Genomic DNA, 55,604 nt, shown 5'->3' with positions numbered 1-55,604 from the left:
CGAGCGGCAGGGACGAGCCGGCCAGCGCGCCGGAGCCGTAGGGGCTCACCGCGGTGCGCCGGTCCCAGTCGCGCAGGCGGTCGACGTCGCGGGTGATGGCGTGCGCGTGGGCCAGCAACTGGTGGGCGAAGAGCACCGGCTGGGCGTGCTGCAGGTGGGTCATCCCCGGCGCCGGCACGTCGCGGTAGCGGTCGGCCAGCCCCACGAGTGCGTACTCCAGGGAGGACAGCTCGGCGACCAGCGTCCGGACGTGGTGGCGGAGGTACAGCCGCAGGTCGGTGGCGATCTGGTCGTTGCGGCTGCGGCCGGCCCGCAGCTTGCCGCCGAGCGCGCCGAGCTTCTCGGTGAGCCCGCGTTCGAGGGCCTCGTGCACGTCCTCGTCGGCAGCGATGGCGGTGAACGTGCCGTCGGCCACCTCGGTCGACAGCTCGGTGAGCGCGCCGATCATGCGGGGCAGCTCGTCGTCGGTCAGCAGCCCGGCCCGGTGCAGCACGCGGGCGTGCGCCCGGGACCCGGCCAGGTCGAAGGGGGCCAGCTGCCAGTCGAAGTGGGTGGACTTCGACAACGCGGCCATCGCCGCCGACGGGCCGCCGCCGAAGCGGCCGCCCCACAGCCGGGTCTGGTTCGCCGCGGTCGCTGCCGGGTCGGTCACTGCACGCTCTCTTCCACGTCGTCGATGCTGTCGGACGCCGGGTCCGGGTGTGCGGCGGGGGTGCCCCCGGCCAGCGCCCGCAGCCGCTCGGCCAGGGCCGCCCCGCCGTCGGGGCGGCGGGAGACGACCAGCAGGGTGTCGTCGCCGGCGATGGTGCCCAGCACGTCGGGCAGGCCCACCTTGTCCAGGCCGGAGGCGAGGAACTGGGCGGCGCCCGGCGGGGTGCGCAGGACCGCCAGGTTGGCGCTGCCCTCCGCGCTGGTGAGCAGGTCGGCCAGCAGCCGGCTGAGGCGTGCGGGCGCGGCCTGGGCCGGCCGCAGCGGCGCGTTCTCCGGCGGCAGCACGTAGGACGCCGGGGCGCCGTCGGAGCCGCGGAGCTTCACCGCGCCGAGCTCCTCCAGGTCCCGCGACAGCGTGGCCTGGGTGACCTCGACGCCGGACTCGGCCAGCAGCTTGGCCAGGTGGGTCTGCGAGGTGACCGGGCCGGCGTTGATCAGCTCGGCGATGCGGGCGTGCCGCGCCGACCGGTTCAGCGCGCTGGTCATCGGGGCCTCACCCGTTGCGCTCCAGCAGCCAGAGCAACAGGGCCTTCTGCGCGTGCAGCCGGTTCTCCGCCTCGTCCCAGACCGCGCTCTGCGGGCCGTCGATCACCCCCGCGGCGATCTCCTTGCCGCGGTAGGCCGGCAGGCAGTGCAGGACGACGGCGTCGTCGGCGGCGCGGCCCAGCGATGCCTCGTCGACGGCGTAGGGCTCGAAGGGCGCGATCCGGGCGGCGTGCTCGTCCTCCTGCCCCATCGACACCCAGGTGTCGGTGACAAGCACGTCGGCGGCGTCGGCTGCGGCTGCCGGGTCGGCGGTCCACCGCACCGAGCCGCCGGTCTCCGCCGCGATGTCCGCGGCGCGCTTGACCACGGCCGGGTCGGGCTGGAAGCCCTCCGGCGAGCCGATCCGCACGTGCATGCCGGCCAGCGCCCCGCCGAGCAGGTAGGAGTGCGCCATGTTGTTGGCGCCGTCGCCCAGGTAGCTGAAGGTCAGGCCGGCCAGCCGGCCCTTGCGCTCGGCGACGGTCTGCAGGTCGGCCAGGATCTGGCACGGGTGGTACTCGGCGGTGAGGGCGTTGACGACCGGCACCCGGCTGGTGGCGGCCATCGTCTCCAGCCGGTCCTGGCCGAAGGTCCGCCACACGATCGCCGCGACCTGCCGGTCCAGCACCCGGGTGGTGTCCTCCACCGGTTCGCCGCGGCCCAGCTGGCTGGTGCCCGAGTCGATGACCAGCGGGAAGCCGCCGAGCTCGGCGATCCCCACCGAGAAGCTGATCCGCGTCCGGGTGGAGGGCTTGTCGAACAGCACCGCGACCGTCCGCGGCGCGCCGTTGGGCGCGCGCAGCGGCGTGGGCGCCTCCGCGGTCTGCCGGCCGGCCTTGAGCCGGGCGGCGAGCGCGAGGACCTCGGCCTGCTCGGCCGGGGTGAGGTCGTCGTCCTTGGTGAAGTGCCGGGTCACTGGTCGGCGTCCTGGAGCGCGACGTCCAGCGCTGCCGGGAGCGCGCTCACGAAGGCGTCGAGCTGGGCGTCGGTGACCACCAGCGGCGGAGCGAGCCGGACGGCGTCGGCTGCGACGGCGTTGGTGAGGAAGCCCGCGGCCCGCAGCTGGGCCTCCACCGCGGCGGCGACCGGGGCGGTGAGCACGATGCCGAGCAGTGCGCCCCGCCCCCGGACCCCGGCGATGCCCGGGTGGCCGAGCGCCTCGATCGCGCCGGTCACCCGGTGCTCGATCTCCTTGGCGCGCTCCAGCAGCCCCTCGTCGCGGATGGTGTCCAGCACCGCCAGCGCGGCGGCGGCCGCGATCGGGTTGCCACCGAAGGTGGAACCGTGCGACCCGGCGGTCATCAGGTCGGCGGCGCCGCCGAACGCCAGCACCGCGCCCAGCGGGAGCCCGCCGCCCAGCGCCTTGGCCAGGGTGATGACGTCGGGCTGCAGGCCGTCGGCCTGGGAGGCGAACCAGTGACCGGTGCGCCCGGTACCGGTCTGCACCTCGTCGACGGCGAAGAGTGCCCCCGCCTCGGTTGCCGCGGCGGCAGCGGCGGGCAGGTAGCCGGCCGGGGCGGGCAGCACACCGCCCTCCCCCAGCACCGGCTCGAGCAGCACCATCGCCGTCCGGTCGCCCACCGCCGTCCGCAGCGCCTCGACGTCGCCGTAGGGCACGTGCTGGACGCCCCCGGGCAGCGGCGCGAAGGCCGCGGACTTGCCCGGCTGGCCGGTGAGCGCCAGCGCGCCCATGGTCCGGCCGTGGAAGGAGCCCAGCGCGGTGACCACCTCGGACCGGCCGGTCAGCCGGCTGATCTTCAGCGCGGCCTCGTTGGCCTCGGCGCCGGAGTTGCAGAAGAACACCCGCCCGGGCCGGCCGGCCAGCTCCAGCAGCCGCTCGGCCAGCAGGACGCCGGGTTCGTGCATGGCCAGGTTGGAGACGTGCCCGAGCAGCTGCGCCTGCGCGGTGATCGCGTGCACGACGGCGGGGTGCGCGTGGCCCAGGATCGTCGTCGCGATGCCGCCGAGCAGGTCGGTGTACTCGCGGCCGTCGACGTCCCACACGGTGGCGCCGGCGCCACGGGCGAGCGCGACCGGCGGGGTCTTGTAGTTGCCCATCATCACCGTCGACCAGCGGGCCGACAGCTCCTCGGTGTGCGTCACGGTGCTGCCACTCCCTCCGGTGTCGGTTCGGCCGGGACGACCATCGTCCCGGTGCCCTCGGTGGTGAACATCTCCAGCAGCAGGGCGTGCGGCAGCCGGCCGTCGACGACGGTCGCCCGCTTCACCCCGCCCTCGACCGCCCGCAGGCAGGCGGCCATCTTCGGGATCATCCCGGCGTCCAGGGTCGGCAGGATCTCGGCCAGCTCGGTGGCGTCGATCTGCTCGACCAGGGAGTCGCGGTCGGGCCAGTTGGCGTAAAGGCCCTCGACGTCGGTGAGGACGACGAGCTTCACCGCACCGAGCGCGACGGCGAGCGCCGCGGCGGCGGTGTCGGCGTTGACGTTGTGCACCTGGCCGTCGGCGTCGGGGGCGACGGTGGCGACGACCGGGATGTGCCCGGCCTCCAGCAGGGCGGTGACCGGCGCGGGCTCGACCGCGACGACGTCACCGACCAGTCCGACGTCGACCGGCTCGCCGTCGACGATCGCGTGGGTGCGGGCGGCGGTGAACAGGCCGCCGTCCTCGCCGGACAGGCCGACGGCGAGCGGGCCGTGGGAGTTGATCAGCCCGACCACCTCGGGCCCGACCTGGCCGGTGAGCACCATCCGGACGACGTCGATCGTCTCCGGCGTGGTCACCCGCAGGCCACCGCGGAACTCGCTGGCGATGCCCAGCCGGTTGAGCATGGCGCTGATCTGCGGCCCACCGCCGTGGACGACGACCGGGAGGATCCCGCAGGTCCGCAGGAAGACCATGTCCTCGGCGAAGGCCCGCCGGCAGTCCTCGTCGACCATCGCGTGGCCGCCGTACTTGATCACCACGACCTTGCCGTGGAACTCCTGCAGCCAGGGCAGCGCACCGGTGAGGACGGCGACCTTGCGGGCGTCGCCCTCGGGATCGTGGGTGCGCATCACCCGGCGGGTGCCGATGGCGCGGCGACCGGCGGCCGACAGCTCGTCGGGGCGCACGTCGGGTGGCGTGGGGTCCTGCGGACCGGCCACCCCGGCCGGGGAGACCTGGTCGGGGGCGAGGTCGGGCGGGGTGGGGTCCTGCGCGGGGCTCAGGGCGTCGCTCATGTGGAGTAGGCCGAGTTCTCGTGCACGTAGGCGATGGACAGGTCGTTGGTCCAGATCGTGGCCTGTTCGGTGCCGGCCCTCAGGTCGACGTCGATGGTGATCTGGCGTCCGGTGAGGTCGACGCCCTCGCGCGGGTCGCCGATCGAGCCACCCCGGCACACGGTGACGCCGTTGATGGTGACGTCGACGGCATCGGCCTCGAAGGCGGCGTCGGTGGTGCCGATCGCCGCCAGCACCCGACCCCAGTTGGGGTCGTTGCCGAACAGGGCGGTCTTGAGCAGGTTGTTGCGCGCGCAGGCACGGCCGGCGGTCAGCGCGTCCCGCACCGTCGCGGCGTTGCGGACGGTGATCGCGATGTCCTTGGTGGATCCCTCGGCATCGGCGAGCAGCTGCATCGCGAGGTCGGTGGCCGCGGCGGTGAGCGCCGCGGTGAGCTCCTCCTCGGACGGCGTCACGCCGCTGGCGCCGTTGGCCATCGCGATCACCGTGTCGTTGGTGGACAGGCAGCCGTCGGAGTCGACCCGCTCCACGCTCACGCTGGTGGCCGCCGCGAGCGCCCGCTGCAGCACGTCGGACGGGACGAGGGCGTCGGTGGTGAGGACGACGAGCATGGTGGCCAGCGACGGGGCGAGCATGCCCGCGCCCTTGGCCATCCCGCCGACGGTCCAGGTGCCACCCTCGCTGCGGCCCTCCTGGACGGTCGTCTTGGGCACCGTGTCGGTGGTCATGATCGCCTGCGCGGCGGCGGTGCCGCCGTCGGCGGACAACGTCGCGACCGCGTCGCTGACGCCGGGCAGCAGCTTCTCCATCGGCAGCCGGACGCCGATGAGGCCGGTGGAGGCGACCGCGACGTCGATCGCGCCCACCTGCAGACCGGCCCGGCCGAGCTCGGCGGCCAGGTGCTCCGCGGTCGCGTGGGTGTCGCCGAAGCCCTCGGGGCCGGTGCACGCGTTGGCCCCGCCGGAGTTGAGCACGACGGCCTTGAGCCGGCCGGTGGCCAGCACCTGGCGGCTCCACTGCACCGGGGCGGCCGGGAAGCGGTTGGTGGTGAAGACGGCCGCCGCGGCGTCGTCCGGGCCGTCGTTGACCACGACGGCGACGTCCGGGTTGCCCGACGACTTGAGCCCGGCGGCGACGCCGGAGGCCCGGAAGCCCTGAGGGGCGGTGACTGTCACGGTGCGACTCCGACGAGCGGGAGACCGGTGGTCTCGGGGAGGCCGAGGGCGAGGTTGGCGCACTGGAGCGCGGCGCCGGCGGTGCCCTTGGTGAGGTTGTCGACGGCGGCGACCACGACCAGCCGGCCGGCATCGGGGTCGACGGCGAGCTGCAGCTGCACGGTGTTGGCGCCGAGGACGGCGGCGGTGGTCGGCCACTGCCCCTCGGGCAGCAGCTGCACGAACGGCTCGTCGGCGTAGGCCTTCGTGTAGGCGGCGCGGGCGGCGTCCGCGTCGACCCCCGGGGCCAGCGGCGCCGAGCAGGTGGCCAGGATGCCGCGGCTCATCGGCACGAGGGTCGGGGTGAAGCTCACGCCGACGGTCCTACCGGCTGCCTGGGACAGGTTCTGGACCATCTCCGGGGTGTGCCGGTGGACGCCGCCGACGCCGTACGCGCTGGCCGAGCCCATCACCTCGCTGCCCAGCAGGTGCGGCTTGGCGGACTTGCCGGCGCCGGAGGTACCGGAGGCGGCGACGACCACGACGTCGGGCTCCACCAGGCCGGCCGCGAGCGCCGGGGCCATCGCCAGGGTGACCGAGGTCGGGTAGCAGCCGGGGACGGCGATGCGGCGGGCTCCGACCAGCTGCTCCCGCTGGCCGGGCAGCTCGGGCAGCCCGTACGGCCACGAGCCGGAGTGCTCGCCGCCGTACCACCGGGCCCAGGCGGCCGGGTCGTTGAGCCGGTGGTCGGCGCCGCAGTCGATGACGAGCACGTCCTCAGGGAGCTGGGCGGCGATCGCTGCGGACTCTCCGTGCGGCAGCGCCAGGACGACGACGTCGTACCCGGCGAGGGTGGCGGCGTCGCTGGGCTGCACCACCAGGTCGGCGTACGGGAGGAGGTGTGGCTGGAGCTCCCCCAGGCGCCGGCCGGCGCTCGAGTTGGCGTGCACCCCGGTCAGCCGGAGCTGCGGGTGCCCGGCCAGGAGCCGGCACACCTCACCTCCGGCGTACCCGGTGGCGCCGGTGACCCCGACCGTCCACGTCTGCCCATCGCTCACAATGCATGACCATACACATTCATGCATGAACGTGTAAGCGGGTGGTGCCGTGACCGGAGATCCAGGCCACACCGGAGCTCGTCGACGCGTTCTGTCAGACCCCGGGTGCACAGTGCCCAGCACCCGGCGATCGCGGCCGGTCAGGGAGGACGGGAACGATGACCCAGACGCAGGACCGGCAGTGCGCACCGGCCGGTGGGATCGACCTGGTCGAGGAAGGTGGGGTCCCGGTCCTCCGGCTGCACGGCGAGGTCGACTCGCTCGTCGTCGAGGCCTGGGACGCGGGGGCTGCGCCCGGCTCTCGGCCGGCGCAGGCGGTCGACGCCTCCAGGGCGACCTTCCTGGACTGCCGGGGGCTGCGGATGCTCGTGCGGGAGACCGCGGCGGCCCGCCGGGCCGGGCTGCTGCCCGAGCTGCGCCACCCCTCCGCCGGCGTGCGCCGGCTCGTCGAGGCGACCGGGGCCGCTCCGTTGTTCGTCCAGGTCGGGTGAGCCACGGTCCGCGGCGGCGCCGATGAGTTCCGCGGGCGGCACCGGTCTCCCCGGCATGACCCAGACCCAGGCTCCGACCACCACCCTCACCTCGATCGCCGTCGCGATGTTCACCGTGGCCGACCAGGCTGCCGCCCTGGCCTTCTACATCGACGTCCTCCGCTTCGAGGTGCGCGGCGACCAGCGGTTCGGCGAGCACGGCGAGCACCGCTGGCTGGAGGTGGCCCCGCCCGGCTCGGCGACGCGCCTGGCCCTCAACCCACCGATGGAGGGCACGCCCGGCGGCGGGGTTATCGGCGTGGCGAGCACCGACGTGCTCGCCGAGCACGCCCGCCTGGCGGCCCGGGGTGACGTGGCGGTCGGTCCGACGCCGCTCCCCGTTCCCGGCGCGCCGCTGCTCTTCAGCGTGCGCGACCCCGACGGCAACACCGTGTGGGTCGTCGAGGCGGGGACCGCCGGCTGAGCCGACCGGCGCCGGTCGGGCCGGGGCGGCCGCCGAGCACGCCGGCCTCAGCCGGTGGGGTCGTCGTCCCCGTACCGGCGCAGCCGCAGCATCCGGGCGTCGCCCTCGGGCTGCACCGAGCGCAGGGTGTCCAGGTCGTCGGCCCCGGCCCGGACGAATCGGCCCGACCACTGGTCCAGCTCCCCGGCGGCGATCGCGGCCACCAGGTCGACGACGGTCTGCGGGTCGGTCCACTCGGTGCGGCCCTCGTGGATCGACATCGACGTCGACATCGCCGTCTCGACCACGCCGGGCGAGAGGTCGAAGGCGCGCACCCCAGTACCGGCCAGGCCGGCGTGCAGCACCTCGGTCAGCCGCATCAGCCCGGTCTTGCCGACCGAGTAGGCGCTGTAGAGGTCCCGGCCGCGGGTGCTCAGCCCACTGCCCAGGTCGATCACCCGGCCCCGGCCGCGCTCGACCATCCCCGGCACCACGGCGTGCACCAGCAGCAGCGGCCCGCGCACGTGGCTCTCCACCACGCGCCACCAGTCGTCGGGGTCGGCCTGCCAGACGGGCACCTCCGCGGTGTCCATCAGCCCGGCGTTGTTGACCAGCAGGTCGACCGCGCCCAGCTCGGCGGTGACCCGGCCGACGGCGGCCTCCACCGCCGCGCGGTCGGTGACGTCGGCCGGGACGGCCAGGGTCCGGGCGCCGGTGGCCTCGGCCACCTCGTCCATCGCCGTCCGCAGCCGGTCGGGCGACCGCGCCATCCCGGCCACCGCGGCGCCCCGGGCGGCCAGCCCCTGCGCCAGGTGCCGGCCGATGCCCGCCGACGCCCCGGTGACCAGGGCGACGGTGCCGGCCAGGTCCGGTGCCTCAGCCACGGAGCACCGCCCCGACCGCCTCGCCGGCCAGCGACACGGCCCGGTCGAAGGCCACCTTGGCCTCCTCGCCGGTCAGCGTCCGGTCCGGCGCGCGGAAGGTGAACGCGTAGGCCAGCGACCGGTGGCCCTCCGGCACCTGCGAGCCCGCGTAGACGTCGAACAGGCGCAGCTCCTCCAGCAGGTCACCGGCGCCCTCGGACAGCGCCCGGCGGACGTCGGCCTCCGGGTGTTGCTCGGGAACGACCAGCGCGGCGTCCATGTGCACCGGCGGGAAGCTGGAGACGTGCGGGCCGACCGGGACCGCGGCGGCCGGGAAGGCGTCGACGTCGATCTCCATCACCGACGTGCGGGCCGGCAGCTCCAGCGCCGCGCAGACGCGCGGGTGCAGCTCGCCGGCGTACCCGACGACCCGGCCCTCGACCAGCAGCTCCGCGCAGCGGCCGGGGTGCCAGGGCGCCCGCTCCCCCGCGCGCACGGTGAGCTCGACCCCGGCGGCCTCGGCGACGGTGCGGGCGGCCTGCACCGCGTCGGCCCACTCCGCCGGGCGGCCCGGGCCCCACCAGCCGCGCGGCTCGCGCTGCCCGGTCAGCGCCACCCCGACGTGCCAGGGCTGCGCCGGTACCGCACCCAGCAGCGCGGCCAGGGTCGCGTCGTCCGGACGGGCGTCGACGCCGGGCACCGGCGCGGCGCCGGTGAGCCCGCCGGGGAAGACGGCACCGTGCTCGAAGACCGACAGGTCGCGCTGGCCGCGGCCCAGGTTCCGGGCCAGCGTGGCCAGCAGGCCCGGCAGCAGCGTGGTGCGCAGCGCGGGCGCCTCCTCCGACAGCGGGTTGCGGAGCGTGATGAGCGTGCGCCGCTCGTCGTCGTCCGGCAGGCCGAGCGCGTCCAGCTGCGTCGACCCGATGAACGGGTAGGCCGGCGCCTCCACGTAGCCGGCGTCGGCCAGCGCCCGGCCGATGCTGCGCCGGCGGCGCTGCCGCTCGGTCAGGCCGCGCCCGGGCGGGGCGGTGGGCAGCACGGAGGGGATCTCGTCGAACCCCACGCTCCGCACCACCTCCTCGACCAGGTCGGCCGGATCGGTGAGGTCACCGCGCCAGGACGGCGGGGTCACCTGCAGGTTCTGGCCGTCGCCGTCGACCGTCGCGCCGATGGCCTGCAGCACCTCGACCACCTGCGACGGCGGGTAGTCCACACCGGCGATCCGGCCGGGCAGGCCGGCGTCCAGCGCGATCACCGGCCGCGGGGCCCGGGTGTCGAGGTCGACCGGCGCACCGACGACGGTGGCGCCGCCGTGCTGGGCGAGCAGGCCGGCGGCGCGGGCGAGTGCGACCACGGTGACGTCGGGGTCGGTGCCCCGCTCGAACCGCTTGGCCGCCTCGCTGGGCAGCTTGTGCCGGCGCACCCCGCGGGAGATCCCGGTCTGCTCCCAGTGCGCGGCCTCCAGCAGCACGGCGGTGGTGCCCGCCCCGATCTCGGTGGAGGCGCCGCCCATCACCCCGGCCAGCCCGATCGGGCCGGAGTCATCGGCGATGAGCAGGTCGTCGTCGGTGAGCGCCCGGTCCACGCCGTCCAAGGTGGTGAGCCGCTCCCCCGCCCGGGCCCGGCGCACGGTGACCGGGCCGGACACGGTGTCCCGGTCGAAGGCGTGCATCGGCTGGCCCAGCTCGAGCATCACGTAGTTGGTGACGTCGACGGCCAGCGAGATGCTGCGGATCCCGCACTGGGCCAACCGGCGGCGCAGCGCCCAGGGGCTCGGCGCCGCCGGGTCCAGGCCCTCCAGCGCCAGCATGGAGAACCGGTCGCAGCGGTCGGCGTCGGCGACGGTGACCTGCCAGGCCGGGTCGCCGGACCAGGCGGGCGGGGTGAGCGCGGCCGGGTCGCGCCACTCGACGCCGAGGGCCGCGGCGAGGTCGCGGGCGATGCCGCGCAGGCTCATCGCGTAGCCCCGGTCCGGGGTGACCTCCAGGTCGAAGACCACGTCGTCCAGGCCGAGCACGCCGTGCGCGGGGGTGCCCGGTTCGATGCCGTCACGCCCGAGCACCAGGATGCCGGCGTGGTCCTCGCCGATGCCCAGCTCGCGGACCGAGCAGATCATCCCGTCGGAGACGTGGTCGTAGGTCTTCCGGGCGGCGATGGCGAAGTCGCCGGGCAACACTGCACCGGGCAGGGCCGCAACCACCAGGTCGCCGACGGCGAAGTTGCGGGCGCCGCAGACGATGCCCCGGGGAGCCTCCTCGCCGACGTCGACCTGGCAGTACCGGATCGGCTTCTTGAAGCCGGTGAGCTCCTCGATCCCCAGCACCCGGCCGACCACCAGCGGCCCGGTGGTCACCGGTGGACGGTGGACGTCCTCCACCTCGAAGCCGAGCCGCACGAACGCCTCGTCGAGCTCCTCGACCGTCGTTCCGGCCGGGATGTCGACGTGCTCGGTCAGCCAGCTGACGGGGACCCTCATGCCTGCACTCCGAACGCACTCGTGAACCGGACGTCGCCCTCGACGATGTCGTGCATGTCGCCGACGCCGGAGCGGAACTGCAGGGCCCGCTCGATGCCCATGCCGAAGGCGAAGCCGGTGTACTCGTCGGGGTCGATGCCGCAGGCGCGCAGCACCCGCGGGTTGACCATCCCGCAGCCACCCCACTCGACCCAGCGCGGGCCGTCGCGGTGCTCGGGGAACCAGACGTCGAACTCCGCCGAGGGCTCGGTGAACGGGAAGAAGTGCGGCCGCCAGCGGGTCTGCGCGTCCGGCCCGAAGAGCACCCGGGCCAGGTGGTCCAGCGTGCCGCGCAGGTGCGCCATGGTCAGCCCGCGGTCGACGGCCAGGCCCTCGACCTGGTGGAAGACCGGGGTGTGCGTCGCGTCCAGCTCGTCGGTGCGGTACACCCGTCCGGGGGCGACGACGTAGATCGGCGGCGTGCGCTCGAGCATGGTGCGGGCCTGCACCGGGCTGGTGTGGGTGCGCAGCACCAGGCCGGAGTCCTCCGGGGCGACGAAGAAGGTGTCGGCCAGCGACCGGGCGGGGTGGTCGGGCCCGGTGTTGAGCGCGTCGAAGTTCAGCCACTCCGCCTCGAGCTCGGGCCCCTCGGCCACCTCGTAGCCCATGCCGACGAAGACGTCGGCGATCCGCTCGGTGAGCGTGGTCAGCGGGTGCCGGGCGCCCCGGGGGGCGCGGTCCCAGGGCAGCGTGACGTCGACCCGCTCCTCGGCGAGCACCCGCTCGTCCCGCTCGGCCTCCAGCACCGCCAGGCGCTCCTCGTAGGCGGCGGTCACCGCGGTGCGCGCGGCGTTCACCCGCTTGCCCGCGTCGGCCCGGGCAGCCGGGGGCAGCGCGCCGAGCTCACGGCGGGCCAGCAGCACCGGTGCGCGGTCGCCCAGGTGGGCCGGCCGGACGGCGGCCAGCGCCGCCAGGTCACCGGCTCCGGCGAACGCCTCGGCGGCCGCCTGCACGGCGGCGTCGAGGGCCTCCGCGCTCAGCGCGGCGACCTGCTTGGGGTCGTAGGGGTCGTTGGCGCCAGACACGGGACGCCATTCTGCCCGGCCCGGGCCGCCCTCCGCGCCCGGGTTCCGCTCAGCCCTGGGCGAGCTGGGTGGTGTAGAGGCAGATCGAGGCGGCGACGGAGAGGTTGAGGCTCTCCGCGCGACCGCGCATCGGCACCCGCACGCGCGCGTCGGCCAGTGCACCCAGCTCCGGGTCCAGTCCGCGGGCCTCGTTGCCGAACAGCCACAGCACCGGTCCGGCGAGCAGCCCCTCGCCGGCGGCGGCGTCCAGGGGCACCTCCCCCCCGCCGTCGGCGGCGAGCACGGTGACCCCGGCGGCCTGCACGTCGGGGACCAGCCGGTCCAGCGGCGCGCTGCGCACGACGTCGACGTGAAAGAGGCTGCCGGCGCTGCTGCGCACCACCTTGCCGTTGTAGGGGTCGGTGGACCCGGCGCCGAAGACCACGGCGCCGGCGCCGCACGCGTCGGCGGTGCGCAGCACGGTGCCGGCGTTGCCCGGGTCGTTGAGCTCGGCCAGCGCCACCGCCAGCTGCGGCGGGTCGACCAGCAACGCCTCGGCGGGGATGTCGCGCAGCCGGCAGACGGCGACGAGTCCCTGCGGCGTGACGGTCTCCGACAGCGACGCCGCGGCCTTCTCGGTGACCAGCCGGACCGGCACCCGGGTGGCGGCGAGCAGTTCCCGGTGCGCGGCGGCGGCGGTCTCGGTGGCGAACACCTCGCGGACGGCGTCCGGGTTGCCCGCGGCCTCGGCGAGCGCCTCGCCGACCGCCTGCCGCCCCTCGGCCAGGAACGCGCCGGCGGCGTCCCGGCCGCTGCGGCGGGTGAGCTTGCGGGCAGCCGCCACCCGCGCGGAACGCTCGGTCAGCATGTCGGCACGAGGGTCCTCTCATCCGTGGGCGGACAGACGACGACGCCGTCGTGCGCGGGTCTCGAGGACCCGCCCACGACGGCGTCGTGCAGTGCGGTGCTGCGGCGTCAGGCCGCGGTGGCGGCGCCGGTCGCCTCGGGGTTCGCGGCGAGCGCGGCCCGGGCGGACTCCACCAGCGTGGCGAAGGCGGCCGGCTCGGAGACGGCGAGCTCGGCCAGGACGCGGCGGTCCAGGTCGATGCCGGCGAGCTTGAGGCCCTGCATGAACCGGTTGTAGGTCATGTCGTTCTGGCGCGCCGCGGCGTTGATCCGGGTGATCCACAGCTTGCGGAAGTCACCCTTGCGGACCTTGCGGTCGCGGTAGTTGTAGGTGGCCGAGTGGAGGATCTGCTCCTTGGCCTTGCGGTAGAGCCGCGAGCGCTGGCCGCGGTACCCGCTGGCCGCCTCGAGGGTCGTACGACGCTTCTTCTGGGCGTTGACCGCCCGCTTCACGCGTGCCACGTGAGAGCTCCTGTCTTCTGGTTACGGAGGGGGCGGTCAGCGACCGAGCAGCTTCTTCATCCGGCTGGTGTCGGCCGGGGACAGCACACCGGTGCCGCTGATGCGGCGCTTCCGGGAGCTCGACTTGTGCTCGAACTTGTGCTGGTTGTTCTGGTGCTCGGCCACCAGCTTCCCGGTGCCCGTGACGCGGATCCGCTTGGCGGCGCCCTTGTGGGTCTTGTTCTTCGGCATCTCTAGACGTCCTGTTCGTGTCTGCCCGGCGCCGGGCAGCAGCTGCTGCCCGGCGCGAGTGCGTCGGTGTGGTGCCCGGCCGGCGTCAGGCCGGGGGCGCCTGCTCCGCGGTCGCGTCGTTGGCCGCCTGCTTCTCCGCCTTCGCGGTGCGCCGCGCCGTGTCCGTCGCCGCCTGGTTCCGGTGCGGTGCGATCACCATGACCATGTTCCGGCCGTCCTGCTTGGGGTTGGACTCCACCACCCCGAGGTCGGCGACGTCGCCGGCCAGTCGCTGCAGCAGCTTGTAGCCCATCTCCGGGCGGGACTGCTCGCGACCGCGGAACATCACGGTGATCTTGACCTTGTCGCCGCCCTTGAGGAAGCGCTCGACGTGGCCCTTCTTGGTCTCGTAGTCGTGCGGGTCGATCTTCAGGCGCAGCCGCATCTCCTTGATGACGGTGAGCGCCTGGTTGCGCCGGGCCTCGCGGGCCTTCTGCGCGGTCTCGTACTTGAACTTGCCGTAGTCCATGAGCTTGACGACGGGCGGCCGGGCCATGGGGGCGACCTCGACCAGGTCGAGCTCACTGTCCTGCGCCAGACGCAGCGCCTCGCCGATCGGCACGATGCCGACCTGCTCGCCCTCGGGACCGACCAGGCGGACCTCGGGGACGCGGATACGGTCGTTGATGCGGGGCTCGGTGATGGCCTCTCCTCTGCTGCTGCGGGGAGGAGTTCGCTGGCCCACCCGGGCGCCGGACGACAAAGGCCCCGCGAGCTGCTGCTCACGGGGCCCACTCGCCGGTCGCCACACAGGGCACCCCGGGGCGGGGGTGTCCGTGCGGTTCACGCGGGACGGCAGAGCCGACCTGCGTGATCCGGGGACCTGGGTGCCTGTGACGGCGCCAGGTGGGAGCGGGCTCCTCTTCGGTCAGCGGCCGGGATGCTGGATCTCGGCCACCGTGGTTCACGCGCCTCGATGTAGCGGGGGGAGGCGCACTCACCTTACAGCGTCGTCACCGCGTGCGTCATTCCCAGGGGTAGAGCAGGTCGGGAGCCGGCGTGGCGTGCCGCTCCTGGTGGGCGGCCAGCAGCGCCCGCAGCCCCCGGACGGCGGCCACCGCGCGGGCGCCGTCGGTGGCCTGGACCGCGGTCACACCCAGCTCGTCACCGTTGGTCAGCATCAGGCTGGCCCAGGGCGAGTGCTCGTCGAACCGGACGGCCCGCACCGCGTCCCACGGCAGCTGGTGCTCGACGAGCATGTTGCGCACCCGGACCCCCTCGGCGTCCGCGTGCACCCGGGACCGGCCCAGCACCAGCACCCCCGCGCCGAGCGCGAGGCCCAGCCCGACCATGGCCAGCTGGTCGGCGGTCTGGAAGGCGACGACGCCGGTCGAGGACTCCTTGAGCAGGACGGCGACCACCACCATCACCCCGACGAGCCCGGCCGCGGCCACCGCGGTGACCAGGCGCAGCCGGCGTGGGACGGCGGTGACCGGGGCGGGCGCGGCGACGTCGGGTCCAGGGGTGGGCACGGCTCCATCCTGCACCGCCGGGCGGGCATCGCGCCGCTCCCGTTCGGTACCGGTGGGGTTCCGTGTCACACGGTTGGAACATCCGAACGCGCACCATGGGGGTGTGACCGGGAGCCCGCTCGACCACCGCCCGCAGGACGACGCCGTGGTCGAGGAGCTGTTGCCGCTGGCCGGCTACACGGTCGCGGTGACCGCGGCCCGGAGGAGTGAGGAGCTCGGCGCCCTGCTGGACCGCCGCGGTGCCCGGGTGGTCTACGCCCCGGCGATCCGGATCGTGCCGCTGTCCGACGACGCGGACCTGGTCTCGGCCACGGAAGAGGTGCTGGCCCGGCCGGTGGACCTGGTGGTGGCGACCACCGGAGTGGGCTTCCGGGGTTGGCTCGAGGCCGCCGATGCCTGGGACCTGCCGCTGCGCGAGCACCTGCAGGGCGCCCGGGTGCTCGCCCGCGGCCCGAAGGCCCGCGGCGCCATCCGCGGCGCCGGGCTGGTCGACGCCTGGTCACCGGAGTCGGAGAGCTCCGCCGAGGTGCTCGAGCACCTGCTCTCGGGCGCCGAGGGCCCGCTGCCGGGCCGCCGGATCGCCGTCCAGCTGCACGGCGACCCGCTGCCGGAGCTGGTCGCCGGCCTGGAGCGGGCCGGCGCCGAGGTGGTGCGCGTCCCGGTCTACCGGTGGGTGCTGCCCGAGGACACCGCGCCGCTGCGCCGGCTGGTCACCGCCATCGCCGCCCGCGGGGTCGACGCCGTCACCTTCACCAGCGCACCGGCCGCAGCGAGCCTGCTGCAGGTGGCGGCCGACGAGGGCGTGCGGGCCGGGGTGCTCGCCGCCTTCGCCGATGCCGTCCTGCCGGTCGCGGTCGGGCCGGTCACCGCCGGGCCGCTGGACGCCGCCGGGATCCGCTCGGTGCAGCCCACCCGGGCCCGGCTCGGCGCGCTGGCCCGCGAGGTGGTCGCCCAGCTCCCAGCCCGTCACCCGGTGCTCACCTCCGGAGCGCACACGCTCCAGGTGCGGGGGCACGCCGCGGTGCTCGACGGCCGGCTGGTCGAGCTCCCACCGGGCCCGATGGCGGTGCTCCGGGCGCTGGCCCGCCGGCCCGGGGTCGTCGTCTCCCGCCCCGACCTGCTGGCCGAGCTCTCCGGCGGTGGCGACGCGCACGCGGTCGAGATGGCGGTGACCCGGCTGCGGGCGGCGCTCGGGGCCCCGGTCGTGGAGACCGTGGTCAAGCGGGGCTACCGCCTCGCGGTCTGAGTAAGGACCCCCTTCTCCCCGGGAAGGACCCCGTCCCCCTCACCCCTCGCAGGCTCGGGGTGAGCCTCCGGACGGGGCCGCCCGAGGCTCGGGGCGGGCCCCGGGAGGGGGCCGAGCTCACGACAGGCGCCCGGTCGATGTGAGGTGACTGTTCCGCGGCGGTCATCGCCGCGCGCCGCGGCGGAAACGCCCGGTTCCTAGCGTCAGCGCATCCCGTCCGCGGTGGCACCGCCACCGGTTCTGCGAGGAGCGCGATGACCCCGATCCTGTCCAAGTCCGACGCCGCCGACCTGGTGGTGGCCGCGCGGATCCGCCGCGGCCTGACCTGGGCCCAGCTCGCCGAGGAGATCGGCGCCCCGGTGGTGTGGACCACCGCCGCGCTGCTGGGGCAGCACCCGATGAGCCAGCAGCAGGCCGAGCTGGCCGCCAAGCTGCTGGGGCTGGACGAGACGGTGGTGGAGAGCCTGCAGCTGCAGCCGTCCCGCGGCACCGACCCGGCCCGGCTGGCCGACCCCACGATCTACCGGCTCACCGAGGCGCTGTCGGTCTACGGCCCGGCGTTGAAGGAGCTGATCCACGAGGAGTTCGGCGACGGGATCATGAGCGCGATCAACTTCCGCGTCGACATCGCCCGCCGGCCCGACCCCGACGGCGACCGGGTGGTCATCACCCTCGACGGCAAGTTCCTGGACTACCGCTGGTGACCCCGGCGCGCTGAGCGCCACCCCTCTTCCTGCACCTGCACAGCCGAGGAGCACCCGCATGTCCTACGTGGCACCCAAGGACTTCGTCACCAAGATGATCGACGCCGGCGAGGCGAAGGTCTTCATGTCCACCCGCGACACCCTGATCCGCGCGTTCATGGCCGGTGCGATCCTCGCCCTGGCCGCCGCGTTCGCCGTCACCGTCTCCGTGCAGACCGGCAACCCGCTGATCGGCGCACTGCTGTTCCCGGTCGGCTTCTGCCTGCTCTACCTGCTCGGCTTCGACCTGCTCACCGGCGTCTTCACGCTCGTGCCGCTCGCGCTGTTCGACAAGCGGCCGGGGGTGACCGTGCGCGGCATGCTGCGCAACTGGGGCCTGGTGTTCACCGGCAACTTCGCCGGCGCCTTCACCGTCGCGGTGATGATGGCGGTGATCTTCACCTACGGCTTCTCGATCCCGCCGAACGAGGTGGGCCAGGCGATCGGCACGATCGGCGAGGGCCGCACGGTCGGCTACGCCGAGTACGGCGGGGCCGGGATGCTGACGCTGTTCCTCCGCGGTGTGCTGTGCAACTGGATGGTCTCCACCGGCGTGGTCGCGGCGATGATGTCGACGTCGGTCTCCGGCAAGGTCATCGGGATGTGGATGCCGGTCATGCTCTTCTTCTACATGGGGTTCGAGCACTCGATCGTGAACATGTTCCTGTTCCCCTCCGGTCTCCTGCTGGGCGGGGACTTCTCGGTCGGTGACTACCTGGTCTGGAACGAGATCCCGACCGTCATCGGCAACCTGGTCGGCGGGCTCGCCTTCGTCGGGCTCACGCTCTACGCCACGCACGCCCGCACCGGTGCCACCCGCAAGCCGCTGCTGCCCGGCGGCGTCCCCCGGGAGGTGGCCGTGCCGGCCGACACCACCCCCGTCGGGACGCGCTGACCAGCGCCCCCACCGCCAGCCGGACGGCGGCCTCCCCCTGCGCCAGGGGGAGGCCGCCGTCGCCGTCCCGGGGCCGGACCCGTCTCACCACGACCGGGCGGGCGGCGTGCGGCGCATGTTCCGCCCCGGTCACGTGGCCGCGCCGGGACGGAAACGGCCGGTTCCTAGCGTCGTCCCAGGCCCGGCGGACCCGCCGCCGATCGGCCCGGCACCCAGGGGATGACGCCATGACCGACACCCAGCTCGACCGCGCCGGCGTCGCCGCCGCGGCCGCCCCCGCACCCCCGGCCGGCAGCGGTCCGGTGACCCGGGTCGGCGGCAGGTGGCTCGACCACTACGACCCCGAGGACCCGGCCTTCTGGGCCTCCCCGCAGGGCAGACCCGTCGCCCGCCGGAACCTGGTCTGGTCGGTGTTCGCCGAGAACATCGGCTTCAGCGTGTGGCAGCTGTTCAGCGTCTCCACCGCCGTGCTCGCCTCGATCGGCTACGGGTTCACCAGCAACCAGCTGTTCTGGCTGGTCGCCACCGCCGGCCTGGTCGGGGCGATCATGCGGGTGCCCTACACGTTCATGCCGGCGCTGTTCGGCGGGCGGAACTGGACCGTGGTCAGCGCTGCCCTGCTGCTCCTCCCGGTCACCCTGCTGGTCGTCGCCGCGACCACCGACCAGCCCTACTGGTTCTGGGTGCTCACCGCGATCACCTGCGGGTTCGGGGGTGGCAACTTCGCCTCGTCGATGGCGAACATCTCCTTCTTCTACCCGGACAAGGAGAAGGGGTTCGCGCTCGGGCTGAACGCCGCCGGCGGCAACATCGGGGTGGCGATCATCCAGCTGATCGGCCCGCTGGCCGCCGGTGCGGGAGCGCTCGCCATCGTCGGCGGGGCCTCCGGCACCACCGACGACGGCGCCGATCGCTACGTGCAGAACGTGGCGCTGATCTGGGTGCCGTTCATCCTGCTCGCGATGGCCGGCGCCTGGTTCGGCATGCACAACCTCTCGGGTGCAAGGGCCAACGTCGGGGCGCAGGCGGCGATCGCCCGCCGGAAGCAGACCTGGCTCATGTCCTTGCTCTACATCGGTGCCTTCGGCTCGTTCATCGGCTTCTCCGGCGCCTTCCCGCTGGTGCTGGCCAACGAGTTCGCGGCGAACACGTACCAGTACGCCTTCCTCGGCCCGCTGGTCGGCTCGCTCACCCGGCCGCTGGGCGGGCTGCTGGCCGACCGCGTGGGCGGGGCGCGGATCACCGTGGTGACCTTCGTCGGTCAGGCCCTGGCTATCGGCGTGGCCATCGCGTTCGTGGACGCCGGCAGCTTCACCGGGTTCCTGCTCAGCTTCCTGGTGCTGTTCGGCATCGTCGGCCTGACCAACGGCTCGACCTACCGGATGATCCCGATCATCTACCGGGCCGAGGCCGCCGCCAGCAGCACGGGTGAGACCGCGGCGCAGACGATGTACCGCGCCAGGCGGGACACCGCAGCCGCGGTGGGCCTCATCTCCGCGGTCGGCGCGCTCGGGGCGGTCTTCATCCCGCGGATCATCTCCGAGTCCTACAGCGCCACCGGTGGCGTCGAGACCGCGTTGGGGGCCTTCTGCGCCTTCTACGTCGTCTGCGTCGCGGTGACCTGGTTCGTCTACCTGCGGCGCGGCACGCTGATGCAGCAGGCCGGGGTCTGATCCGACGCGGGGTGCGGGGACCGTTCCCCGCACCCCGCGCTGCCCCGGCGGAGGGAGACGAGCGCCTCCGGCAGGTGCGCCGCCGGCGCCCGACAGCGATGATCACCGCGTGAGGGACTCCCTGGATGGCGAGACGCCGCCCGCCCGGTCGCTGGTGGAGACCGGGGAGCTCGTGGCCGGCTCGATGAGCCACGCGGTCGCGGCGCTGCTGTTCGGCGACGGGCCCGGCGCCGTCCGTCTCGACGACCGGCTGGCCGCCTGCCTGCGGGACGCCGCCACCGGCGCGGCCGACCTTCCCCTGCTGTGGGAACGCGCCCGCGCCGGTGCCGCTCTCGCCTTCGCCGCCGAGCTGGCGGTGACCCGTGGGCAGCAGGGCCGGCACGTCCGCCGGGACGGCTTCTTCGCCGCCACCGTCGCCACCCGGTCCGCCGCCGAGCGGCTGGCCGAGTCGGTGCTGCAGTCCGCGCGCCGCACTCCGGAGGAGCGGCAGGTCCGGCACCTGGGCTACCTGCTCGCCGAGACCGCCGTCTCCCCCGACATCGACCCCGGGCTCGCCACCCGGGCACTGCAGCTGGCCGACTCGTGCAGCTGGCGGCAACTGGTGCTGCTCGCCGCGGTCGGCCGGCGGGACCGCGCGCCGCTGCCGATGGGGTCGCTGGAGGACGAGCCGCGCGCCTGGACGGCGTGGGGTGCCCGGGAGGACCTCGCCGACCTGCAGCGCGCCGGTCTGCTCGACCCGCCGCCCGTCGTCGCCCGGCCGGGGGCGGTGCGTCCCCGGCTGCGCCCCGCCGACCTGCGGCTGACCCGCCGCGGGGTGCTGGTGCACCGGCTGCTCGCGCTGGACTTCGTCCGCGACGACGACGTCACCACCGCGCTCACCGAACTGGGCCTCCCACCCGCCTGAGAAGGAACCCTCTCGCCGCCAGCAGTGATCAGGTGACCTGATCACTGCCTGTCCTCCCGCAGCAACGTTGGTGCGGGAGGACAGCGATTGCTGCAGGGGGACGGCCGCGTCCCCGACATTCGTGACCGCTTCGTGACCGCCGTTGTGGGTCCGCCGTGCCGCTCACCGCGTGTAGACGGGTGAGCGACCAGCGGGAGGAGACCGGGTGGACGGGCTGAGCTTCGAGGACTTCGTGTCCCGGGAGCAGGCAGCGCTGCTGCGGCTCGCCGTCCTGCTGGCCGGGGACCGAGGCCATGCGGAGGACCTGGTGCAGACGGCGTTGCTGAAGAGCTACCGGCGCTGGGGGCGGATCACCCGTGCCGGCGACCCCACGGCCTACGTCCGGCGCGTGCTGGTGACCAGCCACACGAGCTGGCGACGGCGGCGGTCGACCACCGAGCAGGTCGTGGAGCAGCTGCCCGACCGGGCCGCCCCGCCCACGCCGGACGACGACGAGGAGCTGCGGACCGCGCTGCGCGCCCTGCCCCCGCGCATGCGCACCGCCGTCGTCCTGCGCTTCTACGCCGACCTGTCCGAGCAGCAGACCGCCGAGGCGATGGGCTGCTCGGCCAGCACCGTCAACACCCAGACCACCCGCGGGCTGGCCCGGCTGCGGGAACTGCTGAGCCCGCCGGCGTACGCGTTCGGGGAGGAGCGAGCCTGATGGAGCCCACCGACCTGCACGACCGGCTGCACCGGCTGGCCGAGCGCACGGCCCCGCCACCCCGCCACGACCTGGCCGGCGCGGTCGTGACCCGGCGCCGCACCCAGCGACGGCAGGCCCTGGCCCTGACCGCAGTCGCCGCCGTGGTCGCCGGTGTCGTCGTCGGTGTGCCGTCCCTCCTGTCACCGGCAGAGCGTGCGTCGGTCACCACCCCGGTCGTTGCCGAGCTCCCGGTCCCGGCCGAGGCCGACGTCCTCTCCGGACCCACCCGCGGGGCGCTCGCCGAGGACGCCGACCTCGTCGAGGGTGTGCGCCGGCTGACGTGGACCGAGGCCGACGACCCGAACGCCCCGACCGCGCAGGTCGACCCACCGCTGGACTCCCGGCACGTGGTCTGGGTCGACGACGTGGCCGGCGCGCGCTGGGCGCTGGTGGCCGCGCAGGACCCCGAGCACGACGTCGGCCGCGTGGCCACGGCCTGGTTCACCGGCCCCGCCGGCGCCGACGCCGCCGAGCTCCAGCCCGCGTCGCTGCTCAGCGGCATCGACGCCAGCAGCCCGGTCGCGCTGTCCGACGCGGGCACCGGTGCCCTCGTGGTGGTGGCCGCGCCGGGAGACGACATCTCGCTGTCCCGGCGTCCGGAGGTCGCCGCCGACGGCGCCGTCGACCGCAGCTTCGAGCCGGTCGACGTCTCCGACGGCGTGGCCGCGCTCGTCCTGCCACCTGCGGCGGGCACCTACGACGAAGCGCTGCGCTACCGGGTCACCCGCGACGGGACCGCGGTGACCACCGCCATGCCCGCGACCTCCCGCTCGGTCGGGGTCTCGGCAGCGTACGACGTCCCCCTCACCTGGCTGCGGGGCGAACCCGGAGACCGTGACCCGGTGCTGACCGGCGGCATCGACCACGTCCTGGAGATCACCGGGCTATCGCTCGAGGACCTCGAGTTCACCGTGATCTGGTCCGGCGAGGTGCCGGCCTCCACCGCCGAGACGGCCGAGGTGCACCTGCTCGGCGCGACGCTGCCCTCGGGCGCGGTCCACCTGGAGGCGTTGCTGGCAGCGGAGTCCGCCGACGGGGTGGTCGCCAGCACCTGGTGCGCCAGCGACCTCCGCGAGGCCGGCGTCCCGCTGGCGGAGCAGCTGTTCGTGCTGCACTGCAGCGCACCCTTCCTGCAGGGGACCGAACCGGTCGAGAGCCTGGTCCTGGTCGGTCCCCCGGTCGCCGACACCGCCCGGGTGCTCGACGGCTCCGGAGCCCTGGTCGCGGAGGTCCCACTCGTCGACGGGGTGGCCGTCGTGCCCCCGCCGGCGGACCTGGGCAGCGTGGAGTTCCGCAGCGGAGGACGCTCGCTCGGGAGCGCCGGAGCGCTGGGGTTCGACGGGCTGGAGGACATCGCCGCGACCCCGGCGGGCGGCAACTGACGTGGCCGCCGAGCCCGCGTCGGTGATCGCCGCCCGGCAGCTGGCCGAGGAGGCGCGTTCCCGCGGGAACGCGCTGCGTCGCCGTCCCCTCCGGCCGCGGCCGGTACCGGCGCCGCTGCCGGTCAGCGGGGCCACGCCGTGAGGATCGGCGCAACGGTCCTCACGGCGGTCGCCGGGCTCCTCGCCGGATGCGGCGCGGGCACCTCGACCGCCTGCCCGGCGATCGGCTACCTGCCCTCGGTCCGGGTCGAGCTGACCGGGGACTGGTCCGGGCACCCGGTGGGCTCGGTGCAGCTCGACTGCTCTCCGCCGTGCGAACGCATCACCCTGGACGATCCGCCTGCTGAGGCCGGCCCGCCGGTGCTCAGCTGGATCGTCCCCAGCGGCCCGCTGCCGGACTCGGCAGTGGCCACGGTGCTCGCCCCGGACGGGTCGGTGCTGGCGGAGGTCGAGGCCGACCTGGACTTCGAGCGGGTGGGCGGCAGCGCGGAGTGCGGCGGCCCGATGGAGGCCACCGCCGAGGTGCCGGCGCCCTGAGCATCAGGCGGAGCGGGCGTAGGCGGCCGGCGTCGTCCCCAGCATCCGGCGAGCGTGCCGGGTGAGGTGCGCCTGGTCGCAGAAGCCGGCCGCCGTCGCCACCTCCGCGGGTGGCAGGCCGTCGAGCAGCAGGCGGCGGGCCCGGTCGACCCGCCGGCCCGTCAGGTACCGGTGCGGCGGCAGCCCGTGCCGCCGGGTGAACGCCCGCACCAGGTGCGTGGGGTGCACCCCGAACTCCGCGGCCGTCGCATCCAGCGACAGCCCCTCGGCCACGCGGTGCCCGGCGCCGACCTGGACCTGGTCGGGCTCGCCGTCCACGGCCCGAAGAACACCGTCGACAAGGTGCTCAAAGGCGCGCGCATGCACTCCTGAGCAGCCGGACGTGTGGTCTGCTGGGCGGCGATGCGACGTTCATCCGTGCGGGACCTGGCCCTCGAGGTGGCCTTCGCCCTGTCTCTGGTGCTGGTCGCCGAGGTCGTGGTGCGGGTCTCCTCGTGGTCCCGGTTCTGGGTCCTCGTGGTCGTGCTCACCGTCGGCTGGGCCATCCGGATCGCCGTGCAGCGCCGGCGGGTCCGGCGCGCCGCGACCGCGCCGGAGCCCCGGAGCGACCTCACACGGTGACGACGAGGGCGCCGTCGGCCTCGTGCACCGGGTAGATCCGCACGGGCGCGTTGCCGCCGCTGGTCGGGGCGCCGTCGCTCCACCGGTAGGCGTACAGGTGCAGCGGGCAGACCAGCACCCGGGCGTCGGTCTGCCCGTCGGCCAGCGGCCCGCCGGCGTGCGGGCAGGCGGCCTGGGTGGCGTGCAGCGAGCCGTCGCGCAGCCGGAACACCGCCACCTGGACGTCGCCGGCGACGAAGGCCCGCCCCTCCCCCGGCGGCACGTCCTCGACCCGGCCGACGACGTGCGCCCGGCCCTGCTGCGCCGCCTCGGTGCCCGGTGCGGTCACCCCCGTGGCGGGCGTCCCGGTCTCCGTTCCCGGGGTGGTCGGCGCCTGCGGGGCGTCGACGTGCGTGACGCTCATCGGACCGGCACCAGCGGCAGGTCGACCAGCGGCAGGGCGGTGCGGAACTGCCCGGGGGTGGCCGGTTCCGCCCGGTCCTGCGCCCACGGGTCGGTGTAGGCGTCGATGGAGCGCTGGATGCCCTCGTCGAGGTGCACCACGATCCCCTCGCTGTCCTCCAGCAGCACCGCCTTGACCTTCTCCAGCCCCACCCGGGGCACGAAGTCGTAGGTGCGCTCCAGCCAGTTGGCGTTCTCCCGGTAGTACTGCAGGAACCGCCCGGTCAGCTCGATCACCGCCTCCGGGGAGTCGACGGTGGCCAGCAGGTCGCCCTTGCGCACGCTCGCCCCGGCCGCCCCGCCGACGTACACCTCCCACTTCCCGTTGCCGACCGCGACGACGCCGACGTCCTTGACGTAGGCCTCGGCGCAGTTCCGCGGGCACCCGACCACGGCCATCTTGATCTTCGCCGGGCTCTCGATGCCCTGGAAACGGGTCTCCAGGTCGATGCCCAGCTGCGTGGAGTCGCCCAGGCCGAACCGGCAGAAGTCGGAACCGACGCAGGTCTTCACGGTGCGGAAGCTCTTGCCGTAGGCGTAGCCCGAGGGCATGTCGAGGTCGGCCCACATGCCGGGCAGGTCCTCCTTGCGGACGCCGAGCAGGTCGATCCGCTGGCCACCGGTGACCTTGATCATCGGCACCTCGTACTTCTCCGCGACGTCGGCGATCTTCCGCAGCTGGGCCGCGGTGGTCACCCCGCCCTTCATCTGCGGGACGACGGAGAAGGTGCCGTCACGCTGGATGTTGGCGTGCACCCGGTCGTTGATGAACTTGGCGTCGTTCTCCTGCTCGTAGTCGCTGCCCCAGATCATCCGCAGCAGCGAGGTGAGCCCCATCTTCGACTTCGCGTCCTCCTCCCCGCCGGGCGCGAGGGCGGCGAAGACGGCCGACACGCTGCGCAGGTCCTGCTCCCGGATGGCGGCCGTCAGCGCCGGCTTGGTCAGTGGGATGCCGGGGACGTACCAGCTCGCGGTCGGGTCCTCGACGACGTCGCCGTCGGCCGCCCACTCCACGATCTGCTTGACCAGCGACTTGCACGACCCGCACCCCTTGCCGGCCCGGGTGGCGTCCATGACCCCGCCAACGCTGGAGCACCCGCCGGCGACGGTGTCGCAGATCGCCTGCTTGGTGACGCCGTTGCAGTTGCACACCTGGGACTCCGCCGGCAGCTCGGCGACGCCGGCTTCCGCGACGCCGTCGGAGAGGTCGACCAGCAGCCGGATCCGCTCCTCCGGCAGCGGGGTGCCGCGGTCGAACGCCTGGGTGAGGAAGGCGACCTTGCGGGTGTCGCCGAGCAGCGTGGCGCCGATCAGCTTGTCGTCGCGGATCACCACCGACAGGTGCACCCCGCGGCGGGGCTCGGAGATCACCAGGAACTCGTCGGCGTCGCGCTCGGGCCGGTTCAGCCCCATGGTGGCGACGTCGACCCCCGCGACCTTGAGCTTGGTCGCCGTCCGGGAGCCGTGGTACTCGGCGTCCGGGTCGGTGCCGGTGAGCACGTCGGCGAGCACCCGGGCCTGCTCCCACACCGGGGCGACCAGGCCGTAGACCTCGCCGCGGTGCTGGGCGCACTCCCCCACCGCGTAGACGTCGGGGTCGTCGGTGCGCAGCTGGTCGTCGACGACGATGCCGCGCTCGACCTCCAGCCCGCTCATCAGCGCGACCTCGGTGACCGGGCGGATGCCGGCGGCCAGCACCAGCAGGTCGGCGTCGATCGCCCGGCCATCGGCCAGCACCACGCCGCGCACCCGGTCGCGGCCGATCACCTCGGTGGTGCGGGTGGCCAGGTGGACGACGATGCCGAGCTCCTCCACCGACTGCTTGAGGATCGCGCCGCCGTCGGGGTCCAGCTGCTGGTTCATCAGGTGCGTGCCGGCGTGCACCACCTCCACGGCCAGCCCGTGGCCCTGCAGCGCGCGGGCGGCCTCCAGGCCGAGCAGCCCGCCGCCGACGACGACCGCCTTCTCGTGCTCGGCGGCCGCGGCCAGCATCGCCCGGGTGTCGTCGATGGTGCGGAAGCCCAGCACCCCGGGCAGCAGCGCGCCGTCGGCGGTGCGGATGCCCTCCATCGGCGGCACGAACGAGCGGCTGCCGGTGGCGATGACCAGCTGGTCGTAGGGCGTCGCCGTGCCGTCGGTGGCGTGGACCAGCTTGGCGTGGGTGTCGATCCGCTCGACCCGGACGCCGGCGCGCAGCGTGACGCCGTTGTCGGCGTACCAGTCGTGGCTGTTGAGCACGATGTCGTCCTCGTGCTCCTCCCCGGCCAGCACGTGCGACAGCATGATCCGGTTGTAGTTGCCGTGCGGCTCCTCACCGAACACGGTGATCGCGAACTGCTCGCCGCCGCCGCGCTCGAGCACCTCCTCGACCAGCCGGGCGCCGGCCATGCCGTTGCCCACCACGACCAGCCGCTGCCGGGAGTCGACGCCGTCGGCGTCGTCCAGCGCGAAGTGCAGCGAGGTCATCCCCGCCGGGCGGCCACCGAGAACGGCGCCCATCAGACCTCCACCAACCCGAGGTCGACGACGACGTCGCCGGTGACGCCCTCCGGCGCGGCGACGTGCAGCTCGACCACGGTGCCGCCGTCGAGGTCCTCGACCACCCGCAGCGGCACGTTGACGTCGCCCTTCGCCCCGATGGGGAACCAGCGCATCGGCTGCCCGTCACGCAGCAGCAGCAGGTAGACGAGCTCGTCGGTGGAGTTGCCGCCACGGAGGTACAGCGCCTGGGCGGTCTTCCCCTGCGGCACCTCGTAGCGGAGCGTGGGGTCCAGCGGGCCGGGCTTGGCCAGCCCCTCGCCGGTGATCGGGTAGACGCCTTGCAGGAAGCGCGGGCTGCTCTTCACTCGGGTGGTCCTCCTCCGGGACGGGGCGTGCGGCGTGGGGGACGTCGGGCTCTGGTGGCTGCGCGGCTGCGGCTGGGCGGCCGGGTCGGGTGGATCGATCAGTTCCTCGGGCCCGCCGACCCGGGAGACGGCGACGGCGCAGACCTTGAAGGCGGGCATCCGGCTGGTCGGGTCCAGGGCCGGGTCGGTGAGCGCGTTGACCGAGGACCCGCCGCCCCAGTGGAACGGCGCGAAGACCACGTCGGGGCGGACGGCGTCGGTGACCGTGGCGTGGAACCGGGCCCGGCCGCGGCGGGTGGTCAGCTCGATGACGTCGTCGGAGGTGATGCCGAGCCGCCGGGCGAGGTCGGGGTGCAGCTCGGCCCGCGCGGTGGGGGCGACCAGCTGCAGGCTGCGCGACCGGCGGGTCTGGGTGCCCGACTGGTACTGGGCGAGCACCCGGCCGGTGGTCAGCACGTAGGGGTACTCAGCGTCGGGCTCCTCGTGCGCCGGCACGTGCTCGACGCGGGTGAACCGCGCCCGCCCGTCGGGGTGGGCAAATCGTTCGGTGAACAGCCGGGGCGTGCCGGGGTGCTCGGCGTCCGGCACGGGCCAGAACAGCCCCTGGTTCGCGTCGATCCGGTCGTAGCTGAGCCCGGCGTAGTCGGCCACTCCCCCGGCGCTGGCCCGGCCGAGCTCGGTGAAGACCGCCTCGGCGTCGCCGCTGAAGCCGCCGACACCCAGCCGGTCGGCGAGCTCGGCCAGCAGCTGCAGGTCGTCGCGGACCTCCCCGGGCGGGGGCAGGGCCCGGCGCCGGCGGATGACCCGGCCCTCGACGTTGGTCATCGTCCCCTCCTCCTCCGCCCACATGGCCGAGGGCAGGACGACGTCGGCGAGCTCGGCGGTCTCGGAGAGGAAGAAGTCGCTGACCGCGAGGAAGTCCAGGTCGCGCAGCCGGCTGACCACCCGGCGCGCGTCGGGGGCGGAGACGGCGACGTTGGAGGCGAGCACCAGCAGGGTGCGCACCCCGCCGTCGGTGCCGAGGGCGTCGAGCAGCTCGAACGCGCTGCGCCCCGGGCCGGGGAGGTCGTCCGGGTCGACGCCCCAGACTGCGGCGACGTGCGCGCGGGCGGCCGGGTCGGTGATCTTCCGGTAGCCGGGCAGCTGATCGGCCTTCTGCCCGTGCTCGCGGCCACCCTGCCCGTTGCCCTGCCCGGTCACGGTGCCCCAGCCGCTGCCCGGCCGGCCGACCAGCCCGAGGGCGAGCGCGAGGTTGATCCAGGCGGTCGCGGTGTCGGTGCCGTGCCGGTGCTGCTCGGCGCCGCGCGCGGTGAGGATGATCGACCGCCGGCCGCGGGCCAGGGCGAAGACGATCCGCCGCTGCTGCTGCACCGGCACGCCGGTGAGCCGCTCCACCCGGTCCGGCCAGTACCCGGCGACGCCGGCGCGCACCTCCGCGAAGCCGGTGGTGCGGGCGTCGACGTACTCGGTGTCGACGAGGCCTTCGGCGATCGCGATGTGCAGCAGCCCGTTGGCCAGCGCGAGATCGGTGCCCGGCAGCGGCTGGACGTGCAGGTCGGCGTTCCTCGCCGTGTTCGTGCGGCGCGGGTCGACGACGATGTGCTCGGCACCCGCGGTGCGCCCGGCGTCGAAGTACTGCATCGCCGGCGGCATCGTGTCGGCCGGGTTGCTGCCGACCAGGACGACGACGTCGGCCTCGGCGACGTCCGCCAGCGGGAACGGCAGGCCACGGTCCAGGCCGAAGGCCCGCATCGCCGCGCCGGCCGCGGAGGACATGCAGAACCGGCCGTTGTAGTCGATGGCGCTGGTGCGCAGCGCGACCCGGGCGAACTTGCCGAACTGGTAGGCCTGCTCGTTGGTCAGGCCCCCACCGCCGAAGCAGCCCACGGCGTCGCGGCCGTGCTCGGTCTGGGTGCGGCGGATCGCGGCCACCACCCGGGCCAGCGCCTCGTCCCAGCTGGTCTCGACCAGCGGGCTGGTGCGGTCGGCGGGGTCGGCGCGGACCAGCGGGCGGGTGAGCCGCTCGGGGTGGTCGAGCAGCTCGGCGGCCGACCAGCCCTTGGAGCACAGGCCGCCGCGGTTGACCGGGAAATCGGCCGGCACGAGCGTCGCGGGCCGGTCGCCGGCGGTCATGGTGATGCCGCACTGCAGCGAGCAGTAGGGGCAGTGGGTCTCGGTGGTGCGCGTACCCACACCGGGCGTGGGCAACGAGACGGCGGCGGACACATCCCGAGCCTGCGCGGAGGCCGTTTCCCGGTGGCTGCGCTCAGGTCAAGCTCGCGTTCCGTCGTCCGCACACCCGCCCGACGCGCTCCGTGCGGCGGCCCGGAGAGGACCCAGAGGGGGTCCAGCGGAGCTTGTGCTCTGCTCACCACCAGTGAGCAGAGCACAGGCTTCCGGAGGGACCCTGTGCCGCCGTCCGGTCCGCGGGAGGACGGCGGGGAGTGACGCGCAGGCCGTCATCGGCCAGGCTGCAACCCATGGAACCGAGCGTGCAGGAACGACTGGTGGCGACGGCGACCGACGAGATGCGGGTGCCGTTCTGGGTGGTGCTGGCCGGCGTGGGGGTGGGCGCCTTCTGGTCGCTGATGGGCGTGCTGGTCGGCACCCGCGTGGCCCGTCGGCGCTAGCGAGCCGCGAGGCGCACCGGACCACGTCGGCAGCGTCAGTCCCACCGGCCGCGCAGCCGCTTGGTCTCCCCGCGCTGCTTCTTCGCCTTGATCCGCCGCTCCTGCGAGCCGCGCGAGGGCTTGGTCTTCCGCCGCGCCGGCGCCGGCGGGGCCAGCGCCGCACGCAGCACCGCGGCCAGGCGCTCGCGGGCCGCCTCCCGGTTGCGCAGCTGCTGCCGGTGCTCGCTGGCCGCGACGGTGAGCACGCCGTCGACCAGGCGGCCCCCGAGGCGGTCGGCCAGCCGCGCCCGCTGCGCATCGCTCAGCCCGGGCAGCTCCAGCGGCGCCACCGACAGCTCCACCCTCGAGTCGGCGGTGTTCACCCCCTGCCCGCCCGGCCCCGACGACCGGGAGAACCGCCACGACAACAGGCCCGCCGGGACGACGAGGGAGGCCGTCACCGGCAGGTCGGCGAAGGCGTCGTCCCCGGGCACGGGGCCATCCTCCCTGCTCGGCGCGTCGCCCACGACTGAGATCCGGGCCGACCTGCGAGGCTGCGGCCATGACAGAGGAGAGGTCCGCCCATCCCGGCCCGCTGCCGCTCGCCGTCGCGGCCGTGCTGCTGACCGCCGCCGTCGGCGTCGTCGGGTCGCTGGACTGGCCGGCCCCCCGGCGGACCCTGTCCGGCTGGCAGGTGGCCGACGTCCCGGCGTCGCTGCTGGCCCTGGTGATCGGCACCGCACTGGTCTGCCTGGCCGTGGCCGTCGCCCTCACCCGCCCGTGGGCGCTGGGCTCCACGGTCGCCGCCGCGACCTGGGGAGCACTCGCGGTGGTCTCGGCCTTCGCGCAGGGCTGGAACGACCTGTACTTCGCGGCACTGGGCGGTGGCGAGGGCCCGGTCATCCCGGTGTTCGACTGGCTGTTCACCTTCGTGCCGGTGCTGCTCGCGGGCGTGGCCACCCGGCCGCTCGGCCGTCGGGCCCACCTGCGAGCCACCATCGGCATCGGCGTGCTCACCCTGCCGATGCTCGCCCTGGGCTGGGCGCTCTACGCCGACGCCGGGGCCGCGGAGGCGCTGCTCGGGTCGCTGTACGCCGCGGCGGTGTTCGGCGTCGTGCCTCTGCTGATCGCGCTGGCCATCACCCTGCCGAGGAAGCAGCCGACCACCCTGGCGGGTGAGCAGCGGGGACCGGACCCCGTTCGGTGACGGACGTGTCGCCCGGTCCGGTGACGGACCGGCGTTCGGGTCGCGCGCCCGGTCACCGAGTGTGACGCTCAGGTGGTGACTCAGGACGCCTCGCCGCGGCTCCACCTGGTGACCGGCAACGCCGTCGCACCGCTCGTCGGGAACGAGCGCCCGGACGAGCCTCCGGCCGTGCCCACCACGCCGGAGAACCCGGTGATGGCCGACCTGCTGCGCCGCGCCGAGGCCCTCGACGCCCGGGCCGCCGCGGAGTCCGCGCCCCGTGTCCTGCACCCGGCCGCACTGCTGCTGGCGATCACCGGGCTGACCGTGCTGCTGGCCCTGCTCGGCCGCCAGCCCTGGCAGCTGCCCGGCCGGGATGGCTCCGGGGTGTCCGACGTCCCGCAGTCGCTGGTCTCCTTCCTCCTGATCAGCGCCGCGCTCTGCCTGCTGTCCGCCCGGCTGGTGCGCCCGGCATCGGTGCTGTCCGACCCCCGGGCGGTGCGGCTGTGGTGGGGGCTGCTGGCCGGCTCGGCCGCGGTGTCGGCCACCGCCGTCCTGTCGCTGGCGTCCTACTCGACCTCCACCGAACGCCCCGCCGACCTGCTCGTCCGCTGCCTCGTCCCGGTGGTGCCCGCCGTGCTCGCCGGCGTGCTCGCCGCCGGCGCCGGACGGGCGGCCCGGGTCCGGCTGGCGCTGGGCACCGGCCTGGTCACCGTGCCGCTGGCCGGGCTCGGCTGGGCGCTGCTCTCCTCCGCCCCGGTCTCCACCGCGACCTTCGCGGACGTGCTCGCCGTGACCGGCATCGCCGGGGCCGCACCGCTGGCCGTGGCCGTCGCCTTCGTCGCAGCCGACCGCCGCACCCCGGGCCTCCGCTCCGGGCGCCGGTCACCATCGGAGGCGTGACCTCCCTCGCCGCCGCCCTCGCCGCCGGCCCGGTCGTCCTGGACGGGGGCCTGTCCACCGAGCTGGAGTCCCGCGGGCACGACGTCGGCTCGGCGCTGTGGTCGGCCCGGCTGCTGCGCGACGACCCGGCCGCGGTGGTGGCTGCGCACGCCGCCTTCGCCGCGGCCGGCGCCCAGGTGCTGACCACCGCCAGCTACCAGGCCACCCTGCCGGGGTTCGCCGCGGCCGGGATCGACCCGCAGCGCGCCCAGGCCCTGATCGCGGGCTCGGTCGGGCTGGCCCGGGAAGGGCTCGCCGCGGCCGGGCGCACCGGCTGGGTCGCCGGGTCGGTCGGCCCGTACGGGGCGTTCCTGGCCGACGGGTCGGAGTACACCGGCGCCTACCTCGACGACGTGCGGGTGGCGGAGCTCCGCGCGTTCCACCGGCCCCGGCTCGCCCTGCTGGCCGAGGCCGGCGCCGACGTGCTGGCGGTCGAGACGCTGCCCGGCGCCGTCGAGGTCGAGGCGCTGCTGGCCGAGCTGGTGGCCCTCGACGTCCCGGCCTGGCTGTCGCTGACGAGCGTGACCGGCCCGGACGGGGTGCCGCGGACCCGCCGAGGGGAGCCGGTGGCCGAGGTGGCGGCCATGACCCGCGGCATCGCCCAGGTGATCGCCGTCGGGCTCAACTGCACCGACCCCTCCGGCGTCGCCCGGGCCGTGGCGGTCGTGGGCGAGGCGAGCGGGAAGCCCGTGGTGGCCTACCCCAACAGCGGCGAGCGCTGGGACGCCACCGCCCGCCGCTGGACCGGGGAGCCCGGGGTCGGCGACGCCAGCGGGTGGCTGCACGCCGGGGCGCGGCTGGTGGGCGGGTGCTGCCGGGTGCGCCCGGACGACATCGGGCGGGTCGCAGCCGCCATCGCCGACGCCGTCCGGTAGCTCCTCAGTCGGGCACCGGGTCCGCGCCCCGGACGCCTCCCGGTCGGCACCGGACCAGCCGGCGCACGGTCAGCCAGCTGCCGCGCAGCGCCCCGTGCCGCTCGAGCGCCTCGACCGCGTAGGTGGAGCAGGTCGGGGTGAAGTGGCAGCACGGTGGCCGCCGGGGGCTGATCTCCCGCTGGTAGAGCCGCACCGCCGAGATCAGCCGGTCGGCCAGTCGCCCGCTCCCTGCATCGGCCCGCACCCGGCGCAACGTCGTCGGCGCGACCAGGAACATGTCCATGCCACAGCCGATGGCCTGCGCCAGGCAGCAACCGGTGTTCAGGAAGAACAGGTTGCGCAGGCACGAGTCGTCGCCGCGGCGGCCGTACCCCCGACCGTAGCCGGGCCCGTAGCCGCCGTAGCCGCCGTAGCCGGGCGGCGGACCGTAGCCGCGGCCGTAGCCCGGGCCGAACCCGCGCCGCGGCCGGCCGAAACCACGCCGGCGTCGCGGCCCGCCGCCGCCCCAGCCCCAGACGAAGACCATCGGATCAGAGGATCGGGTTGCCGCCGGTGACGGCGACCCGGGCCCCGGAGACGTAGCTGGCCTCGTCGCTGGCCAGCAGCACGTAGACCGGGGCCAGCTCGGCCGGCTGGGCGGCGCGCCCCAGCGGCACCTCGGACCCGAAGCTCGCCACCTTCTCCGCCGGCATGGTCGAGGGGATCAGCGGCGTCCACACCGGGCCCGGCGCGACGCTGTTCGCCCGGATGCCCTTGCTGCCGTACAGCTGGGCCAGGCTGGCGGTGAAGTTGGCGATGCCCGCCTTGGTCATCGCGTACGGCGCCAGGTTGGGCCGCGGCATGTCGGAGTTCACCGACGACGAGTTGACGATCGCGGACCCGGGCTTCATGTGCGGGATGGCGTCCTTGCACAAGGTGAACATCGCGGTCAGGTTCAGCGCGACGGTGTGGTCCCACTCCTCGTCCGAGATCTCCTCGATCGTCTCGTGGGTCATCTGGAACGCCGCGTTGTTGACCAGGATGTCGATCCCGCCCAGCTCCTCGAGGGCCTTGGGGATGATCGTCTTCTGGTGCGCGCGGTCGGCGAGGTCACCGGGCACGAGCACGCACTTTCGCCCCGCCTGCTCCACGTACTTCGCTGTCTCCTGCGCGTCCTCGTGCTCGTCGAGGTAGGCGATGAGCACGTCGGCGCCCTCCCGGGCGAAGGCGATGGCGACCGCGCGGCCGATGCCGCTGTCGCCCCCGGTGATGACCGCGCGCTTGCCGGTCAGCTTCCCGGAGCCGGTGTAGCTCTCCTCGCCGTGGTCGGGCTTGGGGTCCATCTCGCCGAGGGTGCCGGGCGGGGTCTGCTGCTGCTCGGGCTGGGACTCGGGGCGGGGCGAAGACACGGTGGTTCCTCCTGCTGGGTCGGGCGGCACCCTCCGCACTGCTCGCGGGAGCCGGCTCGCACAGGAGCCGGCCGGGTGCCGCGTCGCCCCCCGCCTACCCGGTCCACCCCGGGCGGAACCTGCCGGCCGGCCGCGTCCGCCCGGGTGTTCCGACGGGACTGCTCGCGGACGGCACACGACCCGGGCGGTGGGAGAGGCGCGCGTCGCTGCGCACCCCTCCTACCGCCCGGGCCGGGGCGTCCTGCGGGTGCTCGCTCAGGCCGCGCGGGCCATCGGCGTCTCCGCGCCGAGCGGCACCCAGCGCATCTCGAGGCGGCGACGGCCGTCCCGGTCGGTCACCAGCGTCCAGCGGCACTCCGGGCAGAAGCGTTCGCGCATGTCCCATCCACCTTTCGTTTACCTGCTGTTCACCTTCTCTCCTGCATCGACCACCTTCATGCGCGACTGGAGGAGTCGTGACCGTTTCGTTACCGAAAGGCCCGTCGCCGCGACCGCAGGACCGTGACGCCGGGAAGCTGCCGGGCATCGGGCACGCTGTACCGCACGATGACGCTCACTCCTGCCGGCACCGACGCCACCCCGGCCGACTCCCCCGCCGCCGCGCTGCCCTCCGCCGACGTCCGGTCGCTGATCGGCGACCCGGACGACCTCACCGAGCTGCAGTCGCTGGCCGGTGACCCCGACGCGCTGTTCACCCACTTCGCCGAGTGGGCCGCCGAGGGCGGCACGACGCTGTACCCGGCGCAGGAGGAGGCGCTGATCGAGCTGGTCAGCGGGGCGAACGTCGTCCTCGCGACCCCCACCGGTTCCGGCAAGTCGCTGGTCGCCACCGGCGCGCAGTACGCGGCGCTGGCCAACGACAAGGTCAGCTTCTACACCGCCCCGATCAAGGCGCTGGTCAGCGAGAAGTTCTTCGCGCTGTGCGGGGTGTTCGGCGCGCAGAACGTCGGGATGCTCACCGGCGACGCCTCGGTCAACGCCGACGCCCCGATCATCGCCTGCACCGCCGAGGTGCTGGCGAACATCGCGCTGCGCGAGGGGCCGGACGCCGACATCGGCCTGGTGGTGATGGACGAGTTCCACTTCTACGGCGACCCCGACCGGGGATGGGCCTGGCAGGTGCCGCTGATCGAGCTGCCGAAGGCCCAGTTCCTGCTCATGTCGGCCACCCTCGGCGACGTCACGGCGCTGCGGGAGGACCTCACCCGGCGCACCGGCCGCCCGACCGCGCTGGTCGCCCACGCCGAGCGGCCGGTGCCGCTGCACCACTACTACGCGACCACGCCGATGCACGAGACGATCCAGGAGCTGCTCGACACCAAGCAGGCACCGGTCTACGTCGTCCACTTCACCCAGGCCTCGGCGCTGGAGCGCGCCCAGGCGCTGATGAGCGTCAACGTCTCCACGAAGGAGGAGAAGCAGGCGATCGCCGACATGATCGGCGGCTTCCGGTTCTCCTCCGCCTTCGGCACGACGCTGTCCCGGCTGGTGCGGCACGGCATCGGCGTGCACCACGCCGGCATGCTGCCCAAGTACCGGCGGCTGGTGGAACAGCTGGCCCAGGCCGGGCTGCTCAAGGTCATCTGCGGCACCGACACCCTCGGCGTCGGCATCAACGTGCCGATCCGCACCGTGGTGTTCTCCGCGCTGAGCAAGTACGACGGCACCCGGATGCGGATGCTCACCGTGCGGGAGTTCCACCAGATCGCCGGCCGGGCCGGCCGGGCGGGCTACGACACCGCCGGCACCGTCGTCGTCCAGGCGCCCGAGCACGAGGTGGAGAACCTCAAGCAGTTCGCCAAGGTCGCCGACGACCCGAAGAAGCGCCGCAAGCTGGTGCGCCGCAAGGTGCCCGAGGGCATGGTGCCGTGGAGCGAGGCGACCCAGCAGCGGCTGATCAACGCCGAACCCGAGCCGCTGAGCAGCCACTTCCGGGTGTCGACCGGGATGGTGCTCAACGTGCTGGCCCGCCCGGGCGACCCGGTCGCGGCGATGCGCCACCTGCTCACCGACAACCACGAACCACGGGCCCGGCAGCTGCGGCACGTCCGCGAGGTCATCGGGATCGCCCGGTCGCTGATCACCGCCGGGGTAATCGAGCGGCTCGACGTCCCCGAGCCCGACGGACGCCGGTACCGGCTGACCCTCGACCTGCCGCCGGACTTCCAGCTCAACCAGCCGCTGTCCACCTTCGCGCTCGCCGCGATCGGCCTGCTCGACCGGGAGTCCGAGACCTACGCCCTCGACGTCGTCTCGGTGATCGAGGCGACGCTGGACGACCCGCGCCAGATCATCGCCGCGCAGCTGAACAAGGCCAAGGGCGAGGCCGTGGCGCAGATGAAGGCCGAGGGGATCGAGTACGAGGAGCGGATGGAGCTGCTGGAGGAGGTCACGTACCCGCAGCCGCTCAAGGAGCTGCTCGACCACGCCTTCGAGGTCTACTCCGCCGGCAACCCGTGGGCCCGCGACGCCCAGCTGTCCCCCAAGTCCGTGGTGCGGGACATGTGGGAGCAGGCGATGACCTTCCGCGAGCTGGTCAACCACTACGGGCTGACCCGCTCCGAGGGCGCCGTGCTGCGCTACCTCTCCGACGCGTTCAAGGCGCTGCGCTCGGGCGTGCCCGCCGAGGCCCGCACCGAGGAGGTCACCGACCTGGTCGAGTGGCTGGGCGAGCTGGTCCGCCAGGTCGACTCCTCGCTGCTGGACGAGTGGGAGCAGCTCACCAGCCCGGACCAGCCGCTGGACGCACCGGTCGCCGTCCCCGCCCGGCCGCGGCCGCTCACCGGCAACGAGCGGGCGTTCACCGCGATGGTGCGCAACCTGCTGTTCCGCCGCGTCGAGCTGTGGGCCCGCCGCCGCTGGTACGACCTGGGCGAGCTGGACGCCGCCGCCGGCTGGGACGCCGACCGCTGGGGCGAGGTGGTGCAGGCCTACTTCGCCGAGCACGACGAGGTCCGCACCGGCGCCGACGCCCGCGGCCCCGCGCTGCTCATCATCGACAAGGACGAGCCGCGGCTGTGGCGGGTGCGGCAGATCGTCGACGACCCCGCCGGTGACCACGACTGGGGGTTCGACGCCGAGGTCGACCTGGACGCCTCCGACGAGGAGGGCGTCGTCGTGCTCCGCCTGGTCGACGCCGGCCGCAAGGACTGAGCGGCCGGGGCGGAGGCCCAGGACCGCTCAGAGCCCCAGGACAGCCTGGGCGATGAGGAAGTAGACGATCAACCCGGTCGCGTCGACGAACGTGGTGATGAACGGTGCGCTGACCACCGCCGGGTCGACCCCCAGCCGGTTCGCCAGCATCGGGGTGAGCGCCCCGGCGGTGGTGGCCAGCGTGCAGACGACGACCAGCGCCGCGCACAGCACGACCGCGATGTCGGCGCCGACCAGCCAGGCGGCGGGCCCGAAGCCCACCGCGGCCAGCAACGCGCCGAGCAGCGCGCCGGTGGCCAGCTCGCGGCGGACGACCCGGAGCAGGTCGGCGAAGCGGACGTCGCCGACGGCCATCGCCCGGATCACCGTGGTCGCCGACTGGGCGCCGGTGTTGCCCCCGGTGCCGATCAGCAGGGGCACGAACAACGCCAGGGCCACCACCTGGTCCAGGACGTCCTCGAAGTAGTCCAGCACGTTGACCGTCAGCGCCGCAGCCGCGATGAGCACCAGCAGCCAGGCCACCCGGGTCCGCGCCAGCCCGACGACGCCGGTGGCCAGGTAGGGGCGGTCCAGCGGCTCGCTGCCGCCGGTGCGGGCCAGGTCCTCGCTCTCCTCCTCCTCCAGCACCCGCATCGCGTCGTCCACCGTGAAGAGCCCGACCAGCCGCCCCTCGGCGTCGACCACCGGGACGGCGACCACACCGTGGTCGCGCACCACCCGGGCGGCGACCTCCTGGTCGTCGGTGGTGCGGACGACGACCGGCTCGGACGCCACCTCGGTGAGCCGCGCCCCCGGGTCGCTGACGAACAGCCGGCGCAGCGAGACCACGCCGACCACGCACCGGCCCTCCCCCACCACCGGGAGGGTGTAGATCGTCTCGGCGTCCGGCTCGACCCGGCGCACGTGCTCCCACGCCTCGCCGACGGTCGCCTCCACCGGCAGGGCCACCACTTCCGGCGACATCCGGCGGCCCGCCGAGTCCGGCGGGTAGCCGAGCAGCGTGGTGGTCATCTGCCGCTCGTGCTCGTCCAGGCCGGACAGCAGGCGGCCGGCGAGCGAGGCCGGGAGCTCGTCCAGCAGACCGGCCCGGTCGTCCGGGTCGAGCCCGGCCACGAGCTCGGCGGTCGACTCCTCGCGCAGCTCGTCGACGAGCTCACGCTGCAGCGAGGGATCGAGGTCCTCGAAGACCGCCAGCGCCCGGTCCTTGGGCAGTGACCGGAAGGCGACCGCCCGGGCCGCCGGGTCGAGCCGCTCCAGCTCGTCGACGACCGTGGGCACGGCCAGCGGGTCCAGGGCGTCGTGCAGCCCGCGGAGGTCGCTGGCGCGCGCGAGATCGGTGAGGTCGGGCATGCTGCCTGTCTACCGGGACCGGCCCGCGGACCGCAGCGCGAGGCCGACGCACCGGGCCGGCCGACGCCGGCCGCCGGGACCGGCCCCGCGTCACGCGCCCACCGGGTCCCCCGTCCGGGGCATCCAGGCTCCGCGCCGTCCGGTCGATGACCTGATCGGACGGCCGGCGCGGAGCCGGACGGGGGAAGGACGTGATGACCGGAGTGGTGGCGCCGCTGCAGCTCGGGCGGGCCGTGGCACGGCTGCGCCGCCCCGACGACATGGTCGAGGGCACCCGTTGGCTGTTCGGCGTCTGCGCCCTGATCTCGCTGGCCGTCGCCTTCGCCGGGGCCCTGCCCGGGGCGTCCGCGGCGAGCGTGGCGCTGCTGGTCGGCGGCACCGTCGCCCTCACCGCCTCGTGGTCGTACCGCTACCTCACCCATCGCGCGCGACCGGCCCTCGACCTGCTCGACGTGGTGGCGGTGACCGCCTTCGCGCTCGGCTGCCCCGTGCCGGCGGTGGCCTTCGGTGCGACGTTCAGCGCCCTGTGGTTCCGTGCGGTCTACGGCCGCACCCGCGACATCTGGTTCTATGCCGCAGGCCAGTGCCTGGCGCTGATCGCGGCGCTGGTCTGGTGGCAGTGGGTGCCCGGGCACGAGACCGCGGCGCCGGCCGGCCCGGTGCTCGGGGCGCTGCCGCTGGCCTTCCTCCTCGCCGTCGTCTCCCGGCACCTGGCGCTCGGGCTGTTCGCCCGCAAGCGGGCCGAGGCCCGCGACGCCGCGCTGGTCGCCCTGGGCACGCGGCTGCTGGGCGTGACCGACGAGGTCGAGGTCTCGGCGTGCGGGTGGGCGGCGGCCGACGAGATCTGCGCGGCGACCCCCGGCCTGGCGGTCCTCGCGCTCCAGGCGGACGGCCCGGCCCTCCGGGTCGTCGTCGCCGCCGGAGTCGTGGCAGAGGGCCTCCCCCCGCTACCCCCTGATCTCGCCGTGTCCACCGAGTCGACCCCGGTGCTCCGGCCGGTTCTCGCGCCCGAGCCGTTGGTCGCGGCGACCGGCATCGCCGGGGAGTGGTTGTGCGTCCCGACGCCGGACCACGCCGGCCGCTACCTGTTCGTCGGGGCGGCCGGGCCGGCCGCCCGGGACGCGCTCGTGGCCGTGCGCGCACTGGTCAACCAGATGGTCATGGCGCTGCGGATCTGCGCGGTCCACCGCGAGCTGCGTACCCAGGCCGAGACCGATGCGTTGACCGGCCTGGCGAACCGGGCGGCCTTCACCGCCGCCCTGGAGGTGGTCAGCGCGTCCGGTGCCGACGACGCCTGGGTGCTCTTCGCCGACCTCGACGGCTTCAAGGAGATCAACGACGAGCACGGCCATGCCGCCGGGGACGAGGTGCTGCGCGCGGTCGGTTCCCGGCTGGCCGCCGCCGTCCGCAGCCCGGACGTCTGCGCCCGGCTCGGCGGCGACGAGTTCGCCCTGCTGGTCCGGGCCGCCGGGACCGCGGCCGTGGCCGCGCTCGGCGAACGGCTCACCGCTCTGCTCACCGAGCCGTTGCCGATGCCGGCGTCGGGTCTCACGGTGCAGGTGGGGGTCAGCATCGGCGCCGCCCCGGTCGTGCCCGGTGCCGACTGGGACGACGCCCTGCTGCGCGCCGACGTCGCCATGTACTCGGCGAAGGGCGAGGGCCGCAACCGCACACGGGTCGTCGCCGCCGGGGCCGCACCGGCCCGCTGACGCCCCGGCCGGGGCGTGCGCCGGCTCACCGGGACCGCTGTGGCACCCTCGCGGGGATGAGCGCATGACGGGGTGGGAGATGGTCGCGGTCGCCGCCGCCGGGCTCGCCGCCGGCTCGATCAACGCCGTCGTCGGCTCCGGGACGCTGGTCACCTTCCCCGTGCTGCTGGCCGTCGGCCTGCCTCCGGTGGCGGCCACGATCACCAACTCCCTCGGGCTGGTGCCGGGCAACCTGACCGGCGCCATCGGCTACCGCCGCGAGCTGCACGGGCAGCGCGGCCTGCTGCTGCGGCTCTTCCCCGCCTCGGTGCTGGGCGCGCTCACCGGCGCCTTCCTGCTGCTGCACCTGCCGGCCTCGGCCTTCGAGGCGATCGTCCCGGGTCTCGTGGCGCTGGCCGTCGTCCTCGTCGCCGTCCAACCGCTGCTCCAGCGGTGGCTCCGTCGCCGCCGGCCGGTCACCGAGACCGGGCCGCAGCGGATCGGCCGGGGGCGCCTCGCCGCGCTGTTCGCCGGGGCCTACGCGACGGGCACCTACGGCGGCTACTTCGCGGCGAGCCAGGGGGTGCTGCAGATCGGCATCTTCGGGTTGCTGATCCGGGAACCGCTGCAGCGGCTCAACGCGATCAAGAACGTGCTCACCCTGGGGGTCAACGCGGTGGCGGCGCTGGCCTACGTGGTGGTCGCCACCGAGCGCATCGACTGGACCGCCGCCGCCCTGGTCGCGGCCGGCTCGCTCGTCGGTGGGTACGTCGGGTCCACGCTGGGCCGACGGCTGCCCGCCTCCGTGCTCCGCGGCGCCATCGTCGTGCTCGGCCTCGTCGCGCTGTGGGTGCTGCTCGACCGATGAGCGCGCTGGAGTTCGTCCTGCTCGTGGTCGCCGGCGTCGGCGCCGGCCTGACCGGCAGCATCGCCGGGCTGGCCTCGCTGGTGAGCTACCCCGCGCTGCTGGCGACCGGCCTGTCCCCGCTGTCGGCCAACGTCACCAACACCGTCGCGCTGGTGCTCAACAGCGTCGGCTCGGTGAGCGCCTCGCGCCCGGAGCTCGCCGGCCAGCGCCCGCGGCTGGTCCGGCTCGGCACCGCCGCGGTGCTCGGCGGCGGGGTGGGCGCCGCCCTGCTGCTGCTCACCCCGGCGGACGCCTTCGAGCTGCTGGTGCCCTTCCTCATCGCCGCCGCGTCGCTCGCCATCCTCGTGCAGCGGCCACCGCGGGAGCTCGCCGCCGAGGGCGCCGCACGCCCGAGCCGGGACCACTGGGGGCTGACGCTGGGCACCTTCCTGGTGGCCATCTACGGCGGCTACTTCGGCGCGGCGGCCGGCGTGCTGATGCTGGCGATGTACCTGCTCGTGCTCGGCGAGGGCGTGCCGCGCGGCAACGCACTGAAGAACCTGGTGCTGGGCCTGGCCAACCTGGTCGCCGCCCTCGGCTACGCCTTCCTCGCCGACGTGGCCTGGCTGGCCGCGCTCCCCCTCGCCCTCGGCTTCTTCGTCGGCGGCCGGCTGGGGCCGCGGGTGGTCCGCCGGGTGCCGCAGCGGCTGCTCCGCCGGGTCATCGCCGTCGCCGGCCTGGCCCTGGCGGTGCGCCTGGGCATCGACGCCTTCGGCTGAGCGCACGACGCCTTCGGCTGAGCGCATGGGAACGACCGTGCCCGGGCACGGGGGCCTGGCGCCGCGTGCCCGCGCCCGACACGACGGAGGACCGATGACCGCGCCCGGCCCCGCTGCCGACCGCTTCACCCGAGAACTGGACCAGGCACCACCTGAGCTGCGGTCCCCGGAGCTGCTCGGCGAGCGGCTGGCGCGCGCCTGCGCCGCCTCGCTGCCGGTGGACGGCGCCGGGATCAGCATCCACGACACGGGCGGGCTGCGGACTCCGCTGGGCGCCAGCGACCCGACCGCGGCGCAGGCCGAGCGGCTGCAGTTCACCCAGGGCCTGGGTCCGTGCATCCGGGCGCACGACGACGGCGCCGTCATCGCCTTCGACGAGGCCGACATCGCCCGCAACTGGCCCGCGCTGCACGAGGCGCTCACCACGTCGACGCCGTTCCGCGCGGTGCTCTCTGTGCCGCTGCTGCCCCCGCTCGGGCCGCTGGTGGTGCTCGACCTGTACGCCCGCGACCCGGCGGCGCTGCCGTCGGTCGACCGCGGGGACGTGGCGGACGTCGTCGTCGCGGTCACCCGGGAACTGGCCGTCGCGGCCCGCGGTACGGCCGCCACCGAACCCGACCCCGGGCGCGGGTGGTGGGAGGGGCCCGACGCGCTGCGCCGGGCGCGGGTCTGGCAGGCGATGGGCATGGTCAACGTGGCCCACGGGCTGGGCAGCGAGGACGCGCTGGCACTGCTGAGGGCGTACGCCTTCGCGGAGGGCCGGGTGGCCGACGACGTCGCCGAGGACCTGGTCACCGGGCGGCTCCCGCTCGACGCCCTCCGGGTGCCCGCCGACGGTCAGACCTGACCGTCGGCGCCCGGCCGGTGGCCGGGCGCCGCGCGCGCTCAGCCGCCGCTGGTGACGTAGGCGCTGAGCAGCAGCACGAAGGCGCTGGCCAGGATCAGCAGCCGCGCCGGGGTCAGCCCGTTGAGCAGCCCGGCGATCACCCCGGCACCCGAGGCGCGGGCCTCGGCCGCCCACGCACCGCGGCGCATCAGCCGCACCTCGTCGGCGAGCAGGGTGCCGCCGGCACCCAGCAGCGACAGGCCCAGCACCACGAAGACCACGGCCAGCCGCTCGGCGAAGGTCTCGACCGCCGGTGCCAGGAAGAGCACCACGATCAGGCCCAGCACGAGCCCGATCCCCGCTCCGGCCACGGGTGCCCAGGGCCCCATCCGGATCAGCGGGTCGGGCCGGCGCAGCCGCGGCCGTGGCCGCGGCCGGACGTTGACCGGCGTCGTCGGGTGGGGGGTGCCGTCATCCGGGGCGGACGCCGCCTCCCCGGTGGTGGCCGGTCCGGGCTGGTCCGGTCCCGGCGGGTCGGCCTGCGCTCCCGGCTGGTCCGCCGGCGGGTCGGCCTGCGCGGGCGCCGGCGCAGGCGGTGCCGCGCCGAGCGGCACCGGGCCGGTCGCTCCCGGTGGGGTCTCCGGCGACGCCGGCTCGACGGCCGGCGCCGCGGTCGGGTCGCTGCTCCCCTGGTCCGCCGCGAGGGCGGTCGCACCACCCCGGCCGCCTGCTCCGGGATCCGCCCGTCCCTGGGTCTGGACCTCTCGCTCGTCACTCATCTGTTCGATCACCTCGGGCGGCGACGCTAGGCGCGGGGTGCGCACCACCCGCTCAGGTGGCCGGGTGTGGCGGCCGGGGCTGCTGGGGCACCGGCGAGGACTCACCGACCGTGCTCGGTCGAGCCCGGACGGTCAGCGCCGGTCAGAGCAGCCGGCGGAATCACCTCGTCGACCACCTGCAGGGTCGGGTACCACCCGCACGGTGGGTGCAGCGGCGACGAGGGTGCACGTCTAGGGTCGTCGGGCCTCGACGAGGTGGCGGGTGGAGTGGGCGACGAACGGCCCGTCGGTCCCGATGAGGTCGTGCAGCTCGCGGAGCCGGTCACGGTACTTCTCGACGGTGAAACCCGGCACCCACCAGATCACCTTGCGCAACAGGTAGACGACAGCGGCGACGTCATGGATCTCGATGCGCAGTCTCGCGGTCTGAAGGTCGACGATCTCCAGCCCCGCCGCTTCCGCGGTTGCCGCCTCGTCATCCGGATGCCGTGCCCGGCGCGACTCCGGCTGCGGGCCGAGGAAGAACTCGATCAGTTCGAACACGCTCGCCGGGCCGACGTGCTGGGCGACGTACCTGCCGCCGTGGCGGAGCACGCGGGCGATCTCTTCCTACCAGATCGTCGCCGGGTGCCTACTGGTGACCAGGTCGAAGGCTTCGTCGGCGAACGGCAGTGGCGGCTCGTCCGAATGTGCGACAACGACCACCCCGCGCGGATGGAGCAATCGGGTCGCGTGGGCGACGTTCGGCGGCCATGATTCCGTCGCCACGGCCGTCGGCGGGAACGTCGTCGCTTCAGCGAGGACCTCGCCGCCGCCGGTTTGCACGTCGAGCGACGCGGAGGCTGTGCTGAGCCGGTCAGCGAGCCGGCGGGCATAGCCCCACACGGGGCGTTCCTCGGTGGCTCGGCCATCCAGCCAGGAGAAGTCCCACCCGGACACGTCCGCGGACGTCCCTGCCTCGATCAGCTCGTCGAAGGCGTCCGACATGGCCTGAACTCTCTCAGAGCGACTGCCGGGGTCAATGGCCGATCTCCCGCCCTGATCACCCCTCTTGCCGGCGGCGCTCGCAGGCGGCGATCACCACCGCGATGGCCGCCGGCCCGAGCAGCGGCGGGTGCGCGAGCAGGCAGGTCGTGACGCCGGCGCCGGTCAGGTGCCCACCACCCGGCGGTAGAGCCGACGACCGGGCGCGGAGCTGACGCCGTGCGCCACCGTGCTGGCCGCGACCACGAGCGTGCCGGCGGCCCACAGCCGGGGATCGGACACCCCCTCCGCCTCGCTGAAGGAGAGGTAGAACAGCGCGCTCACCCCGATCGGCCCGAACCAGCCCAGGAAGACCGCGTCGCGCAGCCGCAGGCCCAGCGGGCGGGCCAGGGCGAGCAGCACGGGGAGCCGCCGCAGCAGCAGCACGGCCACCGGGAAGAGCACCGCCCCCCAGCCGAGGTCGGCCCACGCCGACCAGGGCAGCAGGACGCCCAGCAGCAGGAACAGCGGGAGCACCAGGTACCGGTTGATGCCCTCGTCGATGGTGTTCTGCGGGCCGACCTCGTCCTGGCCGACGGCTGCGTTGTAGGCCAGCCCGGCGGCGAACACGGCCAGGATGCCGTCGGCGTTCGCGATCCGGGCGATGCCGAGCACCGCGATCGCGAGCACCAGGGTGAACACCAGCGACGCGCCCTCGGAGACGTCGTTGCGGGCCAGCGCGAAGGTGACCGCGCGCCCGGCGAGCAGTCCGACCACGCCCCCGACCACCACCGCGACGACGACCTGGTAGAGGCCGTCGAGCGCCGCGTGCCCGAGGGACTCGCCGAGCACCATGGCGATCCCGAGCAGCACGAGGGGCAGCGCGAGCCCGTCGTTGGTGCCCGACTCCTCCGACAGCAGCTGCCGGGTGCGCGCCGGCAGGTGCTCCTCGGCCGGCTTCCCGGTGACCACGCTGGAGGCGAGCACCGGGTCGGTGGGGGCGATGCAGGCGCCGATGAGCGCGGCCAGCGCCACCGGGACGCCGAGCACCAGCCAGGCCAGACCGGCCGAGAGCAGCGCCATCCCGGCCATGCCGACGGTCACCAGCACGGCGGTCGGGGTGACCACCGGGCGCAGCCGTCGCACCGGGAAGCGCAGGGCGACCCCGATCAGCGAGACGGCCAGCAGCACCCGGGCCATCTCCTCGACCAGGGTGGAGCGCATGGCCTCGGCCACGTCGACCAGCCCGAGGACCTGCGGGCCGACGACCACGCCCAGCAGCAGAGCCAGCAGCGGTTCGCTGAACGGCAGGTCGCGCATCTTGCCCGACAGCGCGGCCAGCACCACGGCCAGGCCGCCGACCAGGGCGTACCCCAGGTGCAGGTCCTCCACCATCTCCTCCTCGTCCGGCTCCGGTGCTGCGGGAGGCACCGGTCGGGCGCCCCGGCGCCCTCTGCCCACCGACCGTCCGGCGCGAAACACCCGGGGTCGGCCACCGTGCGGTCACCGGACCGTCAGCCGCTGGTCACCCGGCAGCACCGCGATCCCCCACCGGTCTGCCGCACACTCGCCCCTCGGACGACCCCGCCCCGGAGGCCCGCCCATGCGACTGCCCGCCCTGGCCGACGCCGCCGCCGTGCACGTGGGTCGGTTCCTCGTGATGCTGGGCGCGCTCGAGCTGGCCGGTGCGCTCGGCGTCTCCGGCTGGTACCTGGGCCTGGTGGCGAACGTGGCGGCCACCGGTTACGCGGTCGTGCTGGTCACCCGGCGGCGGTTGTGGCGGGCCATCGGGGCGACGACGGTCTGGCGGTCGTGGGCAGCTGCCCTCGCCGCGCTGCCCCTGCTGGCCGAGGCGCTGTCCTGGGCGGTGCCCGCCGGGCTGCACGACCGCGAGCCGGGGGTGGGGCTGTGGGTGCTCACCCTGCTGCTCGTGGGGCTGAACGAGGAGCTGACCAGCCGCGGCGTCGTCCTCTCGGGTCTCCTCACCCGGTACCGGCCCGTGTGGGCGGTGACCCTGACCGCGGCGCTGTTCGGGCTGCAGCACCTGTCCGCGCTCGCCCTGACCGACCGCGGGCTGGGCGACGTGCTGGGCAACGTCGGGCTCTCCGCGGTGACCGGCTTCGCCTGGGCGGCCTGGCAGTGGCGGTACCGGTGGATCGGCGTGCTGGTCGGCGTACACGCCCTCGCCGACCTGACGACGCTGCTGGCCGTCGAGCCGCTGCCGGACGCCGCCGTCGCGGCCGCGCACGTCGGTCTCCTGGCGTTCGGCGTGCTGCTGCTGCGCCGCTGGCACCCGGCTCAGAAGGTGATCCCGAGCGCGACCCCACCGAGCAGGTAGACCGCCGCGGTGATGAGCACGATGCCGATCACGTTGAGGACGACGCCGGCGCGCAGCATCTGCCCGATCGTGACGTAGCCCGAGCCGAACACGATGGCGTTGGGCGGGGTCGCCACCGGGAGCATGAACGCGCAGGTGGCCGCCAGTGCGGCGGGCACCAGCAGCACCAGGGGCAGCAGGTCCAGCCCCAGCGCCACCCCGCCGAGCACCGGCAGGAAGGCGGCGGCCGTGGCGGTGTTGCTGGTGACCTCGGTGAGCAGCAGCACCACGCCCGCGGTGATCAACACCAGCAGGATGGTCGGCAGCGCACCGACCGCGCCGACCTGGCCGCCGATGTACTCGTCCAGCCCGCTCTCCTGCACCGCCGCGGCGAGGCTCAGGCCACCGCCGAACAGCAGCAGCACGCCCCACGGCAGCTGCTGGGCGGTGTGCCAGTCCAGCACCGAGACCCCCTCCCTGGCCTTCACCGGGATGAGGAACAGGGCAACCGCAGCCGCGATCGCGATCGCCGGGTCGCTGAGCTCGGCGACGAACGGCAGCACGTCGGTGAGCGCCGTCCACCCGGTGAGCGGCTGCCGGAACACCCAGAGCAGCGCGGTGGCGACGAACACCGCGAGCACCGTCCACTCGCCGCGGGACATCTTCCCGAGCTGCTCCAGCTCGGCCTGGATGACCTGCCTGCCGCCGGGGATCTCCCGGAGCGAGGACCGGAAGGCGACCTTGGTGAGCACCAGCCAGGCCAGCGCCAGGAAGACCACGGCCAGCGGCAGGCCGAGCAGCATCCACTCCCCGAACCCGAGTTCGATGTCGTAGTTCTGCCGGACGAACGCCGCCAGGATGAGGTTGGGCGGGGTGCCGATGAGCGTGGCCAGCGAGCCGATGCTGGCGGCGTAGGCGATGCCCAGCATCAGCGCGACGGCGAAGTTGCGGGTGTCGGTGTCCCGGATGAGCTCGGTGACGGCCGGTCCCCCGTCGGCGTCGACCGCCGCGTCGACGGCCTCGGCGTCGCCGCTGCCCGCGGCGACCCGGTCGAGCACGAGCAGCAGCACGCTCAGCCCGATCGGCAGCATCAGCACGGTGGTGGCGGTGTTGCTGACCCACATGCTGAGGAACGCGGTCGCGATCATGAAGCCGGCGATCAGCCGCGGCGGCTTGGTGCCGACGGCGCGCACGGTCAGCAGCGCGATGCGCCGGTGCAGCTCCCACTTCTGCATCGCCAGGGCGATCATGAAGCCGCCCATGAACAGGAAGATGTTCGGGTCGGCGTAGGGCGCGGTGGCCTCGCCCACCGGGAGCACCCCCAGCAGCGGGAACGCCACGATCGGCACCAGCGCCGTCGCCGGCAGCGGCAGGGCCTCGGTCATCCACCAGACCGCGAGCAGCACCCCGACCGCCGCGGTGGTGCGCCCGGCCGTGCTCAGCGCATCGTCCTGGGCCAGCAGGACGTAGACGACGAGCGCAGCCACCGGCCCGCCGATCCGCCCGGCCCACTGCCGCCGGGGCGGGACGGAGGTGTCGGTGACGTTGGGCTGGTCCTCGTCGACCGGCGTCCCGGCCCGCGAGGCCGAGGAGCCGGTCCGGACCTCCCGCGTCCCGCGGTCGGCGCTCACGCGGGCTGCAGCTCGGCGGTGACCGCGGCCGGGGCCGGCTCGTGGCCGAGCGGCTCGCGGTGGAACCGGCCGGTGCCGTGCGAGAGCGAGCGGAGCGCTCGGGCGTAGTCGAGCAGCTCGCGCTCGGGCACCTCGGCCCGGACCGTCGTCTCCTCCGGGCCGGGCCCGACGTCGCTGCCGGTCACCCGGGCCCGCCGTCCGGCCAGGTCGCCCAGCACCGGGCCCACCGCGTCGACCGGCACGGTGACCTCCACCCGGCACCACGGTTCCAGCACGCGGGTGCCCGCCGCGGCGGCGAGTTCGCGCAGCGCCAGGGCTCCCGCGGCGGCGAAGGCCGCGTCGGAGGAGTCGACCGAGTGGGCCTTGCCGTCGACCAGGGTGACCGCGACGTCGACCAGCGGCCGGTCCGCGCTCACCCCGCGCGCGGCCTGCGCGCGGATGCCCTTCTCCACGCTGCCGTGGAACTGCGCCGGCACGGCCCCGCCGACCACCCGCTGGGCGAAGGTGATCCCGGACCCGGGCGCGCCCGGCCGGCCCTCCACCACGACGACGGCGTACTGGCCGTGCCCGCCGGACTGCTTGACCTGGCGGGCGGTGACCGTCGCCTCCCCCGCCAGCGTCTCCACGAGGGCGACGCGCACCGGCGGGGTGTCCACGGCGACGCCGTACCGGGTGCGCAGGTGCTCCAGCAGCACCTCGGCGTGGGCGTCCCCCAGGCACCACAGCAGCAGCTGCCCGGTGTCGGCCCGCCGCTCGACCCGCACGGTCGGGTCCTCCAGGGTGAGCCGGGTCAGCGCCGCGGCCAGCCGGTCCTCGTCGGTGCGGGAGGCGGCCGCCACCGCCACCGGCAGCTGCGGCTCGGGCAGCTCCCAGGGCTGCACGACCAGCGGCCGGTCGGGGGCGGACAGGGTGTCGCCGGTCTCCGCCGTCGCCAGCCGCGCGACCGCGCACACGTCACCGGCCAGGCACTCGGCCACCGGGCGGAGCACGCTGCCGAGCGCGCAGGAGATCGCCCCCACGCGCTCGTCGGCGTCGTGGTCGGCGTGCCGGTCGCCCCACCCGTGCCCCTCCCCGTGCCCGGAGACGTGCACCGGCATGTCCGGCCGTAGCCGTCCGGAGAAGACCCGGACCAGGCTGACCCGGCCCAGGTAGGGGTCGGTCGTCGTCTTCACCACCTCGGCGACCAGCGGCCCGTCGGGGTCGCAGGCCACCCGGCCGGCCGGGGTGCCGTCCGGGCGGAGCACCGGCGGGCAGGGCCGCTCCAGCGGCGAGGGGAAGCCGGTGACCAGCAGGTCCAGCAGGTCACCGATGCCCAGCCCGGTCAGCGGGGAGGCGCACAGCACCGGGTGGAACGCGCCCCGGGACACCGCGGTCTCCAGGTCGGCGACCAGCTCGGCGAGGCCGATGGGGGCGCCGTCGAGGTAGCGCTCGAGAAGCGTCTCGTCCTCGCTCTCGGCGATCACCGCCTCGATGAGCTCGGCCCGCAGCCGGTCGGCCTCCGGTGACCCCGGTCCGGGCTCCAGCAGGGAGACCAGGGCGCCGCCCTCGACCAGCTGGGCCGGGTGGACCCCGGCGCCCAGCTGCGCCGCGCAGGCCCGCACCACCTCGGCGACGTCGGCCCGCGGCCGGTCCAGCTGGGTGACGACGACGGCGCGCGGCAGGCCGGCCGCGGCGCACTCGTCCCACAGCTGCACGGTGCCGGCGTCGACCCCGGCGACCGCGGAGACGACGAAGAGCGCGGCGTCCGCGGCCCGCAGCGCGGCCCGCAGCTCCCCGAGGAAGTCCGGGGAGCCGGGGGTGTCGAAGAGGGTGATCCGGTGGCCGTCGTGCTCGACGGTGGCCGCGTGCAGCGTCACCGAGTGCTGCAGCCGCACCTCCACCTCGTCGGTGTCCAGGCAGGTGGTGCCGTCCTCGACCCGCCCGGCGCGGGGCACCGCGCCGGTGGCGGCCGCCAGCGCCTCCGCCAGCGTCGTCTTCCCCGCCCCCGCCCGCCCGACCAGCGCGACGTTGCGCACGCGGTCCGGCGGGCGGGGCGCTGGAGCACCCGGTCGATCCCTGCCGTTCTCCCTGCCCTGACCGGCCACCTGGACCTCCACGCAGACGACGTCGTCCCGAGCAGTCACTGTGGCCTGTATCACGTCCCAGGACAAGGGTCGGACGTGTTCCTCCTGGCCGGGAAGACTGTCCGCGTGCTGCCACCGCCGGGAACACCGGGCGCCGACCTGCCGGTCCGCGCCGTGCTGCCCGGGCTCACCGACGCACTCGCCGCCGCGGGCAGCGCGGTGCTCGTCGCCCCACCCGGAACCGGCAAGACGTCGCTGGTCCCGCTCGCGCTCGCCGACCGCCTGCCGGGACGGGTGCTGGTCGCCGAACCCCGCCGGGTCGCTGCCCGGGCAGCCGCCCGGCGGATGGCGGCGCTGGTCGACGAGCCGGTCGGGCGGTCGGTGGGCTACAGCGTGCGCGGCGACAGCCGGCGCAGCCACGCCACCCGGGTGGAGGTCGTCACCACCGGCCTGCTGGTGCGGCGACTGCAGGCCGACCCGGAGCTGCCGGGGGTCGCCGCGGTGGTGCTCGACGAGTGCCACGAACGGCAGCTGGACACCGACCTCGCCCTGGCCTTCGGCGTCGACGCGCGGGCCGCACTGCGCCCGGAGCTGGCGCTGCTGGCGATGTCGGCGACGGCGCAGGCACCGAGGCTGGCCACCCTGCTGGGCGGCGACGGCGTCCCGGCCCCGGTGGTCGAGGCCACCGGCGCACTGCACGACGTCGAGACCGTCTGGTGCCCACCCGGACCGGTCGTGGCCCCGCCGCACGGCACGCGGGTCGACCCGGGGCTGCTGGACGCGGTGGCCGGCACGGTGCGCCGGGCGCTGGCCGAGTCCACCGGTGACGTGCTGGTCTTCCTGCCCGGCGCGGCGGAGATCGGCGGGGTGGCCGGCCGGCTCGCCGGGGTCGACGCCGACGTCCGCCCGCTGCACGGCCGGCTGCCGGCCGCGGAGCAGGACGCCGCCCTGACCCCCGGCCCGCGGCGCCGGGTCGTGCTGGCCACCGACGTCGCCGAGACCAGCCTCACCGTGCCCGGGGTGCGCGTGGTCGTCGACGCCGGACTCGCCCGGGTGCCCCGCTTCGACGTCGCCCGGGGGCTCGGCGCGCTGGTGACGGTCCGGGTCTCGCGGGCGGCGGCAGTGCAGCGCGCCGGCCGCGCCGGCCGGGAGGCGCCCGGGCGGGTCTACCGGCTGTGGTCGGCCGCCGAGCACGACCGGCTGCCGGCCACCGCCGAGCCGGAGATCGCGGTCGGCGACCTGACCGGCTTCGCCCTCGAGCTGGCCTGCTGGGGCTCCCCCGACGCCACCGGCCTGGCGCTCCCCGACGCACCACCCGAGGCCGCGTTCGCCGTGGCCCGGGCGGCGCTGCGCGAGCTGGGGGCCGTGGACGACGCCGGGCGGGTGACCGCTCGCGGCCGCGCACTCACCGCGGTCGGCGCCCACCCGCGGCTGGCCCGGGCGCTGCTCGACGGCGCGCCGCTGGTCGGCCGGCGGCGCGCCGCGGAGGTGGTGGCGCTGCTGTCGGCCGACCTCGCGCCCCGGTCGGACGACCTGGTCGCGGAGTGGCGCGGGCTGCGGGGCGCGAGGGGCGGCCCGGCCGCCCGGTGGCGGGAGGAGGCCGACCGGCTGACGCGGGCGGTGCCCGATGCGCCGCCGAACCGGGCGGTCCCCGACGACCAGGCGGCCGGGCTGGTCGTCGGGCTGGCGCACCCGGAGTGGCTGGCCCACCGGCGGCCGGGTGCGGAGCGCACCTACCTGCTGGCGGCCGGGACCGGCGCGGAGCTGACGCCGGGCACCGCGCTCGGCGGCGCGACCTGGCTGGCGGTGGCCGCCGCCGACCGGGCGCCGGGCCGGGCCGATGCGCGCGTCCGGCTGGCGGTCGCCGTCGACGAGGCCACCGCGCTGGAGGCCGGCGCGTCGGTGCGCCGCACCGGTCCGGAGGTCTCCTGGCGCGACGGCGACGTGCGCGCCGTGCAGGCCGACCGGCTGGGCGCGGTGGTGCTCACCGAGCGGCCGCTGGCCGACCCCGAGCCGGCGGCGGTGGGCGCGGCCCTCGCCGAGGGGCTGCGCCGGGAGGGGCTGGGGCTGCTGCGCTGGACGCCGGCCGCCGTCGCGCTCCGCGAGCGGCTCGCCGCGGCGCACGCCGGGCTCGGTCAGCCGTGGCCTGCGGTGGACGACGCCGCGCTGCTGGCCGCGCTCGCCGACAGCCCCGCGGTGGCCGCGGCCCGGGACCGGGCGGCGCTGCGGCGGGTCGACGTCGCCGCGGCGCTGCAGGCGCTGGTGCCCTGGCAGCTGGCCGGGCGGCTGGACGAGGTGGTGCCCGAGCGGGTCGAGGTGCCCACCGGGTCGCGCCTGCGGGTCGACTACACCGACCCGGCGGTGCCCACCCTGTCGGTGCGGGTGCAGGAGGTGTTCGGCTGGGCCGACGCCCCGGTGGTCGCCGGGCGGCCGCTGCGCCTGCAGCTGCTCTCCCCCGCCTCGCGGGTGATCGCCACCACCGGCGACCTGGCGGGCTTCTGGGTCACCGGGTGGCCCGCCGTCCGCAGCGAGCTGCGCGGCCGCTACCCGCGCCACCCCTGGCCGGAGGACCCGGCCACGGCGACGCCGACCCGCCGCACGAAACCGCGCGGCGGGTCGGCGTGAGAGCTGGCGCCGAGCGCGGGCTCAGCCCAGGGCGGCGGACAGCTCCGGCACGAAGTTGTCCAGCAGGTAGGGCAGGCTCAGCGCGCTGGAGAACTGCAGGGCGTCGTAGTCCGACCCCTCGGCGAAGACCACCCGGCCGTCGGTGGCGGTCCCCAGGCCGGACAGCACCGGGTCGCCCTCGATGCCGGCCCGCTCGGCGTCCGAGCCGGACTGGAAGACGATCAGGTCGGCCTCGAGCATCCGGGCCTCCTCGCGGCTCACCGTGCCGCTCCACCGTTGTGCTCATCTCGTTGCCGTGCGGCCGCCGGACGTGACCTGGGCTGCTCATCCGGCAGCGGCGCCCGGCAGCGGAGAGGATCAGGGGGTGACCAGCACGCCCGCGAAGCCGACGACCGACGCCTGGGGCATCGACGCCAGCTGGCTCGACGCCCTCGACGAGGAGCACACCGTCTCCGAGGAGACGATCGAACTGCTGCGGCAGGTGATCGGCCACCCGCCGACCGACCTGCTCGACCGGACCCCGATCGTGGCCCGCCCCGGCGACCCGCTGGAGGTCGAGGGCGCGGAGGTGACGTGCGAGGACGGCGCGGTCCGGCGCGTCGACGGCTCGCTGCCCGAGGACTTCCCGCTCGGCTACCACCGGCTGCGCACCGCCGACGGCCGGGAGCGGCGGCTGATCGTCTCCCCCGGCCGCTGCTGGCTGCCCGAGGGCTGGCGCGGCTGGGGCTGGGCGGTGCAGCTGTACGCCACCCGCGGGCGGGACAGCTGGGGCATCGGCGACCTCGGCGACCTGCGCACCGTGCGCGAGTTCGCCCAGGCGCAGGGCGCCGGGTTCGTGCTGGTCAACCCGCTGCACGCGGTGGCCCCGACCGAGGGTCAGGAGGACAGCCCCTACCTGCCGGCCACCCGCCGGTTCCGCAACCCGGTGTACCTGCGCATCGCCGACGTGCCTGGGATCGAGGCGGTCGACGCCGAGGCCGACGCCGGCCGGGCGCTGAACGACGGCGAGCTGATCGACCGCGACGCGATCTGGGCGGTCAAGCGCCGGGTGCTGCAGCGGGTGTTCGACGCCGGGATCGACGAGGGCCCGTTCCGCGACTGGTGGTGGCACCAGGGGCAGCCGCTGATGGACTGGGCGACCTGGTGCGCGATCGCCGACGTGCACGGGCCCGACTGGCACACCTGGCCCGAGGAGCTGCGCGACCCGCGCGGCGCCGGTGTGGTCGACTTCGCCGCCGGGCACGAGCGCGAGGTCGCCTTCCACGCCTGGCTGCAGTGGCTGCTCGACGTCCAGCTGCGCGCGGCCACCGAGGGCATCACGGTGATCCAGGACCTGCCGATCGGCGTCGCCGGCGGTGGCGCCGACGCCTGGGCCTGGCAGGACGTGCTGGCCCAGGGGGTCAGCGTCGGCGCCCCGCCGGACGCCTTCAACAGCCAGGGCCAGGACTGGGGCTCCCCGCCGCTGGTGCCCTGGCGCCTGCAGGCCGCCGACTACGAGCCGTTCATCCAGTCGATCCGGGCCACCATGGCCGGCGCCGGTGGCCTGCGGGTCGACCACGTGATGGGGCTGTTCCGGCTGTGGTGGGTGCCGCAGCCGGGGCCCGGGGCCAGTGGTGGAGCCGCGGACGGCGCGTACGTCCGCTACCCCTACGAGGACATGCTCGACATCGTCGCGCTGGAGAGCCACCGCGCGCAGGCGATCGTCGTCGGCGAGGACCTGGGCACCGTCGAGGAGGGCGTGCGGGAGGCGATGGCCGAGCACGGCATCCTGTCCTACCGCCTGCTGTGGTTCGAGGAGGACGAGCCGGCGCAGTGGCCGGCCGAGGCGATGGCCGCGATCAGCACCCACGACCTGCCCACGGTGGCCGGGTTGTGGACCGGGTCGGACCTTGCCGAGCAGCGCGAGCACGGGGTCGGCACCGACGAGGAGCTGGAGCGCGGCCGGGCCTCGCTGCTGGCGCGGTTGACGTCGGTCCCGGCCGACGCCACGCCCGTCGAGGCGGTCGAGGCCGCCCACCGGCGGCTGGCGACGGCGCCGTCCACGCTGCTGTCGGCGACGCTGGACGACGCCCTGGCCGTGGAACGCCGGCCGAACATGCCCGGCACCACCGACCGGCCCAACTGGTGCCTCCCGCTGCCGGTGCCCACCGAGGAGCTCGCCGGCCACCCGGGCGTGCAGGCCGTGGCCGGGATCCTCGCCGCGGGGCTGCGGCCGGCGCCGGCCGGGCCCGAGCGACCCCGCAGGACGACGAAGAAGGCCACCGGCGCGAAGAAGAAGAAGAAGAGCTGACGCCGAGCCGGGCCGGGCACCCTGCCCGGCCCGGCTCAGCGGCCGCACGCGTCAGCTGCGGATGAACTCCAGCAGGTCGGTGTTGATCGTCTCGGCCTGGGTGGTCGGCATGCCGTGCGGGAAGCCGGCGTAGGTCTTCAGCGTGCCGTTGGGCAGCAGCTCGGCCGAGAGCGGACCGGAGTCCGCGTACGGGACGACCTGGTCGTCG

56 protein-coding genes (1 of these 56 running past the window's edge) are annotated in these 55,604 nt (G+C 75.1%); 25 read left to right on the top strand and 31 right to left on the bottom strand.

Going from position 1 to position 55,604, the window contains the following annotated elements:
* The 7 genes in view from argH to argC are tightly spaced (at most 7 nt apart) and all read right to left on the bottom strand, a layout consistent with a single transcriptional unit that may run on beyond the window.
* On the bottom strand, positions 1–652 hold the beginning of the coding sequence (argH, locus tag ACI79A_RS15700; RefSeq protein ID WP_457084685.1) for an argininosuccinate lyase. It extends 797 nt beyond the left edge of the window; only the first 652 of its 1,449 coding nucleotides appear in the window; the start codon lies at positions 650–652; its stop codon lies off the left edge, out of view.
* Positions 649–1,197, bottom strand: a complete 549-nt coding sequence (locus ACI79A_RS15695) for an arginine repressor (RefSeq protein WP_457084684.1) — start codon at positions 1,195–1,197, stop codon at positions 649–651. The genes argH and ACI79A_RS15695 overlap by 4 nt, the downstream gene beginning before the upstream one ends.
* Positions 1,198–1,204: 7 nt before the next feature.
* Positions 1,205–2,152, bottom strand: coding sequence for an ornithine carbamoyltransferase (argF, locus tag ACI79A_RS15690; protein WP_457084683.1), 948 nt, complete (start codon positions 2,150–2,152; stop codon positions 1,205–1,207).
* Entirely contained in the window at positions 2,149–3,339 is a 1,191-nt protein-coding gene (locus tag ACI79A_RS15685) for an acetylornithine transaminase (RefSeq protein WP_457084682.1), read from the bottom strand. The genes argF and ACI79A_RS15685 overlap by 4 nt, the downstream gene beginning before the upstream one ends.
* The gene (gene argB / locus ACI79A_RS15680; protein WP_457084681.1) at positions 3,336–4,415 is read right to left on the bottom strand and encodes an acetylglutamate kinase; all 1,080 of its coding nucleotides are present in this window, start codon (positions 4,413–4,415) and stop codon (positions 3,336–3,338) included. The genes ACI79A_RS15685 and argB overlap by 4 nt, the downstream gene beginning before the upstream one ends.
* On the bottom strand, positions 4,412–5,590 hold the full coding sequence (argJ, locus tag ACI79A_RS15675; RefSeq protein WP_457084680.1) for a bifunctional glutamate N-acetyltransferase/amino-acid acetyltransferase ArgJ: 1,179 nt from the start codon (positions 5,588–5,590) through the stop codon (positions 4,412–4,414). The genes argB and argJ overlap by 4 nt, the downstream gene beginning before the upstream one ends.
* Positions 5,587–6,627, bottom strand: a complete 1,041-nt coding sequence (gene argC / locus ACI79A_RS15670) for an N-acetyl-gamma-glutamyl-phosphate reductase (RefSeq protein ID WP_457084679.1) — start codon at positions 6,625–6,627, stop codon at positions 5,587–5,589. The genes argJ and argC overlap by 4 nt, the downstream gene beginning before the upstream one ends.
* A gap of 158 nt (positions 6,628–6,785) precedes the next feature.
* Here argC and ACI79A_RS15665 point away from each other — a divergent pair, with 158 nt between their 5' ends.
* A complete protein-coding gene (locus tag ACI79A_RS15665; RefSeq protein WP_457084678.1) occupies positions 6,786–7,118 on the top strand; it encodes an STAS domain-containing protein in 333 nt (110 codons plus the stop codon).
* Positions 7,119–7,173: 55 nt separating this feature from the next.
* Entirely contained in the window at positions 7,174–7,581 is a 408-nt protein-coding gene (locus tag ACI79A_RS15660; RefSeq protein WP_457084677.1) for a VOC family protein, read from the top strand.
* Positions 7,582–7,628: 47 nt separating this feature from the next.
* On the opposite strand, the gene ACI79A_RS15655 is transcribed toward ACI79A_RS15660, so the two are convergent.
* From ACI79A_RS15655 to ACI79A_RS15620, 8 genes are all read right to left on the bottom strand, one after another.
* Positions 7,629–8,444 (bottom strand): SDR family oxidoreductase, encoded by an 816-nt coding sequence (locus ACI79A_RS15655; protein WP_457084676.1) that lies wholly within the window; start codon positions 8,442–8,444, stop codon positions 7,629–7,631.
* Positions 8,437–10,899, bottom strand: a complete 2,463-nt coding sequence (pheT, locus tag ACI79A_RS15650) for a phenylalanine--tRNA ligase subunit beta (protein WP_457084675.1) — start codon at positions 10,897–10,899, stop codon at positions 8,437–8,439. The genes ACI79A_RS15655 and pheT overlap by 8 nt, the downstream gene beginning before the upstream one ends.
* Entirely contained in the window at positions 10,896–11,963 is a 1,068-nt protein-coding gene (gene pheS, locus ACI79A_RS15645) for a phenylalanine--tRNA ligase subunit alpha (protein ID WP_457084674.1), read from the bottom strand. The genes pheT and pheS overlap by 4 nt, the downstream gene beginning before the upstream one ends.
* 49 nt (positions 11,964–12,012) lie before the next feature.
* Entirely contained in the window at positions 12,013–12,810 is a 798-nt protein-coding gene (locus tag ACI79A_RS15640; RefSeq protein WP_457084673.1) for a TrmH family RNA methyltransferase, read from the bottom strand.
* Positions 12,811–12,917: 107 nt separating this feature from the next.
* The gene (gene rplT / locus ACI79A_RS15635; RefSeq protein ID WP_457084672.1) at positions 12,918–13,310 is read right to left on the bottom strand and encodes a 50S ribosomal protein L20; all 393 of its coding nucleotides are present in this window, start codon (positions 13,308–13,310) and stop codon (positions 12,918–12,920) included.
* A gap of 36 nt (positions 13,311–13,346) precedes the next feature.
* Positions 13,347–13,541 carry a 50S ribosomal protein L35 gene (gene rpmI / locus ACI79A_RS15630; protein ID WP_457084671.1) on the bottom strand — a complete coding sequence of 65 codons (195 nt, stop codon included), beginning with the start codon at positions 13,539–13,541 and terminating at the stop codon, positions 13,347–13,349.
* 85 nt (positions 13,542–13,626) lie between these two features.
* Positions 13,627–14,265 (bottom strand): translation initiation factor IF-3, encoded by a 639-nt coding sequence (gene infC, locus ACI79A_RS15625; RefSeq protein WP_457084670.1) that lies wholly within the window; start codon positions 14,263–14,265, stop codon positions 13,627–13,629.
* 280 nt (positions 14,266–14,545) lie between these two features.
* Positions 14,546–15,052 carry a PH domain-containing protein gene (locus ACI79A_RS15620; protein WP_457084669.1) on the bottom strand — a complete coding sequence of 169 codons (507 nt, stop codon included), beginning with the start codon at positions 15,050–15,052 and terminating at the stop codon, positions 14,546–14,548.
* Positions 15,053–15,155: 103 nt separating this feature from the next.
* Between ACI79A_RS15620 and ACI79A_RS15615 the strand changes: the two genes are divergently transcribed.
* From ACI79A_RS15615 to ACI79A_RS15575, 9 genes are all read left to right on the top strand, one after another.
* A complete protein-coding gene (locus ACI79A_RS15615) occupies positions 15,156–16,298 on the top strand; it encodes a uroporphyrinogen-III synthase (RefSeq protein ID WP_457084668.1) in 1,143 nt (380 codons plus the stop codon).
* Positions 16,299–16,552: 254 nt separating this feature from the next.
* Positions 16,553–17,002: a cyanase gene (cynS, locus tag ACI79A_RS15610; protein WP_457084667.1), complete on the top strand. Its 450-nt coding sequence runs from the start codon at positions 16,553–16,555 to the stop codon at positions 17,000–17,002.
* Between the two features lie 58 nt (positions 17,003–17,060).
* The gene (locus tag ACI79A_RS15605) at positions 17,061–17,936 is read left to right on the top strand and encodes a formate/nitrite transporter family protein (protein ID WP_457084666.1); all 876 of its coding nucleotides are present in this window, start codon (positions 17,061–17,063) and stop codon (positions 17,934–17,936) included.
* 227 nt (positions 17,937–18,163) lie between these two features.
* The gene (locus ACI79A_RS15600) at positions 18,164–19,609 is read left to right on the top strand and encodes an MFS transporter (protein ID WP_457084665.1); all 1,446 of its coding nucleotides are present in this window, start codon (positions 18,164–18,166) and stop codon (positions 19,607–19,609) included.
* Between the two features lie 109 nt (positions 19,610–19,718).
* Entirely contained in the window at positions 19,719–20,513 is a 795-nt protein-coding gene (locus ACI79A_RS15595; protein WP_457084664.1) for a hypothetical protein, read from the top strand.
* A 205-nt stretch (positions 20,514–20,718) separates the two neighbouring features.
* Positions 20,719–21,216, top strand: coding sequence for a SigE family RNA polymerase sigma factor (locus tag ACI79A_RS15590; protein ID WP_457084663.1), 498 nt, complete (start codon positions 20,719–20,721; stop codon positions 21,214–21,216).
* Positions 21,216–22,640: a hypothetical protein gene (locus tag ACI79A_RS15585; protein WP_457084662.1), complete on the top strand. Its 1,425-nt coding sequence runs from the start codon at positions 21,216–21,218 to the stop codon at positions 22,638–22,640. Before ACI79A_RS15590 ends, ACI79A_RS15585 begins: the two co-directional genes overlap by 1 nt.
* A gap of 1 nt (position 22,641) precedes the next feature.
* Positions 22,642–22,782, top strand: a complete 141-nt coding sequence (locus tag ACI79A_RS15580) for a hypothetical protein (RefSeq protein WP_457084661.1) — start codon at positions 22,642–22,644, stop codon at positions 22,780–22,782.
* On the top strand, positions 22,779–23,177 hold the full coding sequence (locus ACI79A_RS15575) for a hypothetical protein (protein ID WP_457084660.1): 399 nt from the start codon (positions 22,779–22,781) through the stop codon (positions 23,175–23,177). The genes ACI79A_RS15580 and ACI79A_RS15575 overlap by 4 nt, the downstream gene beginning before the upstream one ends.
* 3 nt (positions 23,178–23,180) lie before the next feature.
* Here ACI79A_RS15575 and ACI79A_RS15570 read toward each other — a convergent pair whose 3' ends face one another.
* Entirely contained in the window at positions 23,181–23,495 is a 315-nt protein-coding gene (locus ACI79A_RS15570) for a helix-turn-helix domain-containing protein (RefSeq protein WP_457084659.1), read from the bottom strand.
* Here ACI79A_RS15570 and ACI79A_RS15565 point away from each other — a divergent pair.
* Positions 23,454–23,549: a DUF2000 family protein gene (locus ACI79A_RS15565; RefSeq protein ID WP_457084658.1), complete on the top strand. Its 96-nt coding sequence runs from the start codon at positions 23,454–23,456 to the stop codon at positions 23,547–23,549. The genes ACI79A_RS15570 and ACI79A_RS15565 overlap by 42 nt on opposite strands.
* Positions 23,550–23,579: 30 nt before the next feature.
* Entirely contained in the window at positions 23,580–23,798 is a 219-nt protein-coding gene (locus tag ACI79A_RS15560; protein ID WP_457084657.1) for a hypothetical protein, read from the top strand.
* Here ACI79A_RS15560 and ACI79A_RS15555 read toward each other — a convergent pair.
* Genes ACI79A_RS15555 through ACI79A_RS15545 form a run of 3 tightly spaced genes read right to left on the bottom strand, consistent with a single transcriptional unit; the run spans position 23,788 to position 29,311 of the window.
* Positions 23,788–24,201, bottom strand: a complete 414-nt coding sequence (locus ACI79A_RS15555; RefSeq protein ID WP_457084656.1) for a Rieske (2Fe-2S) protein — start codon at positions 24,199–24,201, stop codon at positions 23,788–23,790. The genes ACI79A_RS15560 and ACI79A_RS15555 overlap by 11 nt on opposite strands.
* A complete protein-coding gene (gene nirB, locus ACI79A_RS15550) occupies positions 24,198–26,738 on the bottom strand; it encodes a nitrite reductase large subunit NirB (RefSeq protein ID WP_457084655.1) in 2,541 nt (846 codons plus the stop codon). Before nirB ends, ACI79A_RS15555 begins: the two co-directional genes overlap by 4 nt.
* Entirely contained in the window at positions 26,738–29,311 is a 2,574-nt protein-coding gene (locus ACI79A_RS15545; protein ID WP_457084654.1) for a molybdopterin oxidoreductase family protein, read from the bottom strand. Before ACI79A_RS15545 ends, nirB begins: the two co-directional genes overlap by 1 nt.
* A 254-nt stretch (positions 29,312–29,565) precedes the next feature.
* On the opposite strand from ACI79A_RS15545, the gene ACI79A_RS15540 reads away from it, so the two are divergent.
* The gene (locus ACI79A_RS15540) at positions 29,566–29,715 is read left to right on the top strand and encodes a hypothetical protein (RefSeq protein WP_153362550.1); all 150 of its coding nucleotides are present in this window, start codon (positions 29,566–29,568) and stop codon (positions 29,713–29,715) included.
* A 35-nt stretch (positions 29,716–29,750) separates the two neighbouring features.
* Here ACI79A_RS15540 and arfB read toward each other — a convergent pair whose 3' ends face one another.
* Positions 29,751–30,188, bottom strand: a complete 438-nt coding sequence (gene arfB / locus ACI79A_RS15535; protein ID WP_457084653.1) for an alternative ribosome rescue aminoacyl-tRNA hydrolase ArfB — start codon at positions 30,186–30,188, stop codon at positions 29,751–29,753.
* Between the two features lie 68 nt (positions 30,189–30,256).
* Here arfB and ACI79A_RS15530 point away from each other — a divergent pair, with 68 nt between their 5' ends.
* From ACI79A_RS15530 to mmuM, 3 genes are all read left to right on the top strand, one after another.
* The gene (locus ACI79A_RS15530; RefSeq protein ID WP_457084652.1) at positions 30,257–30,901 is read left to right on the top strand and encodes a hypothetical protein; all 645 of its coding nucleotides are present in this window, start codon (positions 30,257–30,259) and stop codon (positions 30,899–30,901) included.
* A 75-nt stretch (positions 30,902–30,976) separates the two neighbouring features.
* A complete protein-coding gene (locus tag ACI79A_RS15525) occupies positions 30,977–31,783 on the top strand; it encodes a hypothetical protein (RefSeq protein WP_457084651.1) in 807 nt (268 codons plus the stop codon).
* Positions 31,780–32,697 (top strand): homocysteine S-methyltransferase, encoded by a 918-nt coding sequence (gene mmuM / locus ACI79A_RS15520; RefSeq protein WP_457084650.1) that lies wholly within the window; start codon positions 31,780–31,782, stop codon positions 32,695–32,697. Before ACI79A_RS15525 ends, mmuM begins: the two co-directional genes overlap by 4 nt.
* Before the next feature lie 4 nt (positions 32,698–32,701).
* Here mmuM and yidD read toward each other — a convergent pair whose 3' ends face one another.
* From yidD to ACI79A_RS15505, 3 genes are all read right to left on the bottom strand, one after another.
* Positions 32,702–33,223: a membrane protein insertion efficiency factor YidD gene (gene yidD / locus ACI79A_RS15515; RefSeq protein WP_457084649.1), complete on the bottom strand. Its 522-nt coding sequence runs from the start codon at positions 33,221–33,223 to the stop codon at positions 32,702–32,704.
* A 4-nt stretch (positions 33,224–33,227) separates the two neighbouring features.
* Positions 33,228–34,085 (bottom strand): SDR family oxidoreductase, encoded by an 858-nt coding sequence (locus ACI79A_RS15510; RefSeq protein ID WP_457084648.1) that lies wholly within the window; start codon positions 34,083–34,085, stop codon positions 33,228–33,230.
* A 255-nt stretch (positions 34,086–34,340) separates the two neighbouring features.
* Positions 34,341–34,463: a hypothetical protein gene (locus ACI79A_RS15505; RefSeq protein WP_457084647.1), complete on the bottom strand. Its 123-nt coding sequence runs from the start codon at positions 34,461–34,463 to the stop codon at positions 34,341–34,343.
* 168 nt (positions 34,464–34,631) lie between these two features.
* Here ACI79A_RS15505 and ACI79A_RS15500 point away from each other — a divergent pair, with 168 nt between their 5' ends.
* Positions 34,632–37,238 (top strand): DEAD/DEAH box helicase, encoded by a 2,607-nt coding sequence (locus tag ACI79A_RS15500; protein ID WP_457084646.1) that lies wholly within the window; start codon positions 34,632–34,634, stop codon positions 37,236–37,238.
* Between the two features lie 27 nt (positions 37,239–37,265).
* On the opposite strand, the gene mgtE is transcribed toward ACI79A_RS15500, so the two are convergent.
* Entirely contained in the window at positions 37,266–38,588 is a 1,323-nt protein-coding gene (gene mgtE / locus ACI79A_RS15495) for a magnesium transporter (protein WP_457084645.1), read from the bottom strand.
* A gap of 194 nt (positions 38,589–38,782) precedes the next feature.
* On the opposite strand from mgtE, the gene ACI79A_RS15490 reads away from it, so the two are divergent.
* The 4 genes from ACI79A_RS15490 (at position 38,783) to ACI79A_RS15475 (ending at position 42,749) form a co-directional block, all read left to right on the top strand.
* Entirely contained in the window at positions 38,783–40,297 is a 1,515-nt protein-coding gene (locus ACI79A_RS15490) for a GGDEF domain-containing protein (RefSeq protein WP_457084644.1), read from the top strand.
* Between the two features lie 64 nt (positions 40,298–40,361).
* On the top strand, positions 40,362–41,144 hold the full coding sequence (locus tag ACI79A_RS15485; RefSeq protein ID WP_457084643.1) for a sulfite exporter TauE/SafE family protein: 783 nt from the start codon (positions 40,362–40,364) through the stop codon (positions 41,142–41,144).
* Positions 41,141–41,902, top strand: coding sequence for a sulfite exporter TauE/SafE family protein (locus tag ACI79A_RS15480; RefSeq protein ID WP_457084642.1), 762 nt, complete (start codon positions 41,141–41,143; stop codon positions 41,900–41,902). The genes ACI79A_RS15485 and ACI79A_RS15480 overlap by 4 nt, the downstream gene beginning before the upstream one ends.
* Before the next feature lie 94 nt (positions 41,903–41,996).
* A complete protein-coding gene (locus ACI79A_RS15475) occupies positions 41,997–42,749 on the top strand; it encodes an ANTAR domain-containing protein (protein WP_457084641.1) in 753 nt (250 codons plus the stop codon).
* Between the two features lie 38 nt (positions 42,750–42,787).
* Here ACI79A_RS15475 and ACI79A_RS15470 read toward each other — a convergent pair whose 3' ends face one another.
* The 4 genes from ACI79A_RS15470 to ACI79A_RS15455 form a co-directional block, all read right to left on the bottom strand.
* A complete protein-coding gene (locus ACI79A_RS15470) occupies positions 42,788–43,507 on the bottom strand; it encodes a hypothetical protein (RefSeq protein ID WP_457084640.1) in 720 nt (239 codons plus the stop codon).
* Positions 43,508–43,738: 231 nt separating this feature from the next.
* Positions 43,739–44,101 carry a hypothetical protein gene (locus tag ACI79A_RS15465; RefSeq protein WP_457084639.1) on the bottom strand — a complete coding sequence of 121 codons (363 nt, stop codon included), beginning with the start codon at positions 44,099–44,101 and terminating at the stop codon, positions 43,739–43,741.
* Between the two features lie 15 nt (positions 44,102–44,116).
* The gene (locus ACI79A_RS15460) at positions 44,117–44,494 is read right to left on the bottom strand and encodes a methyltransferase domain-containing protein (RefSeq protein WP_457084638.1); all 378 of its coding nucleotides are present in this window, start codon (positions 44,492–44,494) and stop codon (positions 44,117–44,119) included.
* Positions 44,495–44,656: 162 nt separating this feature from the next.
* Positions 44,657–45,901 carry a cation:proton antiporter domain-containing protein gene (locus ACI79A_RS15455; protein WP_457084637.1) on the bottom strand — a complete coding sequence of 415 codons (1,245 nt, stop codon included), beginning with the start codon at positions 45,899–45,901 and terminating at the stop codon, positions 44,657–44,659.
* 172 nt (positions 45,902–46,073) lie between these two features.
* Between ACI79A_RS15455 and ACI79A_RS15450 the strand changes: the two genes are divergently transcribed.
* On the top strand, positions 46,074–46,808 hold the full coding sequence (locus tag ACI79A_RS15450) for a CPBP family intramembrane glutamic endopeptidase (RefSeq protein ID WP_457084636.1): 735 nt from the start codon (positions 46,074–46,076) through the stop codon (positions 46,806–46,808).
* On the opposite strand, the gene ACI79A_RS15445 is transcribed toward ACI79A_RS15450, so the two are convergent.
* Positions 46,769–48,418, bottom strand: a complete 1,650-nt coding sequence (locus ACI79A_RS15445) for an SLC13 family permease (RefSeq protein WP_457084635.1) — start codon at positions 48,416–48,418, stop codon at positions 46,769–46,771. The two genes, ACI79A_RS15450 and ACI79A_RS15445, sit on opposite strands and share 40 nt — an antisense overlap.
* The gene (locus ACI79A_RS15440; protein WP_457084687.1) at positions 48,415–50,502 is read right to left on the bottom strand and encodes an elongation factor G-like protein EF-G2; all 2,088 of its coding nucleotides are present in this window, start codon (positions 50,500–50,502) and stop codon (positions 48,415–48,417) included. The genes ACI79A_RS15445 and ACI79A_RS15440 overlap by 4 nt, the downstream gene beginning before the upstream one ends.
* A 105-nt stretch (positions 50,503–50,607) precedes the next feature.
* On the opposite strand from ACI79A_RS15440, the gene hrpB reads away from it, so the two are divergent.
* On the top strand, positions 50,608–53,106 hold the full coding sequence (gene hrpB / locus ACI79A_RS15435; protein WP_457084634.1) for an ATP-dependent helicase HrpB: 2,499 nt from the start codon (positions 50,608–50,610) through the stop codon (positions 53,104–53,106).
* Positions 53,107–53,127: 21 nt separating this feature from the next.
* Here the strand turns inward: hrpB and ACI79A_RS15430 are convergent, their stop codons facing one another.
* The gene (locus ACI79A_RS15430; protein WP_457084633.1) at positions 53,128–53,367 is read right to left on the bottom strand and encodes a hypothetical protein; all 240 of its coding nucleotides are present in this window, start codon (positions 53,365–53,367) and stop codon (positions 53,128–53,130) included.
* Positions 53,368–53,470: 103 nt separating this feature from the next.
* Here ACI79A_RS15430 and malQ point away from each other — a divergent pair, with 103 nt between their 5' ends.
* Positions 53,471–55,396: a 4-alpha-glucanotransferase gene (malQ, locus tag ACI79A_RS15425; RefSeq protein ID WP_457084632.1), complete on the top strand. Its 1,926-nt coding sequence runs from the start codon at positions 53,471–53,473 to the stop codon at positions 55,394–55,396.
* Positions 55,397–55,604: the final 208 nt, after the last annotated feature.

The organism is Modestobacter sp. SYSU DS0657 (genome assembly GCF_054050925.1).
Note: the sequence above shows the minus strand (reverse complement) of the source record. Positions and strands in the feature narration are given on the sequence as shown.

Excerpts from the sequence above, each read along its gene's own strand:
- ACI79A_RS15695 (WP_457084684.1), bottom strand. The coding sequence starts at position 1,197 with ATGACCAGCGCGCTGAACCGGTCGGCGCGGCACGCCCGCATCGCCGAG.
- argB (WP_457084681.1), bottom strand. The coding sequence starts at position 4,415 with ATGAGCGACGCCCTGAGCCCCGCGCAGGACCCCACCCCGCCCGACCTC.
- ACI79A_RS15665 (WP_457084678.1), top strand. The coding sequence starts at position 6,786 with ATGACCCAGACGCAGGACCGGCAGTGCGCACCGGCCGGTGGGATCGAC.
- ACI79A_RS15660 (WP_457084677.1), top strand. The coding sequence starts at position 7,174 with ATGACCCAGACCCAGGCTCCGACCACCACCCTCACCTCGATCGCCGTC.
- pheT (WP_457084675.1), bottom strand. The coding sequence starts at position 10,899 with ATGAGGGTCCCCGTCAGCTGGCTGACCGAGCACGTCGACATCCCGGCC.
- ACI79A_RS15640 (WP_457084673.1), bottom strand. The coding sequence starts at position 12,810 with ATGCTGACCGAGCGTTCCGCGCGGGTGGCGGCTGCCCGCAAGCTCACC.
- rpmI (WP_457084671.1), bottom strand. The coding sequence starts at position 13,541 with ATGCCGAAGAACAAGACCCACAAGGGCGCCGCCAAGCGGATCCGCGTC.
- cynS (WP_457084667.1), top strand. The coding sequence starts at position 16,553 with ATGACCCCGATCCTGTCCAAGTCCGACGCCGCCGACCTGGTGGTGGCC.
- ACI79A_RS15605 (WP_457084666.1), top strand. The coding sequence starts at position 17,061 with ATGTCCTACGTGGCACCCAAGGACTTCGTCACCAAGATGATCGACGCC.
- ACI79A_RS15600 (WP_457084665.1), top strand. The coding sequence starts at position 18,164 with ATGACCGACACCCAGCTCGACCGCGCCGGCGTCGCCGCCGCGGCCGCC.
- ACI79A_RS15585 (WP_457084662.1), top strand. The coding sequence starts at position 21,216 with ATGGAGCCCACCGACCTGCACGACCGGCTGCACCGGCTGGCCGAGCGC.
- ACI79A_RS15560 (WP_457084657.1), top strand. The coding sequence starts at position 23,580 with ATGCGACGTTCATCCGTGCGGGACCTGGCCCTCGAGGTGGCCTTCGCC.
- ACI79A_RS15555 (WP_457084656.1), bottom strand. The coding sequence starts at position 24,201 with ATGAGCGTCACGCACGTCGACGCCCCGCAGGCGCCGACCACCCCGGGA.
- nirB (WP_457084655.1), bottom strand. The coding sequence starts at position 26,738 with ATGGGCGCCGTTCTCGGTGGCCGCCCGGCGGGGATGACCTCGCTGCAC.
- ACI79A_RS15540 (WP_153362550.1), top strand. The coding sequence starts at position 29,566 with ATGGAACCGAGCGTGCAGGAACGACTGGTGGCGACGGCGACCGACGAG.
- ACI79A_RS15530 (WP_457084652.1), top strand. The coding sequence starts at position 30,257 with ATGACAGAGGAGAGGTCCGCCCATCCCGGCCCGCTGCCGCTCGCCGTC.
- yidD (WP_457084649.1), bottom strand. The coding sequence starts at position 33,223 with ATGGTCTTCGTCTGGGGCTGGGGCGGCGGCGGGCCGCGACGCCGGCGT.
- ACI79A_RS15505 (WP_457084647.1), bottom strand. The coding sequence starts at position 34,463 with ATGCGCGAACGCTTCTGCCCGGAGTGCCGCTGGACGCTGGTGACCGAC.
- ACI79A_RS15500 (WP_457084646.1), top strand. The coding sequence starts at position 34,632 with ATGACGCTCACTCCTGCCGGCACCGACGCCACCCCGGCCGACTCCCCC.
- mgtE (WP_457084645.1), bottom strand. The coding sequence starts at position 38,588 with ATGCCCGACCTCACCGATCTCGCGCGCGCCAGCGACCTCCGCGGGCTG.
- ACI79A_RS15490 (WP_457084644.1), top strand. The coding sequence starts at position 38,783 with ATGACCGGAGTGGTGGCGCCGCTGCAGCTCGGGCGGGCCGTGGCACGG.
- ACI79A_RS15485 (WP_457084643.1), top strand. The coding sequence starts at position 40,362 with ATGACGGGGTGGGAGATGGTCGCGGTCGCCGCCGCCGGGCTCGCCGCC.
- ACI79A_RS15480 (WP_457084642.1), top strand. The coding sequence starts at position 41,141 with ATGAGCGCGCTGGAGTTCGTCCTGCTCGTGGTCGCCGGCGTCGGCGCC.
- ACI79A_RS15475 (WP_457084641.1), top strand. The coding sequence starts at position 41,997 with ATGACCGCGCCCGGCCCCGCTGCCGACCGCTTCACCCGAGAACTGGAC.
- ACI79A_RS15470 (WP_457084640.1), bottom strand. The coding sequence starts at position 43,507 with ATGAGTGACGAGCGAGAGGTCCAGACCCAGGGACGGGCGGATCCCGGA.
- ACI79A_RS15460 (WP_457084638.1), bottom strand. The coding sequence starts at position 44,494 with ATGTCGGACGCCTTCGACGAGCTGATCGAGGCAGGGACGTCCGCGGAC.
- ACI79A_RS15450 (WP_457084636.1), top strand. The coding sequence starts at position 46,074 with ATGCGACTGCCCGCCCTGGCCGACGCCGCCGCCGTGCACGTGGGTCGG.